This is a genomic window from Pseudomonas sp. PNPG3 (genome assembly GCF_023093815.1).
GTDB lineage: Bacteria > Pseudomonadota > Gammaproteobacteria > Pseudomonadales > Pseudomonadaceae > Aquipseudomonas > Aquipseudomonas asiatica.
Window position 1 is genome coordinate 1 of record NZ_JALLKV010000045.1, and the last position, 50849, is coordinate 50849.

The window sequence follows — 50849 nt, forward strand, 5'->3', positions numbered from 1 at the left end:
CATTTAGTCCCACCACCCCTTCAAGTCTAACCATACAAGCGGGTTTACCCGCGAAAGGGCCAGCACTGTCAATAAATCAACCGGCCTTGGCTTGGGTATTGGCTACAGCTTTCTTGGCCGGTTCGGACTTGGCAGTCGCTTTCTTGGTCTCGGCAGGCTTGTGGGTCGGTTTGTGCGCCGGTGCATGCTTGCCAGATGCAGCCTTGGTCGCAGCAGGCTTGGTCGCTGCTTCCTTGACCACAAGCGCTGGCGCAACCGGGGCCGGCGCTGCTTGCGGGGCTGGGGCTGGGGCAGGTGCCACTTCCTCGGCCTTGGCAATCGGCTCGGCCTTCACCTCAGGCTTGTCCGCCCCGCCAAACAGGCGCTTGAAGAAGCCCGGCTTATCCTGCTTGGCCTCATCGACCGGCTTCGGCTCGGCCTTGACCGGGGCCTTGTCAGCCTTGTCGCCCTTGTCGGAAGAACCACCGAACATGTTGGAGAAGAATCCGCCCTTGCTCTCCTTGGCCGCCACGGCGCCTGCAGCTGCCGCCGCCGCCACTGGTGCCGCCTTGGCCGGGTCGAACGACTTGCCGGCCAGCAGGTCCTGCACCTGGCTGGCCGCGCGCTGGCCACTGCGCAGGGCGCCTTCCAGGGTGCCTGGGTAGAGGGCGTCGGTATGCTCACCGGCAAAGGTGATGCGCTGCACCGGGCGCTCCCACAGGCGCCAGTACTTGCTGATCTGGCCCGGACCATAGGCCAGGTAGGCGCCGCCGGTACCAGCGTCGGTGCTGTAGCGCTTGACCTCGTAACCGGTGAACGAGCCACGGGCCTGTGGGTAGAACGCATGCAGGCGGATCAGCACCTGATCGACCATCTGCTTGTCGCCGAACGCCTGCAGCAGGCGGGCGTTGTCGCCCGACAGGTTGATCACCACGTTGGCGCCACCCTTGAGCGCGGGTTCGATCCACAGCATGCCCAAGCCTGCGTTACTGAAGATTTCGCCCGACATGCGCGCCCGGCTTTCCCACACCGGCTTCTTGAACTTGAGCATCAGCTGGTCGCGCCAGCCATAGTTGGTACCCTTCAACGCCGCCAGGTGCTGGCTGTCCAGGCCCGGGGTCATCTGGATCTTGGCCAGGGCGCGCAGGGGCACGGCCATGACCAGGTAATCCGCCTGGTAACCGACGCTGCCGACCTTGACCGTGACACCGTCCTTGTCCTGGACGATGGAGGTCACGGGTGAACTGGTCTTGATGGTCTTCAGTTGCTTGACGAACGCTTGGGCCAGTACCGGGCTGCCACCGGGCAGGCGCGCGGCACGCAGGTCACGGTCGCTGACGCCGCGATACACGCGGTTCTGCTGGGCAAAATACAGCAGCGACAGGCGCGATGGCTCATCGTAGCGGGTACGGATCTGCTGGTTGACCAGCTGGCGGGCGGTGGTCGGCAGCTGCAGCTTGTCCAGCCAGGTGGAGACGTTGATCTGGTCGAGGGCGAACAGCGTGCTGTTGGCTTGCGGGTTCAGCGGGTCTTCGATCGAACGGGCCAAATCATCGAGGGTTTTCTCGTAACGCTTGAGCGCCTCGGCGGTGGCCGGCTGCTTGGTAGCCAGGTCGGTGGCACTGAAATACTCGCCGTCAATCAGGTAACCGGGGGTACGCACGAACTCTGGTGCCGGCAGTGTTTCAAGTTTGAAACGGTCGAGGTACTGGTTGAGCACCGGCTGCGCCTTGGCGTTGCCGATCCACTCACTGGTAGCAAGGCCAGAGCGCCCGCCCATGCCCGGCTTGGCTTCCAGCAGCGTCACCTGCCAGCCTTTGTTCTGCAGCTCGTAGGCGGCCGTCAGGCCCGCCAGGCCGCCACCCACGACGATCGCCGAAGGTGTCTTGTCCTTTGCCAGCGCGGCGCCGCTGGACACACCAATCAATACCAACGCGCACAGGCGCACCCAAGCAGCAGCCATGTCGGCGAACTCCGAGTCAGGGGGTTACAGAAACGTGGAGAGGCAGAAATGCCCCGGGAGAGATGCGTTAAGAATACGTCAGGTCTACCGACCCTGCCAGCGCAGTGACATCAAGTCCTTTTCGCCACTGACATTTTTGCCTGCAGCGTTTCCACGCGGTAGCAAGCGTAGCTGGCAACCCGATGAACAGCGGCGGTTGTCCTGCCCTGCGGCATTGCTTAGGCTTACGCGGTCGAACCAAGCCGCAAAGCCAGGAGAAGTGCCCATGGGCCTCAATGATCAGTGGATGCAACGCGACCTCAAGGTCCTGTGGCACCCCTGCACCCAGATGAAAGACCACGAGCAGCTGCCGCTGATCCCGATCAGGCGCGGCGAAGGCGTGTGGCTGGAAGACTTCGAAGGCAAGCGCTACCTGGATGCGGTGAGCAGCTGGTGGGTCAACGTGTTTGGCCACGCCAACCCGCGTATCAACCAGCGCATCAAGGACCAGGTCGACCAACTGGAGCACGTGATCCTGGCCGGTTTCAGCCACCAGCCGGTGATCGAGCTGTCCGAGCGCCTTGTAGCCATGACCCCGGCCGGCCTCGACCGGGTGTTCTATGCCGACAACGGTTCGTCGTGTATCGAAGTGGCGCTGAAGATGAGCTTCCACTACTGGCAGAACGTCGGCAAGCCGGGCAAGAAGCGCTTCGTCACCCTGACCAACAGCTACCACGGCGAAACTATCGCCGCCATGTCGGTCGGCGATGTGCCGCTGTTCACCGAAACCTACAAGGCGCTGCTGCTCGACACCCTCAAGGTGCCCAGCCCCGACTGCTACCTGCGCCCCGAAGGCACGAGCTGGGAAGAGCACTCGCGCACCATGTTCCAGGCCATGGAACAGACCCTGGCCGAGCACCACGCCTCGATCAGCGCGGTGATCGTCGAACCGCTGATCCAGGGTGCCGGCGGTATGCGCATGTACCACCCGGTGTACCTCAAGCTGCTGCGCGAGGCCTGCGACCGCTACGACGTGCACCTGATCCACGACGAAATCGCCGTGGGCTTCGGCCGCACCGGCACCATGTTCGCCTGTGAACAGGCCGGTATTCGCCCGGACTTCCTGTGCCTGTCCAAGGCCCTGACCGGCGGTTACCTGCCACTGGCCGCCTGCCTGACCACCGACAAGGTGTACCAGGCGTTCTACGACGACTACCCGACCCTGCGCGCGTTCCTCCACTCGCACAGCTACACCGGCAACCCGCTGGCCTGCGCCGCGGCGCTGGCGACCCTGGATATTTTCGAGCAGGACAACGTGATCGAGGCCAACAAGGCCCTGGCCACACGCATGGCCAGCGCCACCGCGCACCTGGTCGACCACGCGCATGTGGCCGAAATTCGCCAGACCGGCATGGCACTGGCCATCGAGATGGTCCAGGACAAGGCCGGCAAGGTCGCCTACCCGTGGCAAGAGCGTCGTGGCCTGAAAGTGTTCGAGCATGCCCTGACGCGTGGCGCCCTGCTGCGCCCGCTGGGCAGCGTGGTGTACTTCCTGCCGCCGTATGTGATTACGCCAGATCAGATCGACTTCCTGGCAGAAGTGGCCAGCGAAGGCATCGACATTGCCACCCGCGATAGCGTCAGCGTGGCCGTACCGGCCAACTTCCACCCCGACTTCCGCGACCCGGGCTAAGCCCGGAAGCCCGCCGCGTACTCTGTGGGAGCGGGTTCACCCGCGAATGCAATAGTGGAGTCACCGCCGCATTCGCGGGTGAACCCGCTCCCACAGGGACCACCTTCTCCCTTTAGCTTGAGCTCAACCATGAGACTGTCCCGCTTTTTCATCGACGCCCCCCTGAGCCTTGGCGAGCATGAATTGCCCGAAGCCCAGGCCCACTACATCGGCCGCGTACTACGCATGGCCCCCGGCGACGCCGTGCAGCTGTTCGACGGCAGTGGCCAGGAATACCGCGGCCAGTTGCTCGAAGTGGGCAAGAAAACCGTGCGCGTCAGCCTCGACCAGGCCCTCGCCGGCCAGGCCGATTCACCACTGCACGTACACCTCGGCCAAGGCTTGTCCCGTGGCGAGCGCATGGACTGGGCGATCCAGAAAGCCACCGAGCTGGGCGCCAACGAAATCACCCCGATCGTCAGCGAACGCTGCGAAGTGCGGCTGAAGGACGAACGCGCCGACAAGCGCCTGGCCCACTGGCGACAGGTGGCAATCAGCGCCTGCGAACAATGCGGCCGCTCGACCTTGCCGGTCATCCACCCGCCAGTGACCCTGGCCGAGTGGCTGAACAGTGCCAACGCCGACCTGAAACTGGTCCTGCACCCGGTGGCCGAACCGCTCACCAGCCATGCCAAGCCGGCCACCCTGGCCTTTCTGATCGGCCCCGAAGGCGGCCTGAGCGAAGCGGAGGTCGAGCAGGCCAAGGCTGCCGGTTTCCACGCCGCACGCCTCGGCCCACGCGTGCTGCGCACCGAAACCGCACCGGTGGTGGCACTGTCGGTGGCACAGCAACTGTGGGGTGACTTTTAACTAACGCACGTAGAACGACACCGCCACGAAATGCATGAGGCTGCCGGCGATCACGAAAAGGTGCCAGATGCCATGCCAGTGGCGGAAGCGGCTGTCGAAGGCGAAGAAGATGATGCCGACGGTGTAGAACACCCCGCCGGCAGCCAGCCAGGCAAAGCCGGCGCTGCCGAGCGAGTGCAGCAATGGCTTGACAGCCACCAGCACGATCCAGCCCATCACCGCATAGATGATGATCGACAGGATGCGCGCTTCGGAACGTGGCTTGATCTCCTGCAACATGCCGATCACCGCCAGCCCCCAGACAACCCCGAACAGGCTCCAGCCCCAGGGCCCGCGCAGGCTGACCAGGCAGAACGGCGTGTAGCTGCCCGCGATCAGCAGATAGATCGACAGGTGATCGAGCTTGCGCATGATCACCTTCGCCCGCCCGCGAGTGCTGTGGTACAGGGTAGAAATGCTGTACAGCAACAGCAAGGTGCTGCCGTAGATGGAGAAACTGACGATCTTCCACGGGTCGCCCTGCAGGCCCGCGACCACGATCAGCCAGATGGCACCGATACAGGCCAGGACGGCACCGACCAGGTGGGTCCAGGCGTTGAAGCGTTCACCGTAGTACATGCAAACACAGACCTCCTGAGGTGGGCTGGGTTCCTGTTGTGATGCTGATGGCCTCTTCGCGGGCACGCCCGCTCCCACAGGTATCCACTTGCCTTGAAGTGTATGATTTTCCTGTGGGAGCGGGCGTGCCCGCGAAAGGGCCCTGTGCCTTACATCCTAACCAATCTCAGGTTGCAGTTCCGCGTCACGCACCAGCCGTTCCAGCCCGACCAGGTCCGGTACCCGCGCTACCTGTTCGCCCACCTGCACCGCCGCCAGTTCCAGGCGACCCAGCGCCACGTCCACGTAGTTCAGCTGGCTGTCGAGCTTGCAGGAGCGCGGTATGTCCTGCAGCAACAACGCCAGGTAGCGCAGGCCGGTATCACCCAAGGCATTGAGCACCACCACGCGTGCCCGCTCGCCGCAGGGTGTCTCGCCACCGCACGCGGCTTCGAAGCCGATCAGCGGCAGGCGCTGCTGGCGCCAGTCGATCCAGCCCAGGTGCCAGGCCGGCTCGCCGCGTTGGCACACCACGTTGCGCTGGCCACTCAACTCGGCCACCGCCACGTTGGGCAACACCAGGGTACGGTCACCCAACGGCAGCAAAAGCCCGGTCAGGCTGCTGCGTTGGCCGGCGATCAGTTCAAGCATGGGTCTGGCTCCAGTGGGCAATGCTCTGCAACAGGACCGACTCCTGATACGGCTTGCCCAGGTATTCGTTGACACCGATGGCCATGGCGCGGTCGCGGTGCTTCTGCCCGGTGCGCGAAGTAATCATTATGATCGGCAAGTCTTTCAGACGCTCGTCACGGCGGATACGTGTGGCCACCTCGAAGCCGTCCATGCGCGGCATCTCGATGTCCAGCAGCAACACATCGGGGCGGTGTTCTTCCAGCAGGGCCATTGCATCGACCCCGTCCTTGGCCGTCAGCACACTCATGCCGTGGCGTTCCAACAGGCGGCTGGTGACCTTGCGCACAGTCACCGAATCGTCCACCACCATTACTAGCAACGCCCGCCGTGGCGCCGGGCCGAAAACCTGGCGCCGAGCCGCACCGCCACCCGGCAGGCGCGCCAGGCGCCGCTGCTGGCCACGCAACTGGCCCAGCAGGTCGAGAATCAGTACCACCCGACCATCGCCCAACAGCGTTGCCCCCGACAACCCGGCAACTGCGGCAAACTGCGGCCCCAGGCTCTTCACCACGATCTCGCGGCTGGGCGACAGGCTATCGGCCTGGATGGCGAACGATTGCTCCTGGGAATGCACCAGCAGCACTGGCAGAGGCACGCTCTGCCCGAGCAATGCCGGGCGTGGCATGCCCTGCAGCAGCTCACCCAGGTAGCGCAGCTCGTATTCGTGGCCGGCGTACACATAGCGTGGGGCGTCCAGCTGGTAGCACGCCGCCAGTTCTGCCGGCGGCACGCGGACGATGCCCTCGATGGTGTTCAACGGAATGGCGTACTGCTCTTCACCCAGGTGCACCATCAGCGCGCGGTTGACCGACACGGTGAACGGCAGGCGGATCAGGAAGCGCGCGCCCTTGCCCTGGGCCGACTCGATACTCATCGAGCCGCCCAGCTGCTTGACCTCCTCGTGCACCACGTCCATGCCCAGGCCACGCCCGGAAATCTGGGTGATCTTCTCGGCAGTGGAAAAGCCCGGGCGCAGAATGAACTGAAGGATCTCGTGATCGCTCAATTGCGCCTGCGGGTCCAGCAGGCCGCGCTTGATGGCCTTGCGGCGTACCGCTTCCAGTGGCACGCCGGCACCGTCGTCGGTCATTTCGATAACGATGTCCGCGCCTTCGTGCAGCAGATTCAGGTGAATGGTGCCCTGCTCCGGCTTGCCGGCGGCCAGGCGCATTTCGCGGCTTTCCAGGCCATGGTCGACGGCGTTGCGCAGCATGTGCTCCAGCGGCGCCACCATACGTTCGAGCACGCTGCGGTCCAGTTCGCCCTCGGCATTGCCGACCACCAGTTCCACCTGTTTGCCCAGTTCACTGGCCACCTGTCGTACCACACGCTGCAAGCGTGGCACCAGGCGCTCGAAGGGCACCATCAGGGTCGCGGTCAGGCCTTCCTGCAACTGGCTGTTCACCCGCGCTTGCTGCTGCAGCAGGCTGTGGGCTTCTTGGGCGCGCTGTGCCAGGGTTTCCTTGAGGTCAAGCAAGTCCGAGGCGGACTCGAACAAGGCCCGCGACAGTTGCTGCAGTTGCGAGTGGCGGTCCATTTCCAGCGGGTCGAAGTCGTCATAGGCATCGCCTTCGAACTGCTGCCGGCTGGACATCCGCCCTTGGGTCTCGATATCCAGGCGCAGCAACTGGTCGCGCATGCGCTCGAGGGTGGTTTCCATCTCGTTGAGGGTGAATTGCGCATCGTTCACCTGCTGCTCGATGCGCCCACGGATGATCGAGTGCTCACCGGCCAGGTTGCCCAGGTCGTCGAGCAGCTCGGCATCGACCTTGACCATGTCGCCTGGTGCCCGCTCCGGAGCCACCGCCGGCGCCTCACTGGTCGCGGCCTCGACCGGCCCTTGGCCGGCAGCGCTGTCGGCCAGGGCCGAGAAGCTGAAGTTGCGGATGTAGTCGATCAGCGCGGTGGCAGCATGCAGCGGTTGCCCCAGGCGCACGGCATCGAGCATATGCGCCAGGCGGTCATGGCAGTTCTGCAGCAAGGCGAACAGTGGCGCGCTCGGTGGCATACGGCCTGCGGCCAGCAGTTCGTAGAGAAACTCCAGCTCGTGGGCCAGGTCGCCGATTGGCGCGATTTCGACCATGCGCGCCACGCCCTTCAGGGTGTGCAGGTCGCGCATCAGGTTGTCCACCTCGACACTGCTGCGCGGGTCGGCCTGCCAGCGCGCCAGGGCTGCGGCGGCACTCTCGACGATGTCCGAGCTTTCTTCGAGGAACACTTCCAGCAGCTCTTCGCCAGGGCTTTCCGGCTCTTCGATCAGCGGCTCGGCCACAGCCGGCAGCAAAGGGTTGTGCGCAGGCCCCAGGCCAAGGGTATCGGCCAGGTCCATGTCCGGATGCAACGGCGTGACCGTGTCGATGCCCACCAGGCCAGTGGCCTCCGGTGCCAGGGCCTGGCCCAGCAGGTGGCGCAGGCTGTCGACCAGCTCTGGCCTTGGCGGGATGTCCTGCCCGGCCGCCACTTCGTCGAGCATGTCCAGCAGGGCTTCATGGGCCCGCTGCACGTGGGCGAAGAACCGTGCATCGGCGGGCAGGCTGCCCTCCTCCACGGCGCCGTACAAGTCGAGCAAGGCCTCGCACACGTCATCCATCTGCCACAGGTCGGCCAGGTGCGCGGCGTGGCCCAGGGTAGTCAGTTCGTCGAGCAGGGTGTCCAGCGCATCGCGCTGGCCGGGCTGTTCCTGCCAGCGCGACAGCAACGACTCGGCATCCAGCAGGATATCCATGGCCTGGGCCAGGAAACTGGCGATCAACTGCGGGTCGCGCTTGCTGCGCCGCCCATGCTGCGGGTCGTCATGCAAGCTGGCCAGGTGCGCGTCCACCGCCTGGCCAACCTGCTCGATCAGCTCCGCGGCACCGGGGATGGCCGCCAGCGGCGTGCTGTCGAGTTGCGCCAGGCCCAGGTGGAACAGCGAGCGCGCAGCTTCCAGCCATTCGATCTCGGCCATTTGCAGGGGCAGTTGGTGGCCCTTGTATTCACGAGCCAGGCGGTCGAAGGCGGTGGCCAGTTCGGCGACCGGCATCACCCCGGCCATGGCGGCACTGCCCTTGAGCGTATGCAGGGCGCGCTGCAGGCCATCGCTGACCTGCGTATCGTGGCCGTCGGCGCCCTGCAGGAAAGCATCCAGGCTGGCCAGGTGGCCCTGCGCCTCGCTGCGGAAAATGTCGAGCAGTTGCGGATCGAGGCCGTCGATGTCGGCCGCCACCGGGGCATCGTTTTCGGCCAGGGCATGCAGGTGCCCGGCCAGTTGCTCGATTTCCGTCAGTTGCGGTAACTGGCCTGCGGCAAAGTCGGCCAGCAGGTCGGGCAGGTAGACGAATACCTGCTGCAGGGCCACCACGCCTTCCGGGCTGAGCACGCTGCGGCCCTCGAGTACCCGGTTCAGCAGGTGTTCTGCGCCCCAGGCCAGCTCGGCCACCGCCTCGGCATGCACCATGCGGCCGCTGCCCTTGAGCGTATGCAAGGCGCGGCGTACTTCTCCCAGTGCCTCGCGCTGCTGGTTGTCGGCACGCCAGCGCAACCAGTGGCGCTCGATTTCCGGCAACAGTTCACCGGCCTCGTCGAGAAACACTTCACGCAGCTCGTCATCGATGCCATCAGCGCTGCCATCCTGGCCTGCGGTGGCCTCGACCATCGCGCAGTGCACACCCAGTGTCGCCAGGCTGGCGCGCGCCATGTCGATGAAGGGCTGGCCATCCGCCAATGGGTCCGCCACCCGCCATTGCAGGTAGCATTCGGCGGCGCTCAGGGCCTCGGCCAAGTGCGTCAGCTCATCGGCTGGCGGCTCCACCTCCAGGTGCTGCAGCCACCGCTGCACATAGCTGGCGCAACCGGCAAACAGCTCGGCCACGGTCGGCAGCATCAACATCGCCAGTGCACCACGAATCTGCTGCAACAGCCCTGGCAAAGGTTGTAGGCGTTGCCGAGGCCAGCCGGATTCCAGGCAATCGCCGATCAGGTCCTTGGCCTGCTGCAGCACATTCAGCGACTCGTTCAACACCAGCTGGCGGATTTCGGCCAGGTCCGAGCCCGGCAGGCCGCCCTGGCCGTTTTCCTCCAGCGGGCCGACCATGCCATTGAGCGTGGCCTCCACGTACAGCAGGGCCCCCGCTACATCCATCAACACCGCGTCGTCCACGGCCCGCTCGCCCTGGGCCAGGGCCTGCAGCGCCAGCACCTGGTCGATGATCACCCGGCGTGGCTGCTGGAAGCCAAGCACCGCCAGGGTGTCGGCCACGTGGCGCAGCGGTGCCAGCAGGGCATCGAGCTGCTCGCTGTGCTGGCGATCGCCACGCACGAACTGGTCCAGGCGCTCCTTGATGCGCATCAGGTCGTCGCACAGCGCGGTCACCACCGAGCGCAGGGCATCGCGGCCAGGCCCTGCCTGCAGCTGCTCGCGCCAGTTGCCCAGCGACAGGTCGAGGTTGGCCAGGTCGTCGGCACCGGCAAAGCGTTGGGTGGCGCCGCTGATCAGGCTGGCCTGGGCCAACGGCTCCTCGCCACGGCAGGCACGCAGTTGGTTGAGCAGCGGCAGCATCACCAGTGGCAGGTCGTGGCGGGCGCCGCGCAGGCGCTCCAGATACGATGGCAATTGCTCCAGGCCGCGGAACAACGCGCCCAGGCAATCACCGCGGGGGCTGACCTGACCATCGGCCAGGGCCTTGGCGAACAGCTCCAGTTCTTCAGCCAGGCGCGTGGCACCGCGCAGTTCGAGCATGCGCAGGCAGCCGTGCACCTGGTGGAGGTTGTCGACCACGAACGCCATCATCGACAGGTCGCCAGGCTCGCCGGCAAAGCGCTCCAGCGCCTGGCGCGCCTGGCCCAGGCAGTCGAGGATGGCGGCTTTGGTCCAGGCCAGCGCCACGGTGTCGTGGCGCTCGGGGCTTACAGCTGCTACAGCCATGGGCACTCCTCGGCGCTGCTCTTCAGTAGGGCTATTCACTTGGGCTCTGCTGGTGGTGGCAGGGTGAACCCGGACACCGAACGGCGCATCTCGCTGGCCATGCGTGCCAGGTGGCGGATGCTGTCGGCAGTGGCGCCGGAGCCGGCGGAGGTCTGCGCGGTAATCTGCTGGATGACCGCCATGGTGTGGGAGATCTGCCCGGCAGACGAAGTCTGCAGCTGGGCGGCATCGGAGATGCTGTGGATAAGGTCGGCGAGGTTCTGCGATACGCCTTCGATCTCGGCCAGCGCCACCCCGGCATCCTGGGCCAGGCGGGCACCTCGCACCACCTCGGCGGTGGTCTGCTCCATGGATATCACCGCCTCGTTGGTGTCGGCCTGGATGGTGCGCACCAGCGCTTCGATCTGCCGGGTGGCCGAGGACGAGCGTTCGGCCAGGCGCTGCACTTCGTCGGCGACCACGGCGAACCCACGGCCGGCCTCGCCGGCCAGCGAGGCCTGAATCGCCGCGTTGAGGGCGAGGATGTTGGTCTGGTCGGCAATGTCGTCGATCAGGCTGACGATGTCGCCGATTTCCTGGGAAGATTCACCGAGGCGCTTGATCCGTTTGGCGGTGTCCTGGATCTGTTCGCGAATGTTGTCCATGCCGTTGATGGTGTTGTGCACCACCTCGTTGCCCTTGTTGGCGATCGCCACCGAGCGCTCGGCCACCTTGGCCGACTCGTAGGCATGCGCCGAAACCCGGTCGATCGATTCGACCATGTCGCCAACCGCCTCGGAAGCCTCGCTGATCTGCTCGGCCTGGTGCTCCGAGGCCTTGGCCAGCTGGCGTGCGGTGTTCTGTGTGTCCTGCACGGCGGCAGCGACCTGCACGGCACTGTGGTTGATGGTGGCGACCAGGTCGCGCAATTGGTCCACGGAATAGTTGATCGAGTCGGCAATGGCGCCGGTGAAGTCTTCGGTCACCGATACGGTCACGGTCAGGTCGCCGTCAGCCAGCTCTTCGATTTCGTCGAGCAGGCGCATGATCGCCTGCTGGTTGCGTTCGTTCTTTTCCGCCGTCTCACGCAGCTGGCGGTTGGTGGTGCGTACCATGACCAGGCCGATGAGGATGATCGAAGCCAGCGCCAGAAGGCCCAGGACATAGCCGCCGACGGTGTCGAGCGTGCGCCCGCCAGCCAGGTTCTCGAAACCGTTGGCCAGGTGCGAGGCCTCGTCGAGCAGGGTTTGCGACAGGCTGAAGATGTTGCCCGCAGCCTCGCGCACGCGGAACAGTTCCGGCGAGGTTTCGAGGATTTCATCCACCGAGCCGGCAACGAACTGGAACAGCTCGGCAATTTCAGCCAGGCGCGCACGGGCATCGGCGTCCTCGACACGGGTCACCTGGATCGCCGCGTTGCCACTGAGCATGCCCTCGAGCACCTGGCCGAAGCGCCCGGCATCGCGGCCGAAGGCATCCGCCGCCTGGGCCGCGGCATCGTCACCGGCCAGCACGGTGTTGACCGAGCCGAGAATGCGTTCGGCCAGCAGCAACTGGCGCTGGGCCACCGCCACCTGGCTGGCCGGGGCGCCACTCTGCAGCAGGATTTCGACCACTTTCTCGTATTCCACCTGCAACTGCGGCACGGTCTCGGCCAGGGTCGCCGCCACCTGGTGCAGCGACAGCACGGTCTGCTCGCTGGCCAGGATGGTGTCGGTGTTCTTGCGCAGGTTTTCCCAGTCGCGGCGTACCGCTTCCATCTCGTCACGCACCATGGGCGGCGCAGGTGGCAGGCCGGTGGACTTGTCACCTTCACGCAAGTAGCCCCAGCGCCGTTCGAAATCGTTGCGCGCGTCCGACAGCAGCTTGAAGGCCAGGGCCTTGCCGGTGGCGGCTTCGGTGGCGTTCTTGGCGATGCGCTGCGACAGCACCCGCAGTTCGCCGGCGTGGCCGATGTACTGCTTGTCGTAGTTGGACTGGGTGTTCAGGTAGGCAAAGTTGGCGAACAGCAGAATGATCGACAGGATCAGGATCAGGAACAGCACGGTGATCTGCGCGATGCTGCGGGTACGTGGGGTCACGGTGGTGACGGGGGTGGCAGGCTTGTTCACGTTCGCAGGTCCTATAACGCCACATCGAGAAAGCCCGGCGCCTGGGCCAGGGCGAAGGGGCTGAAGATCGCCCAGTTGCGTTCACGCGGGAAATGCCCCTGCACGAAAGGTGCAGCGGCGCGGATCAGGGGCTGTGGCGGCGACAGTTGCAGGCTGTCGAGGGCAAAGTGCTGCAGGCCCAGCACCTCGTCCACCAGCAGGCCGACGAACAGGTCCTCGTGGTCCAGCACCAGCACCCGCCGCTGCTTGCCCGGGGCGGCGTGGCCCAGGCCGAAGAAACTGCTCAGGTCCATCACCGGTAACAGCCGCCCTCGCAGGTTGGCTACCCCGCACACCCACGGCTGCACGCCGGGGACGCGGCTGCTGCGCGGTTCGCGCAGCACCTCGGCAACCTCGCCCATGGGCGCGACGAACCATTGCCCGGCTATGCGGAAGCCGATGCCGCTCCACTGTTGCAGGCGGTTGTCCTGCGGCGGCTGGTCGGCGACCAGCAGGCGGCAGCGCCGGTCGATGTCCAGCAACAACTCGAAGGCGGTCAGCGACGCGCCCTGCGGGCGGGTGGTCAAGCCCCGAGCACTTCTTTGAGCTTGGCGATCAGCGCGTCCTCTTCCACCGGCTTGGTCAGGAAGTCACGAGCGCCCTGGCGCGTGGCCCAGATACGGTCGGTTTCCTGGTCCTTGGTGGTGACCACGATCACCGGGATGGTGCTGGTTTCCGGGTCCTTGCTGAGCTGACGGGTTGCCTGGAAGCCGTTCATGCCGGGCATCACGATGTCCATCAACACCGCGTCGGGCTTGTCCTGCCGTGCCAAGGCCACGCCATCGGCACCGTTGTTGGCCTTGAGCACCTGGTAGCCGTGCTTTTCCAGCCATTCGGTCAATCGGTACATCTCTGTCGGCGAGTCGTCGACAATCAGAACTCGGGCCATGCTGGTTCCCCATCAGGAAAGAAAGACCGTGCCATGGCGGGGCGCGGTCAGGGTGCGTGTTGTTGGGCTGCGGCAAAACCGGGCACGTGGGCGCGGATCGCGTCGAGCAGTTCTTCCTTGCTGAACGGTTTGGTCAGGAACTGGTCGGAGCCGACCACCCGGCCGCGGGCCTTGTCGAACAGGCCGTCACGTGACGAAAGCAGAATGACCGGGGTGTCCTTGAAGGCACTGTTGTGCTTGATCACCGCGCAGGTCTGGTAGCCGTCCAGGCGCGGCATCAACACATCGACGAAGATGATGCTGGGCTGGTGGTCGACGATCTTGGCCAGCGCATCGAAGCCATCGCTGGCGGTGATCACCTCGCAGCCCGCTTCACCGAGCAACATCTGTGCGGTGCGGCGGATCGTGCGCGAGTCGTCGATCACCATCACCTTCAGGGGTTGTTCCATCACTTGGGCTACCGTCGCTGCTTATGCCGAATTCCTGGAGCTGCTGCGCAGCCCCAAAGGCCTGTTGTATAGCGCTATGACTGGCATTTTTAGCACACTCCGGGTGGCCGTTCCATCTGCGGCGCCCCTTGACCGGCGGCGTTCACGGCGCCACCCTGAGCCACTTTTCTTTCGATCCATCGCGGCCACGTGCCGCCAAGAGGAACCACCCCATGAGCGTTCGCCTCGGCATTGTCATGGACCCCATCGCGTCCATCTCCTACAAGAAGGACAGCTCGCTGGCCATGCTGCTGGCCGCCCAGGCACGCGGCTGGAGCCTGTTCTACATGGAACAGCGCGATATGTACCTGGGCGCCGGCCAGGCCCGTGCGCAGATGCGCCCGCTGAAAGTGTTCGCCGACCCGGCCCGCTGGTTCGAGCTGGGCGAGGAGCAGGACAGCGCGCTGGCCGAGCTGGACGTGATCCTGATGCGCAAGGACCCGCCCTTCGACATGGAGTTCGTCTACAGCACCTACCTGCTGGAGCAGGCCGAGCGCGAAGGCGTGCTGGTGGTCAACCGCCCGCAGAGCCTGCGCGACTGTAACGAAAAACTGTTCGCCACCCAGTTCCCGCAGTGCATGGCGCCTACCCTGGTCAGCCGCCGTGTCGACATCCTGCGCGAGTTCGCCGACAGCCGTGGTGACGTAATCCTCAAGCCGCTGGACGGCATGGGCGGCGCCTCGGTGTTCCGCCACCGCAAGGACGACCCGAACCTGTCGGTGATCCTGGAAACCCTGACCCAGCACGGCAACCAGCAGATCATGGCGCAGGCCTACCTGCCGCAGATCGTCGACGGCGACAAACGCATCCTGATGATCGACGGCGAGCCGGTGGACTACTGCCTGGCGCGTATCCCGGCCAGCGGCGAGACCCGTGGCAACCTGGCCGCCGGCGGCCGTGGCGAAGCACGCCCGCTGACCGACCGCGACCGCTGGATCGCCGCCCAGGTCGGCCCGACCCTGCGCGAGAAGGGCCTGATGTTCGTGGGCCTGGACGTGATCGGCGACTACCTCACCGAAATCAACGTCACCAGCCCCACCTGCATCCGCGAGATCGATGCCGCCTACAACACCGATATCGGCGGGCATTTGATGGATGCCATTGATCGCCAGCTGAAGGCGCGCTGACCGCCGACGCACGGCAACAACCCAGAGTGGGGTATGATGCGGGTCCTTTTAGCCTGGCCTGCTGCCCCGCCCTGCGGTTGCTGGAAACCCGATGACGCTGCCCGCTGACATCCCCGCCGACCTGCTGCCCCCCCGTGTTCGCCCGGTGGACCGGCTCGGCTTTACCCTGTTCCTGGCTGCCCTGGTGCACCTGGCGCTGATCCTCGGCGTCGGCTTCAGCGTGGTCAAGCCTGCCGAAATCCGCCACACCATGGACATCACCCTGGCCACCTTCAAGAGCGAGAAACCGCCGGAGAAAGCCGATTTCCAGGCCCAGGACAACCAGCAGGGCAGCGGCACCCTGGACAAGAAAGCGGTACCCAAGACCACCGAACTGGCACCGTTCCAGGACAGCAAGATCAACAAGATCACCCCGCCACCCGCCGCGAAGCCCGAGGTGGTACCGCCCCCTGTCCCGCAGAAGTCGGCGGTAGTGACCACGGCGCCCAAGCCGCAGAAGGTCGAGCCCAAACCCAGGGAAAGCAAACCGCAGCCCAAGCCGGCAGCCCCGGCACCGGACTTCGACAGCTCACAGTTGTCCAGCCAGATCGCCAGCCTGGAGGCGGAGCTGTCCAACGAGCAGCAGATGTACGCCAAGCGCCCGCGCATCCACCGGCTCAATGCCGCCTCGACCATGCGCGACAAGGGGGCCTGGTACAAGGAAGAGTGGCGCAAGAAGGTCGAGCGGGTGGGCAACCTGAACTACCCCGATGAAGCGCGCCGGCAACAGATCTACGGCAACCTGCGCATGATGGTGTCGATCAACCGCGATGGCTCGTTGTACGAGGTACTGGTGCTGGAGTCGTCCGGGCAACCGGTGCTTGACCAGGCGGCGCAGCGCATCGTGCGGCTGGCGGCGCCGTTTGCGCCGTTTACCGGGGACCTGGCCGAGTTTGACCGGCTGGAGATCATCCGCACCTGGCGCTTTGCCCGTGGGGACCGTTTGTCCAGTAACTGACCTGCGGCATTACGCGGTCCCTGTGGGAGCAGGTTTACCCGCGAAAGCGTCCGACTAAGCGACATCATTGCCTGATCTGGCGCATTCGCGGGTAAACCCGCTCCCACAGGGAACGCGCAAGCCTCGTTACGCACCTTGTCAGCCTCGCCACCTGGCGCCACACTATCCCCCATGAAAACCCTCACGCCGAGCTACCTCAAGCATCAGTTCCTGATCGCCATGCCACACATGGCCGATCCGAACTTCGCCCAGACCCTCACGTACATCGTCGAGCACAACGCCCATGGCGCCATGGGCCTGGTGGTCAACCGGCCGCAGGAGCTGAACCTGGCCGACATCCTCGAGCAGCTGCGCCCGGACGAAATGCCACCGGCCAGCACCTTGCAGGTGCCGATCTACCAAGGTGGCCCGGTACAGACCGACCGTGGCTTCGTGCTGCACAGCAGCGAATGCAGTTTCCAGGCCACCGTGGCGCTGGATGGGCTGTCGCTGACCACCTCGCAGGATATATTGCTTGCCATCGCCGCCGGGGTAGGCCCGAAACAGAGCCTGATCACCCTGGGCTATGCCGGCTGGGAAGCGGGCCAACTGGAAGCGGAGCTTGCCGACAACGCCTGGCTCAACTGCCCGTTCGACCCGGAAATCATCTTCGGCCTGACCAGCGACCTGCGCCTGGAAGCCGCCGCCGCCAGCCTGGGGATCAACCTGAACCTGCTGACCAGCCAGGCGGGCCACGCCTGATGGCCGAACTGCACCCGGAATTGCGTCTGCTGCTGGGCTTCGACTACGGCAGCAAACAGATCGGCGTAGCCGTCGGCCAGGTGGTTACCGGCCAGGCCCGCGAGCTTTGCACCCTGAAGGCACAGAACGGCGTGCCGGACTGGGCCCAAGTGGAAAAGCTGATTGCCGAATGGAAGCCCGACGCCATCGTCGTCGGCCTGCCGCTGAACATGGACGGCACCCCCAGCGAAATGAGCGCCCGCGCAGAAAAGTTCGCCCGCCGCCTGAACGGCCGCTTCAACCTGCCCGTGCACACCCACGACGAACGCCTGACCACCTTCGAGGCCAAGGGCGAGCGCATGGCCCGTGGCGGCCAGCGCGGCAGCTACCGCGACAACCCGGTCGATGCCATCGCCGCCGCCCTGTTGCTGCAAGGCTGGCTGGAGGCCAATACCTGATCATCTTTGCCGCCGGCCCCGCCCGGCGCACCCTTCCGAGGAGCCCGCAATGAGCCTACCCAATCCCGCCGACCTGATTCGGCAGATGGCTGTCGACCTTCGTGCCCACCTGGCGCGCCGGGCAATTAACGAACCGCGCTACATCGGCATCCGCACCGGCGGCGTCTGGGTTGCCCAGGCCCTGCAGGAAGCCATGGGCGACACCAGCCCCATGGGCACTCTGGACGTGTCGTTCTATCGCGACGACTTCAGCCAGAACGGCCTGCACCCGCAAGTGCGCCCGTCCGAACTGCCGTTCGAGGTCGAGGGCCAGCACCTGGTGCTGGTGGATGACGTGCTGATGAGCGGCCGCACGGTACGCGCCGCGCTCAACGAACTGTTCGATTATGGCCGCCCGGCCAGCGTCACCCTGGTCTGCTTGCTGGACCTGGATGCCGGCGAACTGCCAATCCGCCCGAATGTACTCGGCGCCACCCTGTCGCTGCCCCCCCATGAACGGGTAAAATTGACCGGACCCGCACCGCTCGCCCTCGAGCGCCAGGACCTCGCCTCCGCTTCCGCCCTTTAAGAGTCCCCCGCGATGACGCCAATCGACGCCAAGCGCCCGCTGCAGCTCAATGATCAGGGCCAGCTGCGCCACTTCCTCTCGCTCGACGGTTTGCCCCGCGAACTGCTCACCGAGATCCTCGACACCGCCGACTCCTTCCTGGAAGTCGGTGCCCGGGCCGTGAAGAAAGTCCCGTTGCTGCGCGGCAAGACTGTGTGCAACGTGTTCTTCGAGAACTCCACCCGTACCCGTACCACGTTCGAACTGGCGGCCCAACGCCTGTCGGCCGACGTGATCAGCCTGAACGTGTCGACCTCCTCGACCAGCAAGGGCGAAACCCTGTTCGATACCCTGCGCAACCTCGAAGCCATGGCCGCCGACATGTTCGTGGTGCGCCACTCCGACTCCGGGGCTGCGCACTTCATCGCCGAGCATGTGTGCCCGGAAGTTGCCGTGATCAACGGCGGTGACGGCCGCCACGCGCACCCGACCCAGGGCATGCTCGACATGCTCACCATCCGCCGCCACAAGGGCAGCTTCGAGAACCTGTCGGTGGCCATCGTCGGCGACATCCTGCACTCGCGCGTGGCCCGCTCCGACATGCTGGCGCTCAAAGCGCTGGGCTGCCCGGACATCCGCGTGATCGGCCCGAAAACCCTGATCCCGATCGGTATCGAGCAGTACGGCGTGAAGGTCTACACGGACCTCGCCGAAGGCCTGAAGGACGTCGACGTGGTGATCATGCTGCGCCTGCAGCGTGAGCGCATGGCCGGCGGCCTGCTGCCCAGCGAAGGCGAGTTCTACCGCCTGTTCGGCCTGACCACCGCGCGCCTGGCCGGCGCCAAGCCCGACGCCATCGTCATGCACCCGGGCCCGATCAACCGTGGCGTGGAAATCGAGTCGGCGGTGGCCGACGGCAAGCACTCGGTGATCCTCAACCAGGTCACCTACGGCATCGCCGTGCGCATGGCCGTGCTGTCCATGGCCATGAGCGGGCAGAACGCGCAACGTCAATTCGACCAGGAGAACGCCCAGTGACCATCAGTATTCTCGGCGCCCGGGTCATCGACCCGAACAGCGGCCTGGACCAGGTCACCGACCTGCACCTGGACGGCGGCCGCATTGCCGCCATCGGTGCAGCCCCGGCCGGCTTCAGCGCCAGCCGTACGATCCAGGCTGATGGCCTGGTCGCCGCACCCGGCCTGGTCGACCTCGGCGTGTCCCTGCGCGAGCCGGGCTACAGCCGCAAAGGCAACATCGCCAGTGAAACCTGCGCCGCCGTCGCCGGCGGTGTCACCAGCCTGTGCTGCCCGCCGCAGACCAAGCCGGTGCTGGACACCTCGGCCGTGGCCGAGCTTATCCTTGACCGCGCCCGCGAGGCCGCCAACAGCAAGGTCTACCCGATCGGCGCCCTGACCAAGGGCCTGGAAGGCGAGCAACTGGCCGAGCTGGTGGCACTGCGCGACACCGGCTGCGTGGCCTTCGGCAATGGCCTGAAGGAAATCCCCAACAACCGTACCCTGGCCCGCGCCCTGGAATACGCCGCCACCTTCGACCTGACCGTGGTGTTCCATTCCCAGGACCGCGACCTGGCCCAAGGCGGCCTGGCTCACGAAGGTGCCATGGCCAGCTTCCTCGGCCTGCCGGGCATTCCGGAAACCGCCGAGACCGTGGCCCTGGCGCGCAATCTGCTGCTGGTGGAACAGACCGGCGTGCGTGCTCACTTCACCCAGATCACCAGCGCCCGTGGCGCGCGGCTGATCGAGCAGGCCCAGCAGCTTGGCCTGCCGGTGACCGCCGATGTGGCGCTGTACCAACTGATCCTTACCGACGAGTCGCTGCGTGAGTTCTCCAGCCTGTACCACGTGCAGCCACCGCTGCGCACCGCCGCCGACCGTGACGGCCTGCGTGCGGCGGTGAAGTCGGGCGTGATCCAGGCGATCTCCAGCCATCACCAGCCACACGAGCGCGACGCCAAGCTGGCCCCGTTCGGCGCCACCGAGCCGGGCATCAGCAGTGTCGAACTGCTGTTGCCGCTGGCCATGACCCTGGTGCAGGACGGCCTGCTCGACCTGCCAACCTTGCTAGCCCGCCTGAGCAGCGGCCCGGCGGCGGCCCTGCGCCTGCCGGCCGGCGAGCTGAAAGTGGGAGGCGCGGCCGACCTGGTGCTGTTCGACCCGCAAGCCTCGACCGTGGCCGGCGAGCAGTGGTTCTCCCGCGGTGAGAACTGCCCGTTCATCGGCCACTGCCTGCCGGGTGCGGTGCGTTATACCTTGGTCGATGGGCATGTCTGCCACGAGGCCTGAGTGAAGCTCTTCGCGGGCACGCCCGCTCCCACAGGATCACCACTATTCCAAGGCATGTGGTAATCCTGTGGGAGCGGGCGTGCCCGCGAATGCCCTTGCAGGGTTCCCCCTGTCATGCGCGACCATTCATCCCCCACGGTTGAAATCCTTCCCCCCACCCCCATATGAGTCTGCATCAGGCACTTTCGCCCCGCTGCGTGGAGACTCTCCCCTTGACCACCATCGTTTCTGTCCGCCGTAACGGCAAAGTCGTCATGGGCGGCGACGGCCAGGTATCCCTCGGCAACACCGTGATGAAAGGCAACGCCAAGAAGGTGCGCCGCCTGTACCACGGCCAGGTCATCGCGGGCTTCGCCGGCGCCACCGCCGATGCGTTCACCCTGTTCGAGCGCTTTGAAGGCCAGCTCGAGAAACATCAGGGCCACCTGGTCCGCGCCGCCGTCGAGCTGGCCAAGGAATGGCGTACCGACCGCTCCCTGAGCCGCCTGGAAGCCATGCTGGCCGTGGCCAACAAGGACGCCTCCCTGATCATCACCGGCAACGGCGATGTGGTCGAACCCGAAGACGGTCTGATCGCCATGGGTTCCGGCGGCGCCTACGCCCAGGCCGCAGCACGCGCCCTGCTGAACAAGACCGACCTCTCGGCCCGTGAAATCGCCGAGACCGCCCTGAACATCGCCGGCGACATCTGCGTGTTCACCAACCACAACCTGACCATCGAGGAGCAGGACCTGGCCGACTGATCAGCTGTTCTGGCGCTCCATCCCGGTGATGGGGCTTTTCCACGCTGAATCATTCTGCCCGAGGACCCTATTGATCATGTCCATGACCCCCCGCGAGATCGTCCACGAACTCAACCGCCACATCATCGGCCAGGACGACGCCAAGCGCGCCGTGGCAATCGCCCTGCGCAACCGCTGGCGGCGCATGCAGCTCCCCGCCGAGCTGCGCGCCGAAGTGACCCCGAAGAACATCCTGATGATCGGCCCAACCGGCGTCGGCAAAACCGAAATCGCCCGCCGCCTGGCCAAGCTGGCCAACGCGCCGTTCCTCAAGGTCGAAGCCACCAAGTTCACCGAAGTGGGCTACGTGGGCCGCGACGTCGAGTCGATCATCCGTGACCTGGCCGATGCAGCATTGAAGATGCTGCGTGAGCAAGAGATCATCCGCGTGCGCCACCGCGCCGAAGACGCCGCCGAAGACCGCATCCTCGATGCCCTGCTGCCGCAGGCGCGGGTCAGCAGCTTCGCCGAGGAAGCCGCGCAGACCAGCACCGATTCCAACACCCGCCAGCTGTTCCGCAAGCGCCTGCGCGAAGGCCAGCTGGACGACAAGGAAATCGAGATCGAAGTGGCCGATGCCGTCGGCGTCGAAATTGCCGCGCCGCCCGGCATGGAAGAAATGACCAACCAGCTGCAGAGCCTGTTCGCCAACATGGGCAAAGGCAAGCGCAAGGCGCGCAAGCTGAAGGTCAAAGAGGCGCTGAAGATGGTTCGCGATGAAGAAGCGAGCCGCCTGGTCAACGAGGAAGAACTCAAGGCCAAGGCCCTGGAAGCTGTCGAGCAGCACGGCATCGTGTTCATCGACGAAATCGACAAGGTTGCCAAGCGCGGCAACGTTGGCGGCGCCGACGTGTCCCGTGAAGGCGTGCAGCGCGACCTGCTGCCGCTGATTGAAGGCTGCACCGTCAACACCAAGCTGGGCATGGTCAAGACCGACCACATCCTGTTCATTGCCTCGGGTGCGTTCCACCTGAGCAAGCCGAGCGACCTGGTGCCCGAACTGCAAGGCCGCCTGCCGATCCGTGTGGAGCTCAAGGCCCTGACCCCGGAAGACTTCGAGCGCATCCTGCAGGAGCCGCACGCGTCGCTGACCGAACAGTACCAGGCCCTGCTCAAGACCGAAGGCCTGAATATCGAGTTCCTCGCCGACGGTATCAAGCGCCTGGCCGAGATTGCCTACCAGGTGAACGAGAAGACCGAGAACATCGGTGCCCGCCGCCTGCACACCCTGCTCGAGCGTTTGCTCGAAGAGGTGTCGTTCAGCGCTGGCGACCTGGCCAGCACCCATGACGAAGCGCCGATCCAGATCGACGCGGCGTACGTGAACAGCCACCTGGGTGAGCTGGCGCAGAACGAAGACCTGTCGCGTTACATCCTGTAAGACCGCAGGGGGCCGCCTTGCGGCCCATCGCGACGCAAGGCCGCTCCCACAGGTAGGGCGTTGCCCTCCAATGCAGCGCTGAACTTGTGGGAGCGGCCTTGTGTCGCGAAAGGGCTGCGCAGCAGCCCCAATGTCCCTTGAATCCCTCCTCCATAAGCTGGAAGCTTGCACCATCAGCTCCCGAGAGATTCCAGCCATGGCCCGCCTGCCCACCGCCATCAACCTGCACAAAGCCTCGAAAACCCTCAGCCTCACCTACGCCCCCGGCGAGGTCTACCACCTGCCCGCCGAATTCCTGCGCGTGCACTCCCCCTCCGCCGAGGTCCAGGGCCACGGCAACCCCATCCTGCAGTTCGGCAAGATCAACGTCGGCCTCAGCGGGCTGGAACCTGCCGGGCAATACGCACTGAAACTGACCTTCGACGACGGCCATGACAGCGGCCTGTTCACCTGGGAGTACCTCGAGCAACTGTGCCTGCGCCAGGAACAGCTGTGGGCCGAGTACCTCGACGAACTGCACAAGGCCGGGAAATCCCGCGACCCCGCCGAGTCGGTGGTCAAACTCATGCTCTAGCGCAAGGCCTTCAGGATTTAGAGCGCATTTTCTAAATTCATTTGTTTGAATACCTTACAGACAGCCCAGTGACGGGCTGTCTTGCGCATTACATGAAAGTCGGGTAACCAATGGGGGGTGGCAAGTTCCCTGCATCAAATTGCAGGTAGTCAGAACCCTCGCAGCACCGCTGTTCCTTATCACTGGTCACCCGAGTAGCAGTACCGGGCTCAGAACTGTGCACCCGCCACAGCAACCGGTACTCGTCTCAGGACAACGGAGCGTCGTAGATGAGTAACAAGAACAACGATGAGCTGCAGCGGCAGGCCTCGGAAAACACCCTGGGGCTGAACCCGGTCATCGGTATCCGTCGCAAGGACCTGTTGAGCTCGGCACGCACCGTGCTGCGCCAGGCCGTGCGCCAACCGCTGCACAGCGCCAAGCATGTGGCCCACTTTGGCCTGGAGCTGAAGAACGTGCTGCTGGGCAAGTCCAGCCTTGCCCCGGAAAGCGACGACCGTCGCTTCAATGACCCGGCATGGAGCAACAACCCACTTTACCGCCGCTACCTGCAAACCTATCTGGCCTGGCGCAAGGAACTGCAGGACTGGATCGGCAGCAGTGACCTTTCGCCCCAGGACATCAGCCGTGGCCAGTTCGTCATCAACCTGATGACCGAAGCCATGGCGCCGACCAACACCCTGTCCAACCCGGCAGCGGTCAAACGCTTTTTCGAAACAGGCGGCAAGAGCCTGCTCGATGGCCTGTCCAACCTGGCCAAGGACCTGGTCAACAACGGCGGCATGCCCAGCCAGGTGAACATGGACGCCTTCGAGGTGGGCAAGAACCTGGGCACCAGTGAAGGCGCCGTGGTGTACCGCAACGATGTGCTGGAGCTGATCCAGTACAGCCCCATCACCGAGCAGGTGCATGCCCGCCCGCTACTGGTGGTGCCGCCGCAAATCAACAAGTTCTACGTATTCGACCTGAGCCCGGAAAAGAGCCTGGCGCGGTACTGCCTGCGCTCGCAGCAGCAGACCTTCATCATCAGCTGGCGCAACCCGACCAAAGCCCAGCGCGAATGGGGCCTGTCCACCTATATCGATGCGCTCAAGGAGGCGGTCGACGCGGTGCTGGCGATTACCGGCAGCAAGGACCTGAACATGCTCGGTACCTGCTCCGGCGGCATCACCTGCACGGCATTGGTCGGCCACTATGCCGCGCTAGGCGAGAACAAGGTCAATGCCCTGACCCTGCTGGTCAGCGTGCTGGACACCACCATGGACAACCAGGTCGCCCTGTTCGTCGACGAGCAGACCCTGGAGGCCGCCAAGCGCCACTCCTACCAGGCCGGCGTGCTCGAAGGCAGCGAGATGGCCAAGGTGTTCGCCTGGATGCGCCCCAACGACCTGATCTGGAACTACTGGGTCAACAACTACCTGCTCGGCAACGAGCCGCCGGTGTTCGACATCCTGTTCTGGAACAACGACACCACGCGCCTGCCGGCCGCCTTCCACGGCGACCTGATCGAAATGTTCAAGAGCAACCCGCTGACGCGCCCGGACGCCCTGGAGGTTTGCGGCACCCCGATCGACCTGAAACAGGTCAAATGCGACATCTACAGCCTTGCCGGCACCAACGACCACATCACCCCGTGGCAGTCGTGCTACCGCTCGGCGCACCTGTTCGGCGGCAAGATCGAGTTCGTGCTGTCCAACAGCGGCCATATCCAGAGCATCCTCAACCCGCCAGGCAACCCCAAGGCGCGCTTCATGACCGGTGCCGATCGCCCGGGTGACCCGGTGGCCTGGCAAGAAAACGCTACCAAGCATGCGGACTCCTGGTGGCTGCACTGGCAAAGCTGGCTGGGCGAACGTGCCGGCGAGCTGAAAAAGGCACCGACCCGCCTGGGCAACCGTGCCTATGCCGCTGGCGAGGCATCCCCGGGCACCTACGTTCACGAGCGTTGAGCTGCAGCGCCGTGGCCCCTGCGGGGCGCCACGGTGTTCATTTCACCCCATGAGTCACGCGCATGCCGCAACCCTATATCTTCAGGACCGTCGAGCTGGACAACCAGTCCATCCGCACCGCCGTCCGCCCGGGCAAGTCGCATCTGACGCCGCTGCTGATCTTCAACGGCATCGGCGCCAACCTGGAGCTGGTGTTTCCGTTCATCGAGGCGCTGGACCCGGACCTGGAAGTCATCGCCTTTGACGTGCCCGGGGTCGGCGGCTCGTCCACGCCGCGCCACCCTTACCGCTTCCCCGGGTTGGCCAAGCTGACGGCACGCATGCTCGACTACCTCGACTACGGCCAGGTCAATGCCATCGGCGTGTCGTGGGGCGGCGCCCTGGCCCAGCAGTTCGCCCATGACTACCCCGAGCGCTGCAAGAAGCTGGTGCTGGCCGCCACTGCCGCCGGTGCGGTGATGGTGCCGGGCAAGCCCAAGGTGCTGTGGATGATGGCCAGCCCGCGGCGCTACGTGCAGCCGTCGCATGTCATCCGCATTGCGCCGACGATCTATGGCGGCGGCTTCCGGCGTGACCCGGACCTGGCCATGCAGCACGCCGCCAAGGTGCGATCCGGCGGCAAGATGGGCTATTACTGGCAGCTGTTCGCCGGGCTTGGCTGGACCAGCATCCATTGGCTGCACAAGATCCAGCAGCCGACCCTGGTGCTGGCAGGCGACGACGACCCGTTGATCCCGCTGATCAACATGCGCCTGCTGGCCTGGCGAATTCCCAATGCCCAGCTACACATTATCGACGACGGCCATCTGTTCCTGATCACCCGGGCCGAGGCCGTCGCCCCGATCATCATGAAGTTCCTTCAGCAAGAGCGTCAGCGCGCTGTCATGCACCCTCGCCCGGTTTCGGGTGTGTGAAGGCGATTTGGGACCCTGTGGGAGCGGGTTCACCCGCGAAGAATCCAACTCGGTGTATGGCACCGGCTTCGCCGGTGTTCGCGGGTGAACCCGCTCCCACAGAGACCCTGCTAAATCAGTGAATATGTTTAGTCATGAGGCACCAGGTCAGGACGAGGGAGTGTTGCCATGAAAGACAAAACGGCCAAAGGAACGACAACGCTTCCCGCCACCAGCATGAACGTGCAGAACGCCATCCTCGGACTGCGCGGCCGTGACCTGATTTCCACGCTGCGCAATGTCAGCCGCCAAAGCCTGCGTCATCCGCTGCACACCGCGCATCACCTGTTGGCCCTGGGTGGTCAGCTGGGCAGGGTGATGCTGGGTGACACACCGTTTCAGCCGAACCCGCGGGATCCGCGCTTCAGCGACCCGACATGGAGCCAGAACCCGTTCTACCGGCGCGGCCTGCAAGCCTACCTGGCCTGGCAGAAGCAGACCCGCCTGTGGATCGAGGAAAGCCACCTGGACGATGATGACCGGGCCCGTGCGCACTTCCTGTTCAACCTGATCAACGATGCACTGGCGCCGAGCAACTCGCTGCTCAACCCGCTGGCGGTCAAGGAACTGTTCAACAGCGGTGGCCAGAGCCTGGTGCGCGGCGTGGCCCACCTGCTCGATGACCTGCGCCACAACGATGGCCTGCCACGCCAGGTCGACGAGCGCGCCTTCGAAGTGGGCGGCAATCTGGCTGCAACCGCCGGCGCCGTGGTGTTTCGCAACGAGCTGCTGGAGCTGATCCAGTACAAGCCGATGAGCGAAAAGCAGCACGCCCGGCCACTGCTGGTAGTGCCGCCACAGATCAACAAGTTCTACATCTTCGACCTCAGCTCGACCAACAGCTTTGTCCAGTACATGCTCAAGAGCGGCCTGCAGGTGTTCATGGTGAGCTGGCGCAACCCCGACCCGCGCCACCGCGAATGGGGCCTGTCGAGCTACGTGCAGGCCCTGGAAGAAGCGCTCAACGCTTGCCGCAGCATCAGCGGCAACCGCGACCCCAACCTGATGGGCGCCTGCGCCGGCGGCCTGACCATGGCCGCGCTGCAGGGCCACCTGCAGGCCAAGCACCAGCTGCGCCGGGTGCGCAGCGCCACCTACCTGGTCAGCCTGCTGGACAGCAAGTTCGAAAGCCCCGCCAGCCTGTTCGCCGACGAGCAGACCATCGAGGCCGCCAAGCGCCGCTCCTATCAGCGCGGCGTGCTGGATGGCGCCGAGGTGGCGCGGATCTTCGCCTGGATGCGGCCCAACGACCTGATCTGGAACTACTGGGTCAACAACTACCTGCTCGGCAAGACACCACCAGCCTTCGACATCCTGTACTGGAACGCCGACAGCACGCGCCTGCCCGCCGCGCTGCATGGCGACCTGCTGGACTTCTTCAAGCTCAACCCGCTGACCCACCCCGCCGGCCTGGAGGTATGCGGCACACCCATCGACCTGCAGAAGGTCGAGCTGGACAGTTTCACCGTGGCCGGCAGCAACGACCACATCACCCCGTGGGATGCGGTGTACCGCTCGGCCTTGCTGCTGGGTGGCGACCGACGCTTCGTGCTGGCCAACAGCGGGCACATCCAGAGCATCATCAACCCGCCCGGCAACCCCAAGGCCTACTACCTGGCCAACCCCAAGCTGTCCAGCGACCCCCGCGCCTGGTTCCACGACGCCAAGCGCAGCGAAGGCAGCTGGTGGCCGTTGTGGCTGGAGTGGATCACCCCGCGCTCCGGCCCGCTCAAGGCACCGCGCAGCGAACTGGGCAATGCCACCTACCCACCGCTGGGACCCGCGCCGGGCACCTACGTGCTGACCCGATGAGCATGCCGACTGGATGAAGACTCGCGACCGTATCCTCGAATGTGCCCTGCAGCTGTTCAACCAGCAGGGTGAACCGAACGTATCCACCCTGGAAATTGCCAACGAACTGGGCATCAGCCCCGGCAACCTCTACTACCACTTCCACGGCAAGGAGCCGTTGGTGCTGGGGCTGTTCGAGCGCTTTGAAGAAGCGCTGATGCCTTTACTCGACCCGCCGCTGGAGGTACGCCTGGATGCCGAGGATTACTGGCTGTTCCTGCACCTGATCGTCGAACGCATGGCGCAGTACCGCTTCCTGTTCCAGGACCTGTCGAACCTGACCGGGCGCCTGCCCAAACTGGCCCGCGGCATGCGCAGCCTGATCAACGCGCTCAAGCGCACGCTGGCGGCGTTGCTGGCCAGCCTCAAGGGCCAAGGGTTGGTAGAGAGCGAGACCCAGGCGCTGGGGCAACTGGTGGAGCAGATCACCCTGACACTGATGTTCTCGCTGGATTACCAGCGGGTACTGGGGCGCGAGGGGGATGTGGGGATTGTGGTGTACCAGGTGATGATGCTGGTGGCGCCGCATCTGAAGGCCCAGGCGCGGGGGGCGGCGGAGCAGTTGGCGGTGAGGTATCTGGAGGGGTAAGCCTGACAGGAATGTATTGCAGCAGCCGACGCATTCGCGGGTGAACCCGCTCCCACAGGTACGGTGCAGAGCTTACAAGCGGCGCAGCACCTGTGGGAGCGGGTTTACCCGCGAAGAAGGCGACGCGGTATCAGATCAGGGTACCGGTGCCTGTCGGTGCCGAAGGCGGATTGCTGGCCGGAGCCGCGGTTGGTGCAGGAGCTGCGCTAGCGGTCGGAGCGGCGCTCGCCGCTGGAGCTGCCGGCTTGGCGGCTGCTGGCTTGGCCGGTGCTTTCTTCACTGCCGGCTTCTTCGCCACAGCCGGCTTGGCCGCTGCCGGTTTCGCTGCAGGCTTGGCCGCCGCGGTCTTGGCAGCAGGTTTAGCCGCAGCAGTCTTGGCCGCCGGCTTGGCCGCCGCGGTTTTCGCCGCAGGCTTGGCCGCTGCCGTCTTGGCCAGTGGCTTGGCCGCCGCCTTGCTCGCAGCCGGTTTGGCCGCAGCGCGCGACGAAATCGGCGTAACCGAAGCGCCGGTGAGTTTCTCGATCTGCTTGGTCAGGCTGTCCACCTGCTGGTGCAGGGCCTTGATCTCGTTGCGGCTCGGCACGCCAAGGCGCGAGATGGCGCTGTTCAGGCGCTTGTCGAAGGCCTCTTCGAGTTCGCTCCACTTGCCCAGCGCACGGTCCTTCACGCCCGACACACGCGAAGTGGTCGACGACTTGGCAGTTTCAGCAACATCTTCGGCGGTCTTCTTCGCCTGCTTCTCGGCCTTCTCGCCATCCTTCACCAGCGAGTCGAACAGCTTCGGGCCGTCCTGGTCGATCTTCGAATAGATACCAAGCCCCGCCAGCCAGATCTTGCGGGAGTACTTCTCGATCCCGCCGACCCAGGAGCTGCCTTCTTTCTCGGAATTCTTCTTGCCAGCCATCCTGCTCTCCTTATGGTTTGTGCGCGACGCGCTCGAGCAGCTCGTGGAGCTGTTCAAGCTTGATGGACAACGCCTCAACGTCATGTTTAGACGGAATGCCAAGGCGATTCAAGGCGCGACCTACCCGCGCGTCGAAAGCTTTTTCGATCTTATCCAGTTGAACTTCGACCTTGCCGCGTACGCGACTGACTTCCTGGGTCGCTTCGTCGATCTGGTTGTTGGCAGCATCGAGCTCCTTGTCGATGCGCTTCTTGCCACGCTTCTCGACGCCTTCGCCGGCCTTGACCAGCTCATTGAAGTAGTCGGAGCCTTCCTGGCCCACACGCGCATAGGCGCCGATGCCTGCCAGCCAGATCTTGCGCGCGTAGCCGCGCACCTCGCCCAGCGTGCCCGGGGCGTCGTCCTTTTTCTTCACAGTCACTTTGGCCATGCTCTGTACCTCATGCTCATGAGTGGAGGAGAAACCGCCCATGGAGGTTGGGCTTGAGCACAAGGTAGAGAGGTAAATTAGAATCTTCACCCTAAGGTGAACGAGCATGGCCCCGGGAAGGGGTCAGGCCAGGGCTTTGTCCAGCGCCCGCTCGATCTCGCCCTTGATGGTGCCGCTCATCATCGACAGCATCATGCCTAGCTTCAATTCGACGCGGATGCGGTCATCGAAGATGTGCACACTGCCGTTGGCACCGCTGCGCGCCACGTCGACCCGGTCACCGTTCCAGGTGGCCTTGAGGTCGTATTCGCGGGTCAGTTTGTCGACCAGCGCTTCAGCCTTGGCGCGGGCGGCATCGCGGCCGAGGGAATGTTTGCGTTCGACGCTGATCTGGGTCATGCGGGTGTTCCTGAAGATGAAGACATAATGGGCATTATGCCCGCCCCTGCCCACTGGCACACCCCGCCAAGACAAATCTGCCCGTTCGCCCTAGAATGGCGGTAATTTTTTCCGGTGAAGCGATATGAACGACCAGCGCAAAGGCGACCACGCCGAACCCACCACCCATTTCGGTTACCAGGACGTCCCTGAAAGCCAGAAGGCGAAGAAAGTCGCCGAGGTGTTCCACTCGGTAGCGGCCAAGTACGACCTGATGAACGACGTGCTTTCCGGCGGTATGCACCGCCTGTGGAAGCGCTTCACCATCGAGCTGTCGGGCGTACGCGCCGGCAATCGTGTACTGGACATCGCCGGCGGTACCGGCGACCTGGCCGCCAAGTTCTCGCGGCTGGTCGGCCCGACCGGTCAGGTAGTGCTGGCCGACATCAACGAATCGATGCTCAAGGTCGGCCGTGACCGCCTGCTCGACCGTGGCGTGGCCGGCAACATCGAGTTCGTTCAGGCCGACGCCGAGAAGCTGCCATTCCCGGACAACCACTTCGACTGCGTGACCATCGCCTTCGGCCTGCGCAACGTCACCCACAAGGACGAAGCCATCCGCTCGATGCTGCGCGTGCTCAAGCCAGGCGGTCGCCTGCTGGTGCTGGAGTTCTCCAAGCCGACCAACAAGCTGATGTCCAAGGCCTACGACGCCTACTCGTTCGCCTTCATGCCGCTGGCCGGCAAGCTGATCACCAACGACTCGGAGAGCTACCGTTACCTCGCCGAGTCGATCCGCATGCACCCCGATCAGGAAACCCTGAAGGCCATGATGGTCGAGGCCGGTTTCGACCGGGTCACCTACCACAACATGACCAGCGGCATCGTTGCCGTGCATCGGGGGATCAAGCCCTGATGCTGCTGGCCGGGCTGCTCGCCAGCGCCGAACATGGCCTGAACCGCGTCCTGCGCATGGACAGCACGGCCCTGCCGCGGCTGGCCGCGCTGGAGGGCAAGGTCATCGAGATCGACTGCCGCCAGCCAGCCTTGCAGGTGTTCATCCTGCCCGATGAAGAGGGCCTGATGCTCGCCGCCCACTGGCAAGGCGAGGTCGACTGCAGCCTGCGCGCCCCGGCCGGCAGCCTGGCGCAACTGGCCCTGGCCAGGGACAAGACCGCCGTGCTGCACAGCCCGCAAGTCGAACTGCATGGCGACAGCGCCGTGTTGCTGGACCTGTTCGGTGTGCTGCAGGACCTGGATCTGGACTGGGAACACGAACTGCAACGCTGGCTTGGCCCGGTCGCCACGGCGCTGCTGGCCGGCCACATCCGCCTGCGTGCACGCTGGACCCGCCAGGGCCTGGCGCGCTTCAGCCAGAACCTTTCCGAGTACCTGGCCGAAGAGTCCCGTACCCTGGTCGGCAAGCGCGAAGCCGAAGCCGCCTTCAGTGAGCTCGATACCCTGAAGCTCGATACAGAACGCCTCGAGGCGCGCCTCAAGCGCCTCTCCCGATCCCTTGATACCAGCGATAACGCATGAAGCTGCTCGCCGTCCGCCGTCTTTTTCGCATCCAGCGTGTGGTGATCCGCTACCGTCTCGATGACCTGCTGTTCGACCTGCCGCTGCCCTGGTGGCTGATGAGCCTGCGCCTGCTGATGCCGTGGCGCTGGCTGCCGCGCAAGCCGTCCGAGCTCAACCGAGGCGCGCGCCTGCGCCTGGCCCTGCAGGACCTGGGGCCGATCTTCATCAAGTTCGGCCAGTTGTTGTCCACCCGCCGTGATCTGCTGCCCAACGACATAGCCGATGAACTGATGCTGCTGCAGGACCGCGTGCCGCCGTTCGACCCCAAGCAGGCCGTGGCACTGATCGAGGCACAGCTGGGCGCCCCGGTAACGCAACTGTTCAGCCGCTTCGACGTCGAACCACTGGCCTCGGCCTCGGTGGCCCAGGTGCATGCTGCGCGCCTGAAAAGTGGCGAAGAAGTAGTGGTCAAGGTGGTTCGCCCGGGCCTGAAGCCGGTGATCGCCCAGGACCTGGCCTGGCTGTTCCTGATCGCCAAGGCCGCCGAGCGCGCTTCGGCCGACGCCCGCCGCCTGCACCCGGTGGAAATCGTCGGCGACTACGAAAAAACCATCTACGACGAGCTCGACCTGCTGCGCGAAGCGGCCAACGCCAGCCAGTTGCGGCGCAATTTCGAAGGCTCCGAGCTGATGTACGTGCCCCAGGTGTACTGGGACCTGTGCCGCCCCAAGGTGCTGGTGATGGAGCGCATCTACGGCGTGCCGGTGACCGACATGGCCACCTTGGCCGATCAGCGCACCGACATGAAGCTGCTGGCCGAACGAGGCGTGGAGGTGTTCTTCACCCAGGTGTTCCGCGACAGCTTCTTCCATGCCGACATGCACCCGGGCAACATTTTCGTCAGCACGGTCAAACCATGGAGCCCGCAGTACATCGCCATCGACTGCGGCATCGTCGGCAGCCTGACCGCCGAGGACCAGGACTACCTGGCGCGCAACCTGATCGCTTTCTTCAAGCGTGACTACCGCCGCGTCGCCCAGTTGCACATCGACTCGGGCTGGGTGCCGGCGCACACCAAGGTCAACGAGTTCGAAGCGGCGATCCGCACCGTGTGCGAGCCGATCTTCGAAAAACCGTTAAAGGATATTTCCTTCGGCCAGGTGCTGATGCGCCTGTTCCAGACCGCCCGGCGCTTCAACATGGAAGTGCAGCCGCAGCTGGTGTTGCTGCAGAAGACCCTGCTCAACATCGAAGGCCTGGGCCGCCAGTTGTACCCAGACCTGGACCTGTGGAGCACCGCCAAACCATTCCTCGAGCGCTGGATGCGCGACCGCATGAGCCCCAAGGCCGTGCTCGGCAACATCCACAGCCAGGTCGAGCAACTGCCTCACCTGGCCGACATGGCCCGCGACCTGCTCGAGCGCCTGTCGCAACCGCACCTGCACGATCCGCAACTGCCGGAGCGGCGCCGCCAGGGTGACCGCTGGGCGCTGCGCCTGCTCGGCGCCGGCCTGCTCGGAGGTGGCGCGGTACTGGCCGCTGGCGCCGCCGCAGCCGCCAGCCTGGCCGCCCCTGCCGCCTGGCCGGCCTGGCTGATGCTGGCCGCCGGCCTTTACCTGATCGTGCGCCAATAGCCAGCCGCGCCCATGGCTGGCACACTAGCGCAAAGGGCCCGGCACAGGAGCGGGCCCGCTTTGGAGTCGACGATGAAAGACTGGCTGGACGAGATCAAGTGGAACAGCGAGGGCCTGGTACCGGCGATCGCCCAGGACCACAAGACCGGACGCGTGCTGATGATGGCCTGGATGAACCGCGAATCGCTGGCCCTGACCGCCGCCGAGCAACGCGCCATCTACTGGTCGCGTTCGCGTGGCAAGCTGTGGCGCAAGGGCGAGGAATCCGGGCATGTGCAGAAGCTGCATGAAATGCGCTTGGACTGCGATGCCGACGTGATCATCCTGATGGTCGAGCAACTGGGCCATATCGCCTGCCATACCGGCCGTGAAAGCTGCTTCTACCGCGTCTTCGAAGACGGCCAGTGGAAAACCGTCGACCCGGTCCTGAAAGACCCGGATGCCATCTACAGCGCAGGACACTGACATGAGCGACACCCTGAACCGCCTGGCCGAAGTGCTTGAAGAACGCAAGCAAGCGGCCCCCGACAGCTCCTACGTGGCCAGCCTGTACCACAAGGGCCTGAACAAGATCCTCGAAAAGCTCGGCGAAGAGTCGGTCGAGACGATCATTGCCGCCAAGGATGCCGCGGTCAGCAAGGATTACAGCGATGTCATCTACGAAACCGCCGACCTGTGGTTTCATAGCCTGGTAATGCTCAGCGCGCTGGGCCAGCATCCGCAAGCCGTGCTCGATGAGCTGGAGCGTCGCTTCGGGCTTTCCGGGCATGATGAGAAGGCGGCTCGACAGCCGTCTGCCTGATGTAATTCAAGTGCGCGGGGCCCCCTCTCTTTTTTGTGGGAGCGGGTTCACCCGCGAAGAATGCGACGCGGTGTATGGCACCGGCTAAGCCGGTGTTCGCGGGTGAACCCGCTCCCACAGGGGCCGCGTTGCCAGAACAATTCGCTTTACCTGTAAATTTCAGGAGTACGAAATGGGTATCTTTGACTGGAAACACTGGATCGTCCTGCTGGTGGTCGTGGTCCTGGTGTTCGGTACCAAGAAGCTGAAGAACTTCGGCAGTGACCTGGGTGAGTCGATCAAGGGCTTCCGCAAAGCCATGAGCGACGAAGAGAACAAGCCGGCCGAGCAGACCCCGCCGCCTGCCCAACCCGTTCCACCGGTGCAGAACACTGCCCAGCAGAACCAGGGCCACACCATCGAAGGCCAGGCCCAGCCGGTCCAAGAGCCACAGCGGAAAGACTGACCCATGTTCGGCATCAGTTTCAGCGAGCTGCTGCTCGTCGGTCTGGTCGCCCTGCTGGTGCTCGGCCCCGAGCGCCTGCCCGGTGCCGCGCGCACCGCAGGCCTGTGGATCGGCCGGCTCAAGCGCAGTTTCAACAGCATCAAGATGGAAGTGGAGCGCGAAATCGGCGCCGACGAAATCCGCCGCCAGCTGCACAACGAGCACATCCTGCAGATGGAGGAGGAAGCCAAGCGCATCCTCAACCCGATGACGCCGCCGGCGCAGCCGCCTGTCACCACCGCCACCGTTCAGCCCCCCGCCGGGCTCGAAGCCAGGCCGGTCGAGACCGCTGCCGCCCCGGCCACGCCTTCTGAACCGCCTCAACCGCCGCGAGCCCCATGAGCGAAAATCCGGAACACGACCAGCCAATGCCGCTGGTTTCGCACCTGACCGAACTGCGCACCCGCCTGTTGCGCTGCGTTGCCGTCATTTTCCTGATCTTTGCCGGGCTGTTCTCCTTCGCCCAGCAGATCTACACCCTGGTCTCCGCACCGCTGCGCGAGCACTTGCCGGCCAATGCGACGATGATCGCCACCGACGTGGCATCGCCGTTCCTCACGCCGTTCAAGCTGACCATGATCGTCTCGCTGTTCCTGGCGATTCCGTTCATCCTCCAGCAGATCTGGGGCTTCATCGCACCCGGGCTGTACCGCCATGAAAAGCGCATCGCCATTCCGCTGCTGGTGTCGAGCATCTTCCTGTTCTACGCCGGCATGGCCTTCGCCTATTTCCTGGTGTTCCCGCTGATCTTCGGCTTCTTCGCCAGCGCCACGCCGGAAGGCGTGTCGATGATGACCGACATCGCCAGCTACCTCGACTTCGTGATGACGCTGTTCTTCGCCTTTGGCGTGGCCTTCGAAATCCCGGTGGCGGTGGTGCTGCTGGTATGGATCGGCGTGGTCGACGTGAAGTACCTGAAGAAGATTCGCCCCTACGTGATCATCGGCTGCTTCGTGGTCGGCATGGTCCTTACCCCTCCGGACATCTTCTCCCAGACCCTGCTGGCCGTACCCATGTGGCTGCTGTTCGAGATCGGCGTGCTGTGCGGCAGCCTGATCCGCAAGCGCAGCGCCCACGACGAAACCGCCAACGACCACAACGACCAGCCACCAGCGACCCAACCGTGAACCTGTTGCTCCTTGAAGAGGCCGACTTCGTCTCGGCCGACCGCGTCGTCCTCGCAGATCGGCGCTTCACCCACATGCAGGATATCCACCGTGTGGCGGTGGGCGACAACCTGCGCGTTGGCCGTATCAACGGCCTGATGGGCAAGGCCACGGTGCTGCGCCTGGAAAAGCACGAAGCCGAACTGGAAGTCGCCTTTGACCAGCAGCCACCGGCCAAGCTGCCGCTGACCCTGGTGCTGGCCGTACCTCGGCCAAAAATGCTGCGCCGGCTTTTCCAGACCGTGGCCACCCTTGGCGTGCCGCGATTGATCCTGCTGAACAGCTACAAGGTCGAGAAAAGCTTCTGGCAAACACCGTTCCTGCACCCGGACAGCGTTCGCGAGAACCTCATCCTGGGCCTGGAACAAGCCCGCGACACCGTGCTGCCCGAAGTGATCATCGAGAAGCGCTTCAAACCGTTCGTCGAAGACCGCCTGCCGGCCATCGCCGCAGGCACCCTGGGCCTGGTCGGGCACCCCGGCCCCTACCCCGCCTGCCCGCGCGCCGTGGAACAGCCCGTGACCCTGGCCATCGGCCCGGAGGGCGGCTGGATCCCTTACGAAGTCGATCTGCTGGGCAAGGCTGGCCTGGCACCCGTGCAGCTGGGAGACCGCATTTTGCGGGTCGAGACTGCGGTGACAGCACTGCTATCACGAATTTTCTGACACAGAAGTCAACTTTCAGCCATAAAGTTTCCCTCCCCCAGGCCGATTGTCTTGGCAACACAACAATTAATCGTGGTGCCAAGCCGCCGGGGAGTCGTACATGTATCAATGGTTCGCCCACTCATTGGGCAATGTGAGTGTCAATCGCAAACTGGGGCTAGGCTTCGGCCTGGTACTGCTGTTGACCCTGGCCATCACCCTGGCCGGCTGGCACGGCATGGACAGCATCATCAACCGTGGCGACAAGCTGGGAAACATCTCTGTCATCCTGCAGTACACCCAGGAACTGCGCATCGCCCGCCAGCATTACCAGCGCCAGCCTGACGAAGCCTCGGTGGCAGAGTTGGAAAAGGCACTGGGCAACCTCGAACGCCAAGTGCAGTTTATGCTCGGGCAGATCGAGCAGCCCGTTGACAGACAGCGCCTTGAGCAGCAGCGCGAGGCCGTGCGCGGCTACCAGCAGGCATTCAACGACCTGAAACAGGCCGGCCAGCGCCGCGAGGCCAGCCGCGCCGTACTTGGCGACACTGCCGATAAGGCCGCGGAGCTGATTGGCCGGGTGCAACGCGGCCTGCTGCAGGGAGGCGATATCAGCCAGTACCAGCACGCAGTGGAAGTCAGCGCCCTTTTGCAGCAGGCGCGCTTCCAGGTACGCGGCTACACCTACAGCGGCAACGCCGACTATCAGCAAACGGCGCTGAAAGCTATCGACCAGGCCTTGGCCGAACTGCGCGCGCTACCGGCCAAAGTGCCGGCGGAGCATGCTGCCAGCCTGGACGATGCCACCACCGCCCTGGCAGGCTACCGCGACGCGGTCACCCAGTTCGGCAGTGCCCAGGTCGCCAGTGAGCAGGCCCTGCAGAGCATGGTCGAGCACGGCACGGTACTGCTGGAGACCAGCCAGGCGATGACCACCTCACAAACCGCCGTGCGCGACGCCGGGGCGGCCCAAGCCAAGACCGTGCTCGCCGTGGCCACCGTGCTGGCGCTGGCTCTCGGCCTGCTGGCGGCCTGGGCCATCACCCGGCAGATCATCGTCCCGCTGCGCCAGACCTTGCACGCCGCCGAGCGCGTGGCCAGTGGCGACCTGACCCTGAGCCTGCAGGTACAACGTCGCGATGAACTGGGCCAGTTGCAGGCCAGCATGCAGCGCATGACCCAGGGCCTGCGCGAACTGATCAGCGGCATCGGTGATGGTGTGACGCAGATCGCCAGTGCTGCCGAGGAGCTGTCGGCGGTGACCGAGCAGACCAGTGCCGGAGTCAACAACCAGAAGGTCGAGACCGATCAGGTGGCAACCGCCATGAACCAGATGACCACCACCGTGCATGAGGTGGCGCGCAATGCCGAGCAGGCCTCGGAAGCTGCGTTGATGGCCGATCAGCAAGCCCGCGAAGGCGACCGTGTGGTGGGCGAGGCAGTGGCGCAGATCGAGCGCCTGGCCGGCGAAGTGGTCAACTCCAGCGAAGCGATGAACCAGCTCAAGGCCGAAAGCGACAAGATCGGCAGCGTGCTCGACGTGATCAAGTCGGTGGCCCAGCAGACCAACCTGCTGGCCCTCAACGCGGCGATCGAGGCGGCCCGGGCCGGCGAGGCCGGGCGTGGCTTTGCCGTGGTGGCCGATGAGGTGCGCAGCCTGGCGCAGCGCACCCAGCAATCGACCGAAGAGATCGAAGAGCTGATTGCCGGCCTGCAGAGCGGCACCCAGCGCGTGGCCAGCGTGATGGACAGCAGCCGCCAGTTGACCGACAGCAGCGTCGAACTGACCCGCCGCGCCGGCAGCTCGCTGGAAACCATCACCCGGACCGTATCGTCGATCCAGGCCATGAACCAGCAGATTGCCACGGCAGCGGAAGAACAGACGGCCGTGGCAGAAGAGATCAACCGCAGCGTGATGAACGTGCGGGATATTTCTGACCAGACCTCGGCGGCCAGTGAAGAGACGGCCAGTTCCAGCGTGGAGCTGGCGCGGTTGGGTACCCACCTGCAAGGGTTGGTGGGGCGGTTCAGACTCTAGGCTGATGTGTAAGTCGCCTGTACTGGCCTCTTCGCGGGTAGACCCGCTCCCACAGGTACCGCACAGTTCTCAAAATCTGTGCAGTACCTGTAGAAGCGGGTTTACCCGCGAAGAGGCCGGCACAGATGGAATATTCCTACCTGTTGAAGTGAAATTTCCTACCTGATTATCAGGTCAAGTCCTACAGCTCCGCTGCCGATTGGCAAAGGTGTGATGCCAGCAATACGCCTGCATCCTCGCCCCCAATCGCACGGAGATTCCTCATGCTCGGCTACCTCAACCGCAAGCTCGGCAACATCAGTGTCGCCGCCAAGCTCGCCCTCGGCTTTGCCGTAGTCCTGCTGCTTACCCTGGCCACCACCGTCAGTGGCTGGCGTGCACTGGATGACGCCATTGTGCGCTCGCAGCAACTCAGCGAAATCGGCCTGATCAACGACCTGACCAAAGACTTGCGCGCAGAGCGCATCACTTACCGCGTACTCAACGACAACGCCAGCAGAACGCGGATAGCCAACATTCTCGACCAGCTCAACAGCATGCTGAGCACCTTGCAACAACGTAGCAGCGTGGATGAATCCCGGCAGATGCTGACCGAAAAGCTGGCGTTGCTGCAGCGCCTGCGCGGCGATTTCAGCGAGCTGGAGAATACTGTCGCCAAGCGTATCGCCCTGCGCCAGGCCATGCAGGCCCGTGAGCAGAAGCTCACCGAAGTAATCGACGATCTCCAGACCCAGGCCTTGCTGAGGATGCCTGCCAACAGCCAGCAAAGCGGTGTGCTGGGGCTGATGGACACGCTTAGCCGACATATCGACGGTGCCAACCAGCAGAGCCTGGTTCCGGCCTACACCTTCTCCCCTGTGGAAAGCTTCGCCAAGGTCGGCGACAGCTCCCTGGATGCCGCCGCCAGCAGCCTTGCGCAACTGCTCAAAGGCCTTGCTCCACTTGGCTTGCCGCTTACGCTCACCCAGCAGCCTGGGGAGCAGCTGGCCAACTACCGCGCCAGCCTGGATGAGTATCGTCGGGCTGCGGTGCGTGTCGAACAGCTGCAAAACAATATGGAGAACATGGGCAACGAGCTGCGTGCGGTAAGCCTGGAACTTGGCAAACGCAAGATCGAGCAGCGCGACAGGGAGGCCCTTGAGGCCCGCTCACTGCTGACCACTGTAGCCCTGCTGGCGTTGGCCGTAGGCGTCCTGTCGGGCTGGCTGATCACTTTGCAAATCACCCAGCCGCTGCGTCAGACCCTGGCCGTGGCCGGGCGCATCGCCAAGGGCGACCTGAGCCAGGTCGAACCGGTGCAACGCCGCGACGAGATGGGCCAGTTGCAAACCAGCATGCGCGAAATGACCTTGAGCCTGCGCGAGCTGATCGGTGGCATCGACCAGGGCGTCAGCCACCTGTCACAGGCCGCCACACAGCTGGCGGCCAGTAGCGAAGACACCAAGCTGCGCATCAACCAGCAACGCGAGGAAACCGATCAGGTGGCCACGGCCATGAACCAGATGAGCGCCACCGTGCAGGAAGTGGCGCAGAACGCCGAACAGGCCTCGCTGGCGGCGACCAACGCCGACCAGCAGGCACAGATCGGCGACCAAGTGGTGGCCGAAGCTATTGGCCGTATCGAACAGCTGGCCGGGCAGATGGACCATTGCCTGGCGGCCATGCAGCACCTGGCGGGCGAGAGCCAGCGCATTGGCAGCATCCTCGATGTGATCAAGTCAGTGTCCGAGCAGACCAACCTGCTGGCCCTGAACGCGGCGATCGAAGCGGCACGGGCGGGTGAAGCCGGGCGTGGTTTTGCCGTGGTGGCCGATGAAGTGCGCGGTCTGGCCCAGCGCACCTCGACGGCGACCGAGGAAATCGGCCAACTGATCGACAGCCTGCACAACGGCACCGACGAAGTGACCCGCCTGCTGGACAACAGCAAGAACCTGACCGAGCAGAGTGTGGAGCTGAGCCGCAAGGCTGGGCATGCGTTGAGCCAGATCACCGACACGGTGTCCAGCATCCAGGGCATGAACCAGCAAATTGCCACGGCCAGCGAAGAGCAGAGCGTGGTCGCCGAGCAGATCAACCGCAGTGTGCTGAATGTGCGCGATGTGTCGGATCAGACCAGTGCGGCCAGTGAGCAAACGGCGACTTCGAGTGGGGAACTGGAGCAGTTGGGGCAGCAGTTGCGGGGGATGGTGGGGCGGTTCAATATTTGAGTTTGCCGGGGCTGCTCTGCAGCCCCTCAACCGTTCAACCAGGGCTTGGGTATAAAGAATTAACTGAGCACACCAACCTAGCATTTTTGCCAGTTGTTGGGGCTGCCTTGCTGCCCGCACCCTTGAGGCCATGATTCAATAGGGAGTCATCTCATGGGTAATCGTCAATTACGCTTTTATGAACATGATCGGCTCGCCTCTATTGGAGTGCCCGGCAACCCAGTAAGAATAATGTACGCGGCCGGCAGCCCGATATGCCAGCTAGGGGGCTCATCCTTTGCCGAGGGCAACCTGATTGCTATCGACCAAGCAAACTCCGTCTTGGCTTCGAGCCATAGCTCTGCTGTCAACAGGCTGACATACTGTGCTTATGGATATAACCCCATTGGGCCTTCACCTGTAGCACCAGGTTACAACGGAGAGTATCTTGAGGATTTCGGCGTTTACTTGTTAGGCCGCGGCGAACGAGGATACAGCCCCCGCCTTAGGCGATTTATTTCTTCCGATCGTGCCAGCATCTTCCTGACTGGCAACCTTAATGCATACGCTTACACTGCGGGCGATCCGATTAATTATAACGATCCCTCAGGAAATATCCGCGGACCTATAGCGCGCTACTACGATTGGAAAGCTGGAAAGTCCCTAGTCAAAGCCTCAAAAAATTTGAAAAACCGCATAGACAGCACTCGAAACTTAGAATACAACATCGGCCACGAAAAAAGAAAAGACGCGCAAAGAGCGAGGGACATTAAAACGACTGACATCGCACTTAAGAAAACAGAAACCGAAATGTTAGCGCTCATAGATTCCATGGCGAAAATGGATGGCACAGTAACATACGAGAGCAGCAAGCATGGATTAAAGGCAAGTTATTTGTACGAAGACTACGCCAACCAAGCTGCCAAACTAAAAAGCCTAGAATCCACTTTTGAAGCGCTGAGCACCAAGCGCTCGGAACTAGAGAAAGCAACATCTCAAGTTTCGCGCGCAAAATCGGAATTTGAACAGAATGAATTAGCAATCCAGACAGCCCGCAGCCGTCTAGATTATCTAGAAAAGAAATATCCTCATCTAGCTTCAAAGGCAATAAGAAAAAACCTTTAAGCAACATGCAGCGCAACTTTTCTTTGCCTCCTGCATTCCAAACAACAAATGAGCGAGACAGCCAACCCGCAGGAAGCGAGCTTTGGGGTTGGCTACGCTCTACCGTTCACTACCTGTCACAACACCTGGCGCAGGAACGCCTGCGCACGCGGGTCTTTCGGCGAGGCGAAGAACGCGGCTGGGGCCGAATCTTCCAGCAACTTGCCATGGTCGAAGAACAGCACGCGGTCCGCCACTTCACGGGCAAAGCCCATTTCGTGGGTAACGCAGACCATGGTCATGCCTTCCTGGGCCAAGGTCTTCATCACGTCCAGCACCTCGCCGACCATTTCCGGGTCAAGCGCCGAGGTTGGCTCGTCGAACAGCATCACTTTCGGGTCCATGGCCAGGGCTCGGGCGATCGCCACCCGCTGCTGCTGGCCACCGGACAGGCGCGACGGGTATTCGTTGGCTTTCTGCGCAATGCCTACCTTCTCCAGCAGCGCCCGGGCCTTGGCTTCGCGGTCGGCCTTGTTGCGCTTGCGCACCACCTTCTGTGCCAGGCACAGGTTCTCCAGCACGGTCATGTGCGGGAACAGGTTGAAGTGCTGGAACACCATGCCGACTTCGCGGCGGTAGGCGTTGATGTCGGTCTTCGGGTCGGCCAGTTGCAGGCCGTCGATGGCCACATGGCCTTCGTCGAAATGCTCCAGGCCGTTGAGGCAACGCAGGAAGGTCGATTTGCCCGAACCCGACGGGCCGAGCACCACCACCACCTCGCCCTTGGCGACCTGGGTGGTGACGTTATCCACAGCCCGTACCACGTGGCCACGGGTGTCGAAGACTTTCAGCAGGTCACGGACTTCAATCACTTTGCGCAAGCCTCCGCTCGAGCCGGCTGGCCAGGTGCGACAGCGGCAGGTTGATCAGCAGGTACAGGCCTGCCACGCAGAACCAGATCTCGAAGGTCGAGAACGAGGTGGTAATGGCCTCGCGGCCGCTCTTGGTCAGTTCGGTGATGGCGATCACCGACACCAGCGAGGTGTCCTTGACCAGGCTGATGAACTGGCCGGCCAAAGGCGGCAGCACGCGCTTGAAGGCCTGCGGCAGGATGACGTGGCGCATCGACTGGCCTGCGTTCAGGCCCAGCGAGCGGGCCGCTTCGTTCTGGCCCTTGGCAATGGACTGCACGCCGGCACGAACGATTTCGGCCACGTAGGCGCCGGTGAACAGCGCCAGTGCAGCCACCCCGGCAAACTCGCGGGACAGGTTGAGCACGGTACCGATGAAGAAGTAGAAGATGAAGATCTGTACCAGCAGCGGTGTACCGCGCACCAGCTCGACGTACACCGTCGACAGGTCCCGCAGCGTAGGGTTGCTAGACAGGCGGCAGAGGCCGGCGAACAGGCCGATCAACAGGCCCAAGGCACCGGATACCACCGAAATCCAAAGCGTGGTCCACAGGCCCCAGGCCAGCGGGCCGGCCGCCCAGTGACGGGTGACGCCAATCTGGTCGCCTTCGGAAACATCGTCGCCGCGGGCCAGCTGCAGGCTGTCCTTGGCCACATCGAGCACCTGCTCGGCACCGTTCTCGTCCTTCAGCGTGACACGGGCATTATCGCCAGAGATGACGATGTCCTGCACGGTGCCGTAACCGGCGGCGCGCTGTGCTTCCTCGGCCTTGTAGGCGAAGTACTGCGGTACGCGGTTCCAGCGCCACTCGTAGGAAATCATCGAGGTGGCCATGTACAGGCTGAACGCCAGGCCCACCAGGACCAGGGCAGTCAAACCGTGCCAGGGCCACTGGGCTTTCTTGTGTTTGATCACGTGGGGTACTTCCGTAAATGCGAACGCGCAGGGTTTGCCTGCGCGTCGGGGTCATAAAGCCGGCTTGTGGCCTGGGCCTTATTCCATTTCCTTCAGCCAGTCCTTGTTCTTGAACCACTTGTCGTGAATACGATCGTAGGTCCCGTCATGCTTGATCTGGTGCAGGAAGTTGTTGATGAAGTTGATGCTGTCGTAGTCGCCTTTCTTCAGGCCGAAGGCCAGCGGCTCGTAGGTGAAGGGTTCTTCGAGGAACAGCAGCTTGCCGGCACCGGCCTTGTCCACTGCCACCACGTTGTACGGCGCGTCGTAGACGAAGGCGTCAGCCTTGCCGTTGACCACGTCCATCACCGCTTCCTGCTCGTTGTCGTAGCCGTGGTACTTGGCCTTGGCGATCAGCTTCTTGGAAACCATTTCGCCGGTGGTGCCGAGCTTGGAGGTGATGCGGTACTTCTCGTTGTTCAGGTCCTTGTACGACTTGATCTCGCCCGCCAGTTCCTTGCGGATCAGCAGGGTCTGGCCGACCACGATGAAGGGTTCGCTGAAGTTCAGGCGCAGGTTGCGTTCCTGGGTCAGGGTCATGCCGCTACCGATCATGTCGAACTTGTCGGTCAGCAGGGCCGGGATGATGCCGTCATAGGCCGTGGATACCGGCTCGAACTTGACGCCCATGGACTTGGCCATGGCTTTGAGGATATCGACTTCAAAGCCGATGATCTCGCCACGCTTGTTGGTCATCTGGAACGGCATGTAGGTCGGGTCCATGCCCACGCGCAAGGTGCCGCGCTTGACCGCGTCATCGATCGCGCCCGCCTGGGCGGCCGTTACGGCGACCAGGGCGGTGACACCGACCAGCAGTCGCGAAAGGTATTTCTTGATCATCACCAAGTCCCCTAGCAAGAAAAGTAGCGAATCTTATTGTTGGCATGGCCGTCGTGGCCAATGCGTCATATCGGAGAGGGATGCTAACGCATGGCGGCTCGGGGACCTAGAGCCGGGGGGGACTTTGTTGGCCAAAATCGGTGGGAGCCCTGAAAAGCTTCGCGGGCACGCCCGCTCCCACAGGTACAGCGCATGCCTCAAAGGCTGTGAAGTACCCTGTGGGAGCGGGCGTGCCCGCGAATAGGCCCTGTCAGGCGCCGACGAGTGCCGGTTGGCCTTCATTCTCCGGATGCAACGGCAACAGCGGCGAATGCGGGTCGTTCTTGATCGACGCACGCCACACGTCGATCCACGCCGCATTGTGCTCGGCCCAGACCTGCTCGTGCAGGCGGGTCAGCGCCACCGGGTCGCTGAGCAGGGCCAGGCGGGTATTGAGGTCCAGCCCTTTCGGCCCTACCTCCATCGCCTTGGCCACGCGCTCGGCGCGCAGTGCCTCGATCGGCGCTGCCTGACCATGACGGGCAGTGGCCATGGCGCAGGCCAAGGCGTTCTGCCGCGGGTCGACCACAGCCCGTACGAAGCCGTCATGCAGGGCATGCCAGCGGTTTTCGTGGGTGTACTGGTCGGTGGCCAGCAGCTCCTGCGGAGTGGCGTATTCCTCGGGGATGAGGAACAGCTTCTCGTCCTTGGCCGCCAGGCCCAGGCGGGTACGGCTGGAGATCACCGAAACCGGGATCGACAGCACCAGCGAACCAACGATTGGCGCCAGCCACCACAGGAAGCTCGGGTTCAGCCAGGCCACCAGCGCCGCCCAGGCAATACCCAGCAGGGTCTGCGGGCCGTGGCGGCGCACTGCTTCGCTCCAAGGCGTGGAGTCGTCGTCACGCTGCGGCGAGTTCCAGGTCGCGGCCCAGCCCAGGAACGCGGCCAGCACGAAGCGGGTGTGGAAGATCATGCGCACCGGTGCCAGCAGCATGGAGAACAGCATCTCCATCAGCATCGACAGGGTGACCTTGATGCGCCCGCCAAACTCTGTCGCGCCCTTGGCCCAGATCAGGATGACGCTGAGCAGCTTGGGCAGGAACAGCAGCACGATGGTGGTGGAGAACAGCGCCACGGCCTTCTCCGGGTGCCACTGCGGCCACAGCGGGTAGAGCTGGTACGGTTCGATGAAGTACTGCGGCTCCATCAGCGTGTTGGTGGCCAGCAGCGCGGTCGACAGCACCAGGAACAGGAACCACAGCGGTGCCGACAGGTACGACATCACACCGGTGAGGAACACCGCACGGTGCACCGGGTGCATGCCCTTGACCAGGAACAGGCGGAAGTTCATCAGGTTGCCGTGGCACCAGCGGCGGTCGCGCTTGAGCTCATCGAGCAGGTTCGGCGGCAGTTCTTCGTAGCTGCCCGGCAGGTCGTAGGCAATCCACACGCCCCAGCCGGCACGGCGCATCAGCGCGGCTTCGACGAAGTCGTGGGAGAGGATTGCACCGGCGAACGCACCCTTGCCCGGCAATGGCGCCAGGGCGCAGTGCTCGATGAACGGCTTCATGCGGATGATCGCGTTGTGGCCCCAGTAGTGCGACTCGCCTAGCTGCCAGAAGTGCAGGCCGGCGGTGAACAGCGGGCCGTACACGCGGGTGGCGAACTGCTGCAGGCGCGCATACAGGGTGTCCATGCCCGAGGCCTTCGGCCCGGTCTGGATGATGCCGGCGTCCGGGTTGGCCTCCATCAGGCGCACCAGGCTGCTCAGGCACTCGCCGCTCATGACGCTGTCGGCGTCGAGTACGACCATGTACTTGTATTCGCCGCCCCAACGACGGCAGAAGTCGTCGAGGTTGCCACTCTTGCGCTTCACCCGGCGCCGACGACGACGGTAGAAGATGCGGCCGAAGCCTTTGGTTTCGCGGCACACGTCCAGCCAGGCCTGTTGCTCGGCAACGGCGATGTCGGTGTCGTTGGTGTCGCTGAGCACAAAGAAGTCGAAGCGATCGAGGTTGCCGCTGGCGGCCACCGACTCGAACGTTGCGCGCAGGCCGGCGAACACGCGCGGCACGTCTTCGTTGCAGATCGGCATCACCAGCGCGGTACGCGCCTCGGGCGCGATCGGCTCGTTGCCTGCACTGCTACCCGAAATCTTGTACTTGTCGCGCCCGGTGAGCAGCTCGAGGAAGCCCATCAGCGCAGTCCAGAAGCCCGCCGATACCCAGCAGAACAGGATGCCGAAGAGAACCAGGATGGACGTCTGCAAGGCATACGGCCAAACCTGCACCACGGTGTCCCACAGCGGCTGGTTGACGACTTCGTCAAAGTCCACGAACGACCAGCCCTGGTACGGCAGGATGCCCTTCATGTACCAGCCGGCAACGATGGTCTGGCCGATCATCAGCGCCAGCAGGATGTAACGGCGGATCGAACCGACCGTACGCCAGCGGGCTGGCGGCAGCTCGCGCTTGGGCGGCTGCGGGGCGTTGGTGCGGCCAGTCATGCGCCGCCACATGCGGATCAGCACGTTGGTACGCCATGGCTCGGGCACGACCTTGGTGCGCTTGATCGGCGGGGCGATCTTCAGGCACAGGCGGCCGCTGCCGTCGACACCAAGCATTTCGGCGTCTTCCAGCTCGGCGGCGCTGCCTACGGTCAGGCGCGGGCCCACCGAGGCCTGCACGGCCTCGGCAGAGCTGGCGGCCGGGTTGGCCGCCAGGCGTTGGTGCAGCTCACTGAATGACGTGCAGCTGGCGAGTTCCGCCCGTTGCTCGTCGCTCAGTGGTAGGTGGGCCAGGTACTCGCGAAGCGATTCCGGCCTTGCGCTTGAGTTACTCATCGGCAGGCAACTGATAGCTCCAGGTCTCGGTCAGCACCTTCTCGGTGGTGGCCGGGGTCCCGTTGGTGGGCGCCGCATCGGCGGCAGGTTGTTCGGCCTTGGCGGCTTTCTCGGCCTTGGCTTGCTTGGCTGCAGCCTTGTCCTGCTTGGCGTCCTTGGCAGGCTTGGCGGCTTCGACCGGCACGTCACGCACAAGCGCGGCACGCATTTCGGTCGATTTGTTGGCTTCCTTGACCTTCAAACGCAGGGTCAGGCGCCAGCCCTTGGTCTCAGGGTTATAGCGCAGGTTGTTCTCGACCACCTCGGCATTGTCGCCCACGCTGATCTGGCTGCGCACGGCGGTGTCTTCCGGCAGGGCGGCCAGCGCCGGGCCGGCGAAGTCGACCAGGAAGGCCACGCTGCCGTCTGGCTGGCGGATCAGGTTGGATTGCTTGACGTCGCCGGTGGAACGCAGGGTCTGCTTGACCCAGCCCAGCTCGGGAGCCTGGAACTTCGGCTCGTCGATGGTCCAGTGCAGGCGGTACGCGTACTCGAATGGCTTGCCTGGCTCAGGCAGCTTTTCCGGGCTCCAGAAGGCCACGATGTTGTCATTGGTCTCGTCGGCAGTCGGGATTTCGACCAGGTCGACGGTGCCCTTGCCCCAGTCCCCCTTCGGCTCGATCCAGGCGCTCGGGCGCTTCTGGTAGTTGTCGTCGAGGTCTTCGTAGTCGCTGAAGGCGCGCTGGCGCTGCATCAGGCCGAAACCACGCGGGTTCTCGACGCTGAAGTTGCTCACGGCCAGGTGTTTCGGGTTGTTCAGCGGGCGCCACAGCCATTCGCCGTTGCCGGCATGGATCGACAGGCCTTCGGAGTCGTGCAGGGCCGGACGGTAGTTGAGGACCTTGGACGGCTGGTTGGGGCCGAACAGGTACATGCTGGTCAGCGGGGCAATGCCCAGGCGGCTGACATGGTCACGCAGGAACACGCGGGACTGCACGTCGACCACGGTATCGTTGCCTGGGCGCAGGGTCAGCTTGTAGGCGCCGGTGGAACGCGGCGAGTCCAGCAGGGCGTAGATGACCAGGTGCTTGTCGGCCGGCTTGGGCTTCTCGACCCAGAACTCGGTAAAGCGCGGGAACTCCTCGCCCGACGGCAGTGCGGTGTCGATGGCCAGGCCACGGGCCGACAGGCCATACACATGGCCCTTGCCGACCACGCGGAAGTAGCTGGCGCCAAGCAGGGTCATGATCTCGTCCTGCTTGTCGGCCTTGTTGATCGGGTACAGCACGCGGAAACCGGCGTAACCCAGGTTCTTGGTGGTTTCCGGGTCGTGTGGCACGTCACCGAACTCGAAACGGCTCGGGTCGTACTTGATTTCCTCGACCTTGGTGGCGGTGACCTCGTTGATCTTCACCGGGGTATCGAAGTGCATGCCCTGGTGATAGAACGACAGCTTGAACGGGGTCTTGTCCTTGGCCCACTCGGCCTTTTCCTGCAGGAAATGAATCTTCTGGTAGTCCGCGAACTTCATGTCGCGGAATACGGCCGGCAGGTTGCTTTTCGGTGCTTCGTACTTCTGGCCGGCCAGATCCTTTGCCTTGGCTGCAACATCGTCAAGATTGAATGCCCACAGCTGGCCCGCGCTCATCAGGCCGACCAGTGCAACACTGGCCATCAGGGCCTTGCGCAGCCCGGTACCGGGGATTCTTGATGCTTTTTGGGGACTAACAATCACGAGCAACCCTCGCCGAAAACAGATCATGAAACCAACGGCCAGCGACAAATGCCGGGTTGGCGAGCACTGTTCGGACCCCGTGAGGGCGTAATGATTCCCCAAACGGATCCAGACAATACTCGAGTCAGAGTGAAACGAACCTGCGAACGCAGGTCCATGCAGCGCGCGATTATCCAGCAGGTCGCGTGACAACGCATCAGGCTGGAACAACTATTTATCGTACAAAACCCCTTGTTTTCCTGTGAACAAGGGGTTTTTTAACCTCATATTTGTAACATAAATGTTACGGGGCCATCATTGACCAGGTGCACCTGCATGTCTGCGCCGAATTGCCCGCTTGCCACATCAGCGTGCCGGGCCTTCGCCTGCTGCAAAAGATAGTCGAACAACTCGGCGCCGAGGGCCGGTGGCGCTGCCGTCGAGAAGCTCGGGCGCATGCCGTTGCGGGTGTCTGCCGCCAGGGTGAATTGCGACACCAGCAACAAACCTCCCCCGACATCCTTGAGCGACAGGTTCATCTTGCCCTGCTCGTCGCTGAACACCCGGTAGTTCAACAACTTGTGCAACAGCTTGTCGGCCTGCTCACGGGAATCTTCAGGCTCGACGGCCACCAGCACCAGCAAACCCTGGTCGATGGCACCCACTACCTCCCCCGCTACTTCCACCCGCGCACCACGCACGCGCTGCAGCAGGCCCCTCATGCTTCTTCCAGGGGCAGGTCGAGCAGGCGCCGGGCCATCTGGTCGGCGGCACGCACCAGGGCATCGGTGATGCCCGGCTCGGAAGCCGCGTGGCCAGCGTCACGGATCACCTTCAGTTCGCTGTTCGGCCAGGCCTGGTGCAGCGCCCAGGCGTTGTCCAGCGGGCAGATCACATCATAGCGGCCATGCACGATCACGGCCGGCAGGTGGGCGATCTTCGGCAGGTCGCGGATCAGCTGGTCCGGCTCGAGGAAGGCGTTGTTCATGAAGTAGTGGCATTCGATACGGGCGATCGACAGTGCACGCTGCGGCTCGGAGAAGCGGTCGACCACCAGCGGATTGGGGCGCAGGGTGGCGGTACGGCCTTCCCAGGTGGACCAGGCCTTGGCCGCGTGCATCTGGGCAATCTGGTCGTTGCCGGTCAGGCGCTTGTGGAAGGCCGTGACCAGGTCACCGCGCTCCTCCGGCGGGATCGGCGCGATGTAGTCCTGCCAGTAATCGGGGAACAGGCGGCTGGCGCCTTCCTGGTAGAACCATTGGATTTCCTGGGGCCTGCACAGGAAGATGCCGCGCAGGATCAGGCCATGCACCCGCTCGGGGTGGGTCTGGGCGTAGGCCAGCGCCAGGGTGGAGCCCCACGAGCCGCCGAACAGCACCCACTTGTCGATGCCAAGGTGCTCGCGGATGCGCTCGAGGTCCTCGACCAGGTGCCAGGTGGTGTTGTTCTCCAGGCTCGCGTGCGGCGTGGAACGGCCACAGCCGCGCTGGTCGAAGGTGATGATGCGGTACAGGGTCGGGTCGAAGTAGCAGCGGCTCTGGGCGTCGCAACCGGCTCCCGGGCCGCCGTGGATGAATACCACCGGCAGACCTTCTGGCGAGCCGCTTTCGTCGACATACAGCACATGCGGCGCTTCCACGGCCAGATCGTGCCGGGCGTAGGGTTTGATCTGCGGGTACAGGGTCTGCATTGCGCACTCCGTGTGAGGATTATTCGGCCGTGGGCCATCATAAACCTGAATTGCGCTTTGAGCACTGCCCGCGCTGATGCCGCCGCACCTCGAGGGCACATATATCTACCTCCAGCAGCTCAGACAGGCCCGCGATAGTCCCTCGCCCCAAATCAAGCAAGGGCTTCGCCATGCCAACTGCAGTCACTGCCGTACCTAGGGATGGTCTGAAGTAGCCCCTGTTTTCCGGCTACTTCGCCATCGACACTT

The 50849-nt window shown here is 64.1% G+C and carries 46 protein-coding genes; 28 read left to right on the plus strand and 18 right to left on the minus strand.

Annotated elements, in window-relative coordinates:
* Positions 1–76: 76 nt before the first annotated feature.
* Positions 77–1942 carry a flavin monoamine oxidase family protein gene (locus MJ643_RS23015; RefSeq protein ID WP_013974519.1) on the minus strand — a complete coding sequence of 622 codons (1866 nt, stop codon included), beginning with the start codon at positions 1940–1942 and terminating at the stop codon, positions 77–79.
* A 265-nt stretch (positions 1943–2207) separates the two neighbouring features.
* On the opposite strand from MJ643_RS23015, the gene MJ643_RS23020 reads away from it, so the two are divergent.
* On the plus strand, positions 2208–3614 hold the full coding sequence (locus MJ643_RS23020) for an adenosylmethionine--8-amino-7-oxononanoate transaminase (RefSeq protein WP_054572175.1): 1407 nt from the start codon (positions 2208–2210) through the stop codon (positions 3612–3614).
* A gap of 129 nt (positions 3615–3743) precedes the next feature.
* Positions 3744–4463 (plus strand): 16S rRNA (uracil(1498)-N(3))-methyltransferase, encoded by a 720-nt coding sequence (locus MJ643_RS23025; RefSeq protein ID WP_169774612.1) that lies wholly within the window; start codon positions 3744–3746, stop codon positions 4461–4463.
* On the opposite strand, the gene MJ643_RS23030 is transcribed toward MJ643_RS23025, so the two are convergent.
* From MJ643_RS23030 to MJ643_RS23060, 7 genes are all read right to left on the minus strand, one after another.
* Positions 4464–5081 carry a hemolysin III family protein gene (locus MJ643_RS23030; RefSeq protein WP_013974522.1) on the minus strand — a complete coding sequence of 206 codons (618 nt, stop codon included), beginning with the start codon at positions 5079–5081 and terminating at the stop codon, positions 4464–4466.
* A 156-nt stretch (positions 5082–5237) separates the two neighbouring features.
* Positions 5238–5711, minus strand: coding sequence for a chemotaxis protein CheW (locus MJ643_RS23035; protein ID WP_015272077.1), 474 nt, complete (start codon positions 5709–5711; stop codon positions 5238–5240).
* Positions 5704–10656, minus strand: coding sequence for an Hpt domain-containing protein (locus MJ643_RS23040; RefSeq protein ID WP_169774613.1), 4953 nt, complete (start codon positions 10654–10656; stop codon positions 5704–5706). Before MJ643_RS23040 ends, MJ643_RS23035 begins: the two co-directional genes overlap by 8 nt.
* 35 nt (positions 10657–10691) lie before the next feature.
* The gene (locus tag MJ643_RS23045; protein ID WP_230491512.1) at positions 10692–12716 is read right to left on the minus strand and encodes a methyl-accepting chemotaxis protein; all 2025 of its coding nucleotides are present in this window, start codon (positions 12714–12716) and stop codon (positions 10692–10694) included.
* A gap of 41 nt (positions 12717–12757) precedes the next feature.
* Positions 12758–13312, minus strand: coding sequence for a chemotaxis protein CheW (locus tag MJ643_RS23050; RefSeq protein WP_003257767.1), 555 nt, complete (start codon positions 13310–13312; stop codon positions 12758–12760).
* The gene (gene pilH, locus MJ643_RS23055) at positions 13309–13674 is read right to left on the minus strand and encodes a twitching motility response regulator PilH (protein ID WP_003257768.1); all 366 of its coding nucleotides are present in this window, start codon (positions 13672–13674) and stop codon (positions 13309–13311) included. The genes MJ643_RS23050 and pilH overlap by 4 nt, the downstream gene beginning before the upstream one ends.
* Positions 13675–13721: 47 nt before the next feature.
* A complete protein-coding gene (locus MJ643_RS23060) occupies positions 13722–14123 on the minus strand; it encodes a response regulator (RefSeq protein ID WP_003257770.1) in 402 nt (133 codons plus the stop codon).
* A gap of 212 nt (positions 14124–14335) precedes the next feature.
* Between MJ643_RS23060 and gshB the strand changes: the two genes are divergently transcribed.
* From gshB to MJ643_RS23130, 14 genes are all read left to right on the plus strand, one after another.
* Positions 14336–15289 carry a glutathione synthase gene (gene gshB / locus MJ643_RS23065; protein ID WP_208209549.1) on the plus strand — a complete coding sequence of 318 codons (954 nt, stop codon included), beginning with the start codon at positions 14336–14338 and terminating at the stop codon, positions 15287–15289.
* 91 nt (positions 15290–15380) lie between these two features.
* On the plus strand, positions 15381–16286 hold the full coding sequence (locus MJ643_RS23070) for an energy transducer TonB (RefSeq protein WP_013974528.1): 906 nt from the start codon (positions 15381–15383) through the stop codon (positions 16284–16286).
* 171 nt (positions 16287–16457) lie between these two features.
* On the plus strand, positions 16458–17027 hold the full coding sequence (locus MJ643_RS23075) for a YqgE/AlgH family protein (RefSeq protein ID WP_013974529.1): 570 nt from the start codon (positions 16458–16460) through the stop codon (positions 17025–17027).
* The gene (ruvX, locus tag MJ643_RS23080) at positions 17027–17464 is read left to right on the plus strand and encodes a Holliday junction resolvase RuvX (RefSeq protein ID WP_013974530.1); all 438 of its coding nucleotides are present in this window, start codon (positions 17027–17029) and stop codon (positions 17462–17464) included. Before MJ643_RS23075 ends, ruvX begins: the two co-directional genes overlap by 1 nt.
* Before the next feature lie 49 nt (positions 17465–17513).
* Positions 17514–18032: a bifunctional pyr operon transcriptional regulator/uracil phosphoribosyltransferase PyrR gene (gene pyrR / locus MJ643_RS23085; protein WP_003257772.1), complete on the plus strand. Its 519-nt coding sequence runs from the start codon at positions 17514–17516 to the stop codon at positions 18030–18032.
* A gap of 12 nt (positions 18033–18044) precedes the next feature.
* A complete protein-coding gene (locus tag MJ643_RS23090; RefSeq protein ID WP_003257774.1) occupies positions 18045–19049 on the plus strand; it encodes an aspartate carbamoyltransferase catalytic subunit in 1005 nt (334 codons plus the stop codon).
* Complete coding sequence (locus tag MJ643_RS23095; protein WP_169774614.1) at positions 19046–20317, plus strand: dihydroorotase; 1272 nt, start codon at positions 19046–19048, stop codon at positions 20315–20317. Before MJ643_RS23090 ends, MJ643_RS23095 begins: the two co-directional genes overlap by 4 nt.
* A 212-nt stretch (positions 20318–20529) precedes the next feature.
* Positions 20530–21060: an ATP-dependent protease subunit HslV gene (gene hslV, locus MJ643_RS23100; protein WP_003249309.1), complete on the plus strand. Its 531-nt coding sequence runs from the start codon at positions 20530–20532 to the stop codon at positions 21058–21060.
* Positions 21061–21136: 76 nt separating this feature from the next.
* A complete protein-coding gene (gene hslU, locus MJ643_RS23105; RefSeq protein ID WP_015272084.1) occupies positions 21137–22480 on the plus strand; it encodes an ATP-dependent protease ATPase subunit HslU in 1344 nt (447 codons plus the stop codon).
* A gap of 196 nt (positions 22481–22676) precedes the next feature.
* Positions 22677–23054, plus strand: coding sequence for a DUF971 domain-containing protein (locus MJ643_RS23110; RefSeq protein WP_003249306.1), 378 nt, complete (start codon positions 22677–22679; stop codon positions 23052–23054).
* A gap of 269 nt (positions 23055–23323) precedes the next feature.
* The gene (gene phaC / locus MJ643_RS23115) at positions 23324–25003 is read left to right on the plus strand and encodes a class II poly(R)-hydroxyalkanoic acid synthase (protein ID WP_208209550.1); all 1680 of its coding nucleotides are present in this window, start codon (positions 23324–23326) and stop codon (positions 25001–25003) included.
* 62 nt (positions 25004–25065) lie between these two features.
* Positions 25066–25917 carry a poly(3-hydroxyalkanoate) depolymerase gene (gene phaZ / locus MJ643_RS23120; RefSeq protein ID WP_013974535.1) on the plus strand — a complete coding sequence of 284 codons (852 nt, stop codon included), beginning with the start codon at positions 25066–25068 and terminating at the stop codon, positions 25915–25917.
* 168 nt (positions 25918–26085) lie between these two features.
* Positions 26086–27768, plus strand: coding sequence for a class II poly(R)-hydroxyalkanoic acid synthase (phaC, locus tag MJ643_RS23125; protein ID WP_169774615.1), 1683 nt, complete (start codon positions 26086–26088; stop codon positions 27766–27768).
* A gap of 13 nt (positions 27769–27781) precedes the next feature.
* Entirely contained in the window at positions 27782–28396 is a 615-nt protein-coding gene (locus tag MJ643_RS23130) for a TetR/AcrR family transcriptional regulator (protein WP_169774616.1), read from the plus strand.
* Between the two features lie 130 nt (positions 28397–28526).
* Here the strand turns inward: MJ643_RS23130 and MJ643_RS23135 are convergent, their stop codons facing one another.
* From MJ643_RS23135 to MJ643_RS23145, 3 genes are all read right to left on the minus strand, one after another.
* Positions 28527–29300 carry a phasin family protein gene (locus tag MJ643_RS23135; RefSeq protein ID WP_054572182.1) on the minus strand — a complete coding sequence of 258 codons (774 nt, stop codon included), beginning with the start codon at positions 29298–29300 and terminating at the stop codon, positions 28527–28529.
* 10 nt (positions 29301–29310) lie between these two features.
* Positions 29311–29730 (minus strand): phasin family protein, encoded by a 420-nt coding sequence (locus MJ643_RS23140; protein WP_023663112.1) that lies wholly within the window; start codon positions 29728–29730, stop codon positions 29311–29313.
* 123 nt (positions 29731–29853) lie between these two features.
* The gene (locus MJ643_RS23145; protein ID WP_015272091.1) at positions 29854–30129 is read right to left on the minus strand and encodes a polyhydroxyalkanoic acid system family protein; all 276 of its coding nucleotides are present in this window, start codon (positions 30127–30129) and stop codon (positions 29854–29856) included.
* 124 nt (positions 30130–30253) lie between these two features.
* On the opposite strand from MJ643_RS23145, the gene ubiE reads away from it, so the two are divergent.
* From ubiE to MJ643_RS23205, 12 genes are all read left to right on the plus strand, one after another.
* Positions 30254–31024, plus strand: coding sequence for a bifunctional demethylmenaquinone methyltransferase/2-methoxy-6-polyprenyl-1,4-benzoquinol methylase UbiE (gene ubiE, locus MJ643_RS23150; RefSeq protein WP_013974541.1), 771 nt, complete (start codon positions 30254–30256; stop codon positions 31022–31024).
* Positions 31024–31647, plus strand: a complete 624-nt coding sequence (locus MJ643_RS23155; RefSeq protein WP_013974542.1) for an SCP2 sterol-binding domain-containing protein — start codon at positions 31024–31026, stop codon at positions 31645–31647. Before ubiE ends, MJ643_RS23155 begins: the two co-directional genes overlap by 1 nt.
* A complete protein-coding gene (ubiB, locus tag MJ643_RS23160) occupies positions 31644–33263 on the plus strand; it encodes a ubiquinone biosynthesis regulatory protein kinase UbiB (protein ID WP_013974543.1) in 1620 nt (539 codons plus the stop codon). The genes MJ643_RS23155 and ubiB overlap by 4 nt, the downstream gene beginning before the upstream one ends.
* Before the next feature lie 72 nt (positions 33264–33335).
* Positions 33336–33728: a phosphoribosyl-AMP cyclohydrolase gene (gene hisI / locus MJ643_RS23165; protein ID WP_013974544.1), complete on the plus strand. Its 393-nt coding sequence runs from the start codon at positions 33336–33338 to the stop codon at positions 33726–33728.
* 1 nt (position 33729) lies between these two features.
* Positions 33730–34065, plus strand: a complete 336-nt coding sequence (locus tag MJ643_RS23170) for a phosphoribosyl-ATP diphosphatase (protein WP_013974545.1) — start codon at positions 33730–33732, stop codon at positions 34063–34065.
* A 172-nt stretch (positions 34066–34237) separates the two neighbouring features.
* Complete coding sequence (locus tag MJ643_RS23175; RefSeq protein ID WP_003259853.1) at positions 34238–34510, plus strand: twin-arginine translocase TatA/TatE family subunit; 273 nt, start codon at positions 34238–34240, stop codon at positions 34508–34510.
* 3 nt (positions 34511–34513) lie between these two features.
* Complete coding sequence (gene tatB, locus MJ643_RS23180) at positions 34514–34891, plus strand: Sec-independent protein translocase protein TatB (RefSeq protein ID WP_003259854.1); 378 nt, start codon at positions 34514–34516, stop codon at positions 34889–34891.
* Positions 34888–35676 carry a twin-arginine translocase subunit TatC gene (tatC, locus tag MJ643_RS23185; RefSeq protein ID WP_013974546.1) on the plus strand — a complete coding sequence of 263 codons (789 nt, stop codon included), beginning with the start codon at positions 34888–34890 and terminating at the stop codon, positions 35674–35676. Before tatB ends, tatC begins: the two co-directional genes overlap by 4 nt.
* Entirely contained in the window at positions 35673–36380 is a 708-nt protein-coding gene (locus MJ643_RS23190) for a 16S rRNA (uracil(1498)-N(3))-methyltransferase (protein WP_013974547.1), read from the plus strand. The genes tatC and MJ643_RS23190 overlap by 4 nt, the downstream gene beginning before the upstream one ends.
* A 100-nt stretch (positions 36381–36480) precedes the next feature.
* Entirely contained in the window at positions 36481–38397 is a 1917-nt protein-coding gene (locus MJ643_RS23195; protein WP_013974548.1) for a methyl-accepting chemotaxis protein, read from the plus strand.
* Between the two features lie 263 nt (positions 38398–38660).
* Entirely contained in the window at positions 38661–40604 is a 1944-nt protein-coding gene (locus MJ643_RS23200) for a methyl-accepting chemotaxis protein (protein WP_023661321.1), read from the plus strand.
* Between the two features lie 153 nt (positions 40605–40757).
* A complete protein-coding gene (locus tag MJ643_RS23205) occupies positions 40758–41708 on the plus strand; it encodes an RHS repeat-associated core domain-containing protein (RefSeq protein WP_080563828.1) in 951 nt (316 codons plus the stop codon).
* A 116-nt stretch (positions 41709–41824) separates the two neighbouring features.
* On the opposite strand, the gene MJ643_RS23210 is transcribed toward MJ643_RS23205, so the two are convergent.
* The 7 genes from MJ643_RS23210 to pip form a co-directional block, all read right to left on the minus strand.
* The gene (locus tag MJ643_RS23210) at positions 41825–42559 is read right to left on the minus strand and encodes an amino acid ABC transporter ATP-binding protein (protein ID WP_013974550.1); all 735 of its coding nucleotides are present in this window, start codon (positions 42557–42559) and stop codon (positions 41825–41827) included.
* Positions 42552–43514 (minus strand): amino acid ABC transporter permease, encoded by a 963-nt coding sequence (locus MJ643_RS23215; protein ID WP_013974551.1) that lies wholly within the window; start codon positions 43512–43514, stop codon positions 42552–42554. Before MJ643_RS23215 ends, MJ643_RS23210 begins: the two co-directional genes overlap by 8 nt.
* A gap of 78 nt (positions 43515–43592) precedes the next feature.
* Entirely contained in the window at positions 43593–44390 is a 798-nt protein-coding gene (locus MJ643_RS23220) for a transporter substrate-binding domain-containing protein (RefSeq protein ID WP_024087841.1), read from the minus strand.
* Positions 44391–44643: 253 nt separating this feature from the next.
* A complete protein-coding gene (gene mdoH, locus MJ643_RS23225; protein WP_013974553.1) occupies positions 44644–47217 on the minus strand; it encodes a glucans biosynthesis glucosyltransferase MdoH in 2574 nt (857 codons plus the stop codon).
* Complete coding sequence (locus MJ643_RS23230) at positions 47210–48931, minus strand: glucan biosynthesis protein G (RefSeq protein ID WP_015272100.1); 1722 nt, start codon at positions 48929–48931, stop codon at positions 47210–47212. The genes mdoH and MJ643_RS23230 overlap by 8 nt, the downstream gene beginning before the upstream one ends.
* Before the next feature lie 263 nt (positions 48932–49194).
* Complete coding sequence (dtd, locus tag MJ643_RS23235; RefSeq protein ID WP_013974555.1) at positions 49195–49632, minus strand: D-aminoacyl-tRNA deacylase; 438 nt, start codon at positions 49630–49632, stop codon at positions 49195–49197.
* Positions 49629–50600 (minus strand): prolyl aminopeptidase, encoded by a 972-nt coding sequence (pip, locus tag MJ643_RS23240; RefSeq protein ID WP_013974556.1) that lies wholly within the window; start codon positions 50598–50600, stop codon positions 49629–49631. Before pip ends, dtd begins: the two co-directional genes overlap by 4 nt.
* Between the last annotated feature and the right edge of the window lie 249 nt (positions 50601–50849).

Excerpts from the sequence above, each read along its gene's own strand:
- MJ643_RS23170 (WP_013974545.1), top strand. The coding sequence starts at position 33,730 with ATGAGCGACACCCTGAACCGCCTGGCCGAAGTGCTTGAAGAACGCAAG.
- pilH (WP_003257768.1), bottom strand. The coding sequence starts at position 13,674 with ATGGCCCGAGTTCTGATTGTCGACGACTCGCCGACAGAGATGTACCGA.
- pip (WP_013974556.1), bottom strand. The coding sequence starts at position 50,600 with ATGCAGACCCTGTACCCGCAGATCAAACCCTACGCCCGGCACGATCTG.
- dtd (WP_013974555.1), bottom strand. The coding sequence starts at position 49,632 with ATGAGGGGCCTGCTGCAGCGCGTGCGTGGTGCGCGGGTGGAAGTAGCG.
- phaZ (WP_013974535.1), top strand. The coding sequence starts at position 25,066 with ATGCCGCAACCCTATATCTTCAGGACCGTCGAGCTGGACAACCAGTCC.
- MJ643_RS23075 (WP_013974529.1), top strand. The coding sequence starts at position 16,458 with ATGAAAACCCTCACGCCGAGCTACCTCAAGCATCAGTTCCTGATCGCC.
- MJ643_RS23155 (WP_013974542.1), top strand. The coding sequence starts at position 31,024 with ATGCTGCTGGCCGGGCTGCTCGCCAGCGCCGAACATGGCCTGAACCGC.
- MJ643_RS23090 (WP_003257774.1), top strand. The coding sequence starts at position 18,045 with ATGACGCCAATCGACGCCAAGCGCCCGCTGCAGCTCAATGATCAGGGC.
- hslU (WP_015272084.1), top strand. The coding sequence starts at position 21,137 with ATGTCCATGACCCCCCGCGAGATCGTCCACGAACTCAACCGCCACATC.
- MJ643_RS23040 (WP_169774613.1), bottom strand. The coding sequence starts at position 10,656 with ATGGCTGTAGCAGCTGTAAGCCCCGAGCGCCACGACACCGTGGCGCTG.
- MJ643_RS23035 (WP_015272077.1), bottom strand. The coding sequence starts at position 5,711 with ATGCTTGAACTGATCGCCGGCCAACGCAGCAGCCTGACCGGGCTTTTG.
- MJ643_RS23030 (WP_013974522.1), bottom strand. The coding sequence starts at position 5,081 with ATGTACTACGGTGAACGCTTCAACGCCTGGACCCACCTGGTCGGTGCC.
- hisI (WP_013974544.1), top strand. The coding sequence starts at position 33,336 with ATGAAAGACTGGCTGGACGAGATCAAGTGGAACAGCGAGGGCCTGGTA.
- tatB (WP_003259854.1), top strand. The coding sequence starts at position 34,514 with ATGTTCGGCATCAGTTTCAGCGAGCTGCTGCTCGTCGGTCTGGTCGCC.
- MJ643_RS23130 (WP_169774616.1), top strand. The coding sequence starts at position 27,782 with ATGAAGACTCGCGACCGTATCCTCGAATGTGCCCTGCAGCTGTTCAAC.
- MJ643_RS23205 (WP_080563828.1), top strand. The coding sequence starts at position 40,758 with ATGGGTAATCGTCAATTACGCTTTTATGAACATGATCGGCTCGCCTCT.
- MJ643_RS23145 (WP_015272091.1), bottom strand. The coding sequence starts at position 30,129 with ATGACCCAGATCAGCGTCGAACGCAAACATTCCCTCGGCCGCGATGCC.
- ubiB (WP_013974543.1), top strand. The coding sequence starts at position 31,644 with ATGAAGCTGCTCGCCGTCCGCCGTCTTTTTCGCATCCAGCGTGTGGTG.
- MJ643_RS23025 (WP_169774612.1), top strand. The coding sequence starts at position 3,744 with ATGAGACTGTCCCGCTTTTTCATCGACGCCCCCCTGAGCCTTGGCGAG.
- MJ643_RS23135 (WP_054572182.1), bottom strand. The coding sequence starts at position 29,300 with ATGGCTGGCAAGAAGAATTCCGAGAAAGAAGGCAGCTCCTGGGTCGGC.
- phaC (WP_169774615.1), top strand. The coding sequence starts at position 26,086 with ATGAAAGACAAAACGGCCAAAGGAACGACAACGCTTCCCGCCACCAGC.
- MJ643_RS23060 (WP_003257770.1), bottom strand. The coding sequence starts at position 14,123 with ATGGAACAACCCCTGAAGGTGATGGTGATCGACGACTCGCGCACGATC.
- MJ643_RS23070 (WP_013974528.1), top strand. The coding sequence starts at position 15,381 with ATGACGCTGCCCGCTGACATCCCCGCCGACCTGCTGCCCCCCCGTGTT.
- ruvX (WP_013974530.1), top strand. The coding sequence starts at position 17,027 with ATGGCCGAACTGCACCCGGAATTGCGTCTGCTGCTGGGCTTCGACTAC.
- MJ643_RS23140 (WP_023663112.1), bottom strand. The coding sequence starts at position 29,730 with ATGGCCAAAGTGACTGTGAAGAAAAAGGACGACGCCCCGGGCACGCTG.
- ubiE (WP_013974541.1), top strand. The coding sequence starts at position 30,254 with ATGAACGACCAGCGCAAAGGCGACCACGCCGAACCCACCACCCATTTC.
- gshB (WP_208209549.1), top strand. The coding sequence starts at position 14,336 with ATGAGCGTTCGCCTCGGCATTGTCATGGACCCCATCGCGTCCATCTCC.
- MJ643_RS23015 (WP_013974519.1), bottom strand. The coding sequence starts at position 1,942 with ATGGCTGCTGCTTGGGTGCGCCTGTGCGCGTTGGTATTGATTGGTGTG.
- phaC (WP_208209550.1), top strand. The coding sequence starts at position 23,324 with ATGAGTAACAAGAACAACGATGAGCTGCAGCGGCAGGCCTCGGAAAAC.
- pyrR (WP_003257772.1), top strand. The coding sequence starts at position 17,514 with ATGAGCCTACCCAATCCCGCCGACCTGATTCGGCAGATGGCTGTCGAC.
- MJ643_RS23110 (WP_003249306.1), top strand. The coding sequence starts at position 22,677 with ATGGCCCGCCTGCCCACCGCCATCAACCTGCACAAAGCCTCGAAAACC.
- tatC (WP_013974546.1), top strand. The coding sequence starts at position 34,888 with ATGAGCGAAAATCCGGAACACGACCAGCCAATGCCGCTGGTTTCGCAC.
- mdoH (WP_013974553.1), bottom strand. The coding sequence starts at position 47,217 with ATGAGTAACTCAAGCGCAAGGCCGGAATCGCTTCGCGAGTACCTGGCC.
- MJ643_RS23195 (WP_013974548.1), top strand. The coding sequence starts at position 36,481 with ATGTATCAATGGTTCGCCCACTCATTGGGCAATGTGAGTGTCAATCGC.
- MJ643_RS23200 (WP_023661321.1), top strand. The coding sequence starts at position 38,661 with ATGCTCGGCTACCTCAACCGCAAGCTCGGCAACATCAGTGTCGCCGCC.
- MJ643_RS23175 (WP_003259853.1), top strand. The coding sequence starts at position 34,238 with ATGGGTATCTTTGACTGGAAACACTGGATCGTCCTGCTGGTGGTCGTG.
- MJ643_RS23020 (WP_054572175.1), top strand. The coding sequence starts at position 2,208 with ATGGGCCTCAATGATCAGTGGATGCAACGCGACCTCAAGGTCCTGTGG.